The 49,126-nt window shown below is 67.8% G+C and carries 47 protein-coding genes and 1 pseudogene; 17 read left to right on the forward strand and 31 right to left on the reverse strand.

Going from position 1 to position 49,126, the window contains the following annotated elements; genetic code table 11:
* The 8 genes and pseudogenes from U9979_RS00905 to U9979_RS00940 all read right to left on the reverse strand — a co-directional run.
* Positions 1–187: pseudogene (locus U9979_RS00905) on the reverse strand (alcohol dehydrogenase); the annotation flags it as partial.
* Entirely contained in the window at positions 150–935 is a 786-nt protein-coding gene (locus U9979_RS00910; RefSeq protein WP_322777857.1) for an alcohol dehydrogenase catalytic domain-containing protein, read from the reverse strand. The gene U9979_RS00910 and the pseudogene U9979_RS00905, both read right to left, overlap by 38 nt.
* A 49-nt stretch (positions 936–984) precedes the next feature.
* Positions 985–2,097, reverse strand: coding sequence for an NDMA-dependent alcohol dehydrogenase (locus U9979_RS00915; RefSeq protein WP_416219140.1), 1,113 nt, complete (start codon positions 2,095–2,097; stop codon positions 985–987).
* Positions 2,098–2,099: 2 nt separating this feature from the next.
* Positions 2,100–2,597 carry a Zn-ribbon domain-containing OB-fold protein gene (locus U9979_RS00920; protein WP_322777859.1) on the reverse strand — a complete coding sequence of 166 codons (498 nt, stop codon included), beginning with the start codon at positions 2,595–2,597 and terminating at the stop codon, positions 2,100–2,102.
* 1 nt (position 2,598) lies between these two features.
* Positions 2,599–3,789 (reverse strand): thiolase C-terminal domain-containing protein, encoded by a 1,191-nt coding sequence (locus U9979_RS00925; RefSeq protein WP_322777860.1) that lies wholly within the window; start codon positions 3,787–3,789, stop codon positions 2,599–2,601.
* Positions 3,786–4,964, reverse strand: a complete 1,179-nt coding sequence (locus tag U9979_RS00930) for an acyl-CoA dehydrogenase family protein (protein WP_322777898.1) — start codon at positions 4,962–4,964, stop codon at positions 3,786–3,788. The genes U9979_RS00925 and U9979_RS00930 overlap by 4 nt, the downstream gene beginning before the upstream one ends.
* Positions 4,965–5,033: 69 nt before the next feature.
* Entirely contained in the window at positions 5,034–5,810 is a 777-nt protein-coding gene (locus U9979_RS00935) for an SDR family oxidoreductase (RefSeq protein ID WP_322777899.1), read from the reverse strand.
* 23 nt (positions 5,811–5,833) lie between these two features.
* A complete protein-coding gene (locus U9979_RS00940; protein WP_322777861.1) occupies positions 5,834–7,120 on the reverse strand; it encodes an acyl-CoA dehydrogenase family protein in 1,287 nt (428 codons plus the stop codon).
* Between the two features lie 163 nt (positions 7,121–7,283).
* Between U9979_RS00940 and U9979_RS00945 the strand changes: the two genes are divergently transcribed.
* The 5 genes from U9979_RS00945 to U9979_RS00965 all read left to right on the forward strand — a co-directional run bounded on the left by U9979_RS00945 (position 7,284) and on the right by U9979_RS00965 (position 19,311).
* Entirely contained in the window at positions 7,284–7,439 is a 156-nt protein-coding gene (locus U9979_RS00945; protein WP_322777862.1) for a hypothetical protein, read from the forward strand.
* Positions 7,440–7,475: 36 nt separating this feature from the next.
* On the forward strand, positions 7,476–8,330 hold the full coding sequence (locus tag U9979_RS00950) for a FadR/GntR family transcriptional regulator (RefSeq protein WP_322777863.1): 855 nt from the start codon (positions 7,476–7,478) through the stop codon (positions 8,328–8,330).
* Positions 8,331–8,608: 278 nt separating this feature from the next.
* The gene (locus U9979_RS00955) at positions 8,609–12,577 is read left to right on the forward strand and encodes a protein kinase domain-containing protein (protein WP_322777864.1); all 3,969 of its coding nucleotides are present in this window, start codon (positions 8,609–8,611) and stop codon (positions 12,575–12,577) included.
* 3 nt (positions 12,578–12,580) lie between these two features.
* Positions 12,581–14,245 carry a methylation-associated defense system protein MAD7 gene (gene mads7 / locus U9979_RS00960; protein ID WP_322777865.1) on the forward strand — a complete coding sequence of 555 codons (1,665 nt, stop codon included), beginning with the start codon at positions 12,581–12,583 and terminating at the stop codon, positions 14,243–14,245.
* Complete coding sequence (locus tag U9979_RS00965) at positions 14,242–19,311, forward strand: helicase HerA domain-containing protein (protein WP_322777866.1); 5,070 nt, start codon at positions 14,242–14,244, stop codon at positions 19,309–19,311. The genes mads7 and U9979_RS00965 overlap by 4 nt, the downstream gene beginning before the upstream one ends.
* Positions 19,312–19,532: 221 nt before the next feature.
* Here the strand turns inward: U9979_RS00965 and U9979_RS00970 are convergent, their stop codons facing one another.
* From U9979_RS00970 to U9979_RS00990, 5 genes are all read right to left on the reverse strand, one after another.
* Positions 19,533–20,090: a PIN domain-containing protein gene (locus tag U9979_RS00970; RefSeq protein WP_322777867.1), complete on the reverse strand. Its 558-nt coding sequence runs from the start codon at positions 20,088–20,090 to the stop codon at positions 19,533–19,535.
* A gap of 20 nt (positions 20,091–20,110) precedes the next feature.
* Positions 20,111–20,566: a helix-turn-helix domain-containing protein gene (locus tag U9979_RS00975; RefSeq protein ID WP_322751624.1), complete on the reverse strand. Its 456-nt coding sequence runs from the start codon at positions 20,564–20,566 to the stop codon at positions 20,111–20,113.
* Positions 20,567–20,764: 198 nt separating this feature from the next.
* Positions 20,765–21,640 carry a hypothetical protein gene (locus U9979_RS00980; RefSeq protein WP_322777868.1) on the reverse strand — a complete coding sequence of 292 codons (876 nt, stop codon included), beginning with the start codon at positions 21,638–21,640 and terminating at the stop codon, positions 20,765–20,767.
* Positions 21,641–22,632: 992 nt separating this feature from the next.
* Positions 22,633–24,300 (reverse strand): class I adenylate-forming enzyme family protein, encoded by a 1,668-nt coding sequence (locus U9979_RS00985; protein WP_322777869.1) that lies wholly within the window; start codon positions 24,298–24,300, stop codon positions 22,633–22,635.
* 153 nt (positions 24,301–24,453) lie between these two features.
* Positions 24,454–25,248: an SDR family NAD(P)-dependent oxidoreductase gene (locus U9979_RS00990; protein ID WP_416219143.1), complete on the reverse strand. Its 795-nt coding sequence runs from the start codon at positions 25,246–25,248 to the stop codon at positions 24,454–24,456.
* A gap of 294 nt (positions 25,249–25,542) precedes the next feature.
* On the opposite strand from U9979_RS00990, the gene U9979_RS00995 reads away from it, so the two are divergent.
* Entirely contained in the window at positions 25,543–26,220 is a 678-nt protein-coding gene (locus tag U9979_RS00995; RefSeq protein WP_322777871.1) for a TetR/AcrR family transcriptional regulator, read from the forward strand.
* A 31-nt stretch (positions 26,221–26,251) separates the two neighbouring features.
* On the opposite strand, the gene U9979_RS01000 is transcribed toward U9979_RS00995, so the two are convergent.
* The 6 genes from U9979_RS01000 to U9979_RS01025 form a co-directional block, all read right to left on the reverse strand.
* On the reverse strand, positions 26,252–27,370 hold the full coding sequence (locus U9979_RS01000) for an acyl-CoA dehydrogenase family protein (protein ID WP_322777872.1): 1,119 nt from the start codon (positions 27,368–27,370) through the stop codon (positions 26,252–26,254).
* A gap of 58 nt (positions 27,371–27,428) precedes the next feature.
* Positions 27,429–28,646, reverse strand: coding sequence for an acyl-CoA dehydrogenase family protein (locus tag U9979_RS01005; protein WP_322777873.1), 1,218 nt, complete (start codon positions 28,644–28,646; stop codon positions 27,429–27,431).
* Complete coding sequence (locus tag U9979_RS01010; protein WP_322777874.1) at positions 28,643–29,650, reverse strand: acryloyl-CoA reductase; 1,008 nt, start codon at positions 29,648–29,650, stop codon at positions 28,643–28,645. Before U9979_RS01010 ends, U9979_RS01005 begins: the two co-directional genes overlap by 4 nt.
* The gene (locus U9979_RS01015; protein WP_322777875.1) at positions 29,647–30,885 is read right to left on the reverse strand and encodes an amidohydrolase family protein; all 1,239 of its coding nucleotides are present in this window, start codon (positions 30,883–30,885) and stop codon (positions 29,647–29,649) included. The genes U9979_RS01010 and U9979_RS01015 overlap by 4 nt, the downstream gene beginning before the upstream one ends.
* A 98-nt stretch (positions 30,886–30,983) precedes the next feature.
* On the reverse strand, positions 30,984–31,613 hold the full coding sequence (locus U9979_RS01020) for a nitroreductase family protein (RefSeq protein ID WP_416219145.1): 630 nt from the start codon (positions 31,611–31,613) through the stop codon (positions 30,984–30,986).
* A 17-nt stretch (positions 31,614–31,630) separates the two neighbouring features.
* Positions 31,631–32,545: a VOC family protein gene (locus U9979_RS01025; RefSeq protein WP_416219133.1), complete on the reverse strand. Its 915-nt coding sequence runs from the start codon at positions 32,543–32,545 to the stop codon at positions 31,631–31,633.
* Between the two features lie 259 nt (positions 32,546–32,804).
* Here U9979_RS01025 and U9979_RS01030 point away from each other — a divergent pair, with 259 nt between their 5' ends.
* The 6 genes from U9979_RS01030 to U9979_RS24985 all read left to right on the forward strand — a co-directional run bounded on the left by U9979_RS01030 (position 32,805) and on the right by U9979_RS24985 (position 38,199).
* Entirely contained in the window at positions 32,805–34,004 is a 1,200-nt protein-coding gene (locus tag U9979_RS01030) for an amidohydrolase family protein (RefSeq protein ID WP_322777878.1), read from the forward strand.
* A 30-nt stretch (positions 34,005–34,034) separates the two neighbouring features.
* Entirely contained in the window at positions 34,035–34,874 is an 840-nt protein-coding gene (locus U9979_RS01035) for an SDR family oxidoreductase (RefSeq protein WP_322777879.1), read from the forward strand.
* Between the two features lie 47 nt (positions 34,875–34,921).
* A complete protein-coding gene (locus U9979_RS01040) occupies positions 34,922–36,007 on the forward strand; it encodes a serine hydrolase domain-containing protein (RefSeq protein ID WP_322777880.1) in 1,086 nt (361 codons plus the stop codon).
* A gap of 229 nt (positions 36,008–36,236) precedes the next feature.
* On the forward strand, positions 36,237–36,560 hold the full coding sequence (locus tag U9979_RS01045) for a hypothetical protein (RefSeq protein ID WP_322777881.1): 324 nt from the start codon (positions 36,237–36,239) through the stop codon (positions 36,558–36,560).
* 125 nt (positions 36,561–36,685) lie between these two features.
* Positions 36,686–37,834 (forward strand): acyl-CoA dehydrogenase family protein, encoded by a 1,149-nt coding sequence (locus tag U9979_RS01050; protein ID WP_322777882.1) that lies wholly within the window; start codon positions 36,686–36,688, stop codon positions 37,832–37,834.
* Complete coding sequence (locus tag U9979_RS24985; RefSeq protein WP_416219147.1) at positions 37,834–38,199, forward strand: CoA transferase; 366 nt, start codon at positions 37,834–37,836, stop codon at positions 38,197–38,199. Before U9979_RS01050 ends, U9979_RS24985 begins: the two co-directional genes overlap by 1 nt.
* An 852-nt stretch (positions 38,200–39,051) precedes the next feature.
* Here U9979_RS24985 and U9979_RS01055 read toward each other — a convergent pair.
* The 3 genes from U9979_RS01055 to U9979_RS01065 form a co-directional block, all read right to left on the reverse strand.
* Positions 39,052–39,597: a hypothetical protein gene (locus U9979_RS01055; protein WP_322777883.1), complete on the reverse strand. Its 546-nt coding sequence runs from the start codon at positions 39,595–39,597 to the stop codon at positions 39,052–39,054.
* Between the two features lie 78 nt (positions 39,598–39,675).
* Complete coding sequence (locus tag U9979_RS01060) at positions 39,676–40,839, reverse strand: serine/threonine-protein kinase (protein ID WP_322777884.1); 1,164 nt, start codon at positions 40,837–40,839, stop codon at positions 39,676–39,678.
* 256 nt (positions 40,840–41,095) lie between these two features.
* Entirely contained in the window at positions 41,096–41,290 is a 195-nt protein-coding gene (locus U9979_RS01065; protein WP_322777885.1) for a helix-turn-helix domain-containing protein, read from the reverse strand.
* Between the two features lie 151 nt (positions 41,291–41,441).
* On the opposite strand from U9979_RS01065, the gene U9979_RS01070 reads away from it, so the two are divergent.
* From U9979_RS01070 to U9979_RS24995, 5 genes are all read left to right on the forward strand, one after another.
* Positions 41,442–41,681 carry a hypothetical protein gene (locus U9979_RS01070; protein ID WP_322777886.1) on the forward strand — a complete coding sequence of 80 codons (240 nt, stop codon included), beginning with the start codon at positions 41,442–41,444 and terminating at the stop codon, positions 41,679–41,681.
* Positions 41,682–41,891: 210 nt separating this feature from the next.
* Entirely contained in the window at positions 41,892–42,182 is a 291-nt protein-coding gene (locus U9979_RS01075; protein ID WP_322777887.1) for a transposase, read from the forward strand.
* Positions 42,183–42,207: 25 nt separating this feature from the next.
* A complete protein-coding gene (locus U9979_RS01080) occupies positions 42,208–42,642 on the forward strand; it encodes a hypothetical protein (protein ID WP_322777888.1) in 435 nt (144 codons plus the stop codon).
* On the forward strand, positions 42,549–42,746 hold the full coding sequence (locus tag U9979_RS24990) for a DDE-type integrase/transposase/recombinase (protein ID WP_416219149.1): 198 nt from the start codon (positions 42,549–42,551) through the stop codon (positions 42,744–42,746). Before U9979_RS01080 ends, U9979_RS24990 begins: the two co-directional genes overlap by 94 nt.
* A gap of 79 nt (positions 42,747–42,825) precedes the next feature.
* Positions 42,826–42,954 carry an IS3 family transposase gene (locus tag U9979_RS24995; protein WP_416219153.1) on the forward strand — a complete coding sequence of 43 codons (129 nt, stop codon included), beginning with the start codon at positions 42,826–42,828 and terminating at the stop codon, positions 42,952–42,954.
* Here U9979_RS24995 and U9979_RS01085 read toward each other — a convergent pair.
* From U9979_RS01085 to U9979_RS01125, 9 genes are all read right to left on the reverse strand, one after another.
* Positions 42,951–43,322, reverse strand: a complete 372-nt coding sequence (locus U9979_RS01085; protein ID WP_322777889.1) for a hypothetical protein — start codon at positions 43,320–43,322, stop codon at positions 42,951–42,953. The two genes, U9979_RS24995 and U9979_RS01085, sit on opposite strands and share 4 nt — an antisense overlap.
* A 40-nt stretch (positions 43,323–43,362) precedes the next feature.
* A complete protein-coding gene (locus tag U9979_RS01090) occupies positions 43,363–43,887 on the reverse strand; it encodes a hypothetical protein (protein ID WP_322777890.1) in 525 nt (174 codons plus the stop codon).
* 216 nt (positions 43,888–44,103) lie between these two features.
* Complete coding sequence (locus U9979_RS01095; RefSeq protein WP_322777891.1) at positions 44,104–45,054, reverse strand: hypothetical protein; 951 nt, start codon at positions 45,052–45,054, stop codon at positions 44,104–44,106.
* A gap of 31 nt (positions 45,055–45,085) precedes the next feature.
* Positions 45,086–45,697: a hypothetical protein gene (locus U9979_RS01100; RefSeq protein ID WP_322747246.1), complete on the reverse strand. Its 612-nt coding sequence runs from the start codon at positions 45,695–45,697 to the stop codon at positions 45,086–45,088.
* Positions 45,698–45,814: 117 nt separating this feature from the next.
* Positions 45,815–47,203: a hypothetical protein gene (locus U9979_RS01105; protein ID WP_322777892.1), complete on the reverse strand. Its 1,389-nt coding sequence runs from the start codon at positions 47,201–47,203 to the stop codon at positions 45,815–45,817.
* A gap of 9 nt (positions 47,204–47,212) precedes the next feature.
* Complete coding sequence (locus U9979_RS01110) at positions 47,213–47,509, reverse strand: hypothetical protein (RefSeq protein WP_322777893.1); 297 nt, start codon at positions 47,507–47,509, stop codon at positions 47,213–47,215.
* A gap of 193 nt (positions 47,510–47,702) precedes the next feature.
* A complete protein-coding gene (locus tag U9979_RS01115) occupies positions 47,703–47,927 on the reverse strand; it encodes a type II toxin-antitoxin system HicA family toxin (RefSeq protein WP_322777894.1) in 225 nt (74 codons plus the stop codon).
* Positions 47,927–48,133, reverse strand: coding sequence for a hypothetical protein (locus U9979_RS01120; protein WP_322777895.1), 207 nt, complete (start codon positions 48,131–48,133; stop codon positions 47,927–47,929). The genes U9979_RS01115 and U9979_RS01120 overlap by 1 nt, the downstream gene beginning before the upstream one ends.
* A gap of 179 nt (positions 48,134–48,312) precedes the next feature.
* Positions 48,313–48,684, reverse strand: a complete 372-nt coding sequence (locus U9979_RS01125) for a hypothetical protein (protein ID WP_322777896.1) — start codon at positions 48,682–48,684, stop codon at positions 48,313–48,315.
* Between the last annotated feature and the right edge of the window lie 442 nt (positions 48,685–49,126).

Genomic DNA, 49,126 nt, shown 5'->3' on the forward strand with positions numbered 1-49,126 from the left:
CGGCGAGACAGCCGACGATCTGCTTCTCCAGGCTCTGCAGGTTCCGCAAATTGATCGTGGCCGTGTTCTCATCGGCGGGATGGACGTTTACCACGACCACCCGGCCGCGCTTTCCCACGAGGGACAGGGCCGCCTCGATGCAGCGGCCGTCACCGACCGCCATGGCCATGACGACCGTGTTCGCCATCCGGCCGGCCGTCATGTCGGTCACCACCGTCGCCGCCTCCCCGAGGCTTGCCACCGAGCCGTTTCGCGACACCTCGCTTGAAGGGAACGGGATCAACGGCCACGATCGAGCGGGCGCCGGCAAAACGAGCGGCCTGGACGGCGTTCGCACCGATCCCGCCGACCCCGACCACCACGACCGTGTCGCCGGCACGAACCTCGGCGGTGTTCAGGATGGCTCCCCATCCGGTGACACCGGCGCAGGCGATGGTGCAGGCGGCCTCAAGAGGCAGCGCGGGATCGACGACGACGCAGCTCGCCTCATTGACGACCGTGTGCTCGGCAAAGGTACCGAGAAACACGAAGACGCTCAGATCCTCGCCGCGGGCATGATGGCGGGCGGTGCCGTCGGAGATCTGGAAGCCCTGCCCGATCAGGGCACCCCGCTCACAGAGGTACGGGAGGGCGTCGAGGCATGCGGCGCACGCCCCGCACGGCGGCAACGGAACGCTGAGCACGACATGGTCGCCGGGACGAACTGCGTGCACCCCGGCTCCGACGGCCTCGACGACGCCCGCTCCCTCGTGGCCGCCGATAACCGGCCGGCGCGCGCCGGGATACCCACCGTCGAGCAGGTGGTGGTCGCTGTGGCACAGGCCGGTGGCCACCATCCGGACCAGGACCTCACCCGCGGCCGGCGGGTCGAGGGTGATCTCCTCAATGCTCCACTGCGACCGATCGGGCCACAGCACCGCCGCACGTGTCCTCATCGCCGTGAGATCCCGTCAGTCGGAGGTGACCGTCAGCTGAAGGTGACCGTCAGTTGAAGGTGACGACGCCACGGATGTTCAGCCCGGCGTGCATGTCCTCGTAACCCTGGTTGATCTCCTCCAGCGGGTAGGTACGGGTGACCAGCTCGTCGAGTTTGAGATCCCCCCGCTTGTAGAGGTCGATCATCAGCGGGATCTCACGCACCGGGGAACCCATGCCGTAGATCGCCCCCTGGATCCGCTTCTGGTACATCGTCAGCTCAAGCAGGTTGACTGGGATACCCGTCTCGTTCTGGTTGCCGGCGGCGGTGGCGACGACGGTTCCGCCTTTGCGGATGGCCGCGAACGCCTGGGCGAGATGCTGCCCGGTCACGACGCCGACCGTGACCACGGCCGCGTCCGCGCCCTGCCCGTTGGTGATGCTGCGTGCCAGTTCGGCCGCCGGCTCGATGTCGGCGAACGCGTCGGTTGCCCCCATCTTCATGGCAAGTTCCCGTTTGAAAGGGACGGGATCGACGGCGATGACCCGGGTGGCTCCGACGTAGCGGGCGCCCTGGACCGCGTTCATGCCGACCCCGCCGGTACCCACGATGATGATGACGTCGCCGGGGACGATGCCGGCCGCCCGGACCGAGGAACCCCACCCGGTGGGCACCCCGCATCCGACCAGGCAGGCGACCTGGAAGGGCACGTCATCGTCGATCTTCACGCAGGAGGCCTCGGGCATCACGCTCCACTCGGAGAAGGTGGAGACACAGCCCCCCTGGCCGACGTCACGACCGTCCACATGCATCCGGAAGGTGCCGTCGAGCTGGCTGCCGGTGAGCATCAGCGCGCCGTTGTCGCAGAGGTTCTGCTGGCCGGACGCGCACCACCGGCAGCGCCCGCAGCCGGGGACGAAGGAGGTGACGATGCGGTCGCCGGGCTTGAGCGTCCGCACGCCCGGTCCCACCGCCTCGACGACACCGGCTCCCTCATGGCCGCCGACGAACGGCAGGGTGGCGACACTGATGTCGCCCTTGGCGAAGTGGTCGTCGGAGTGGCATAAGCCGCTCGCGGCCAGCTGGACGAGAACCTCGTTCTCCCTCGGCTCGTCCAGCTCGACCTCGCCGACCTCCCACCGGCCGGGCGCTTCCCACAGCACTGCCGCACGCGTCCTCATGGTCATCTCTTACTCTCCACAGACGACCGTTCTACAGACAGTAGTTCTACAGACGGTAGTTGTGGTTTCCACTGGGGGATGACGACACCGTCGGCGACGGTCTCGAACCAGACCCGCATCGGCTGCCCGGCGGTGATCGGGTACGCGCCGGGCAGGTGACCGACAAGACGGGCGGCCGGAACGTCGTCGAGCTGGACGAGGACCACCGTGTAGGGCACCGGGAAGAACGGATGTACCTGGTGGGTGACCACCGTCCAGGAGTAGACGCTCCCGGTGCCGGCCACCGACTGCCAGCGCCCGTCCCAGCTCCCGCAGGTATGGCAGTAGGCCCTGGGCATGTGCAGAAGGCCGTCGCACCCGTTGCACATCCGCACGACCAGTTCACCGCGCCGGGCGGCCTGGAAGAAGCCGCCGGTGTCCCGGTCGTCGTCCCTGGGGACAAGGCGCGGGTCCGCCACTCGGGCAGGCCCCGCCCCGCCGCCCGCCCCGCCGCCTCCCACGTCATGCCGCCCGGAGCAGAAGGGCGCTGCCCGGGGGCAGCGGCGTGGAGGTGATCAGGCAGACCTCGGCCCCGGGCACCTGCGACGTCGACTCGCCGCGTAGCTGGCGGACACCCTCGAGGATGTGGTTCATGCCGTGCAGGTAGCCCTCGGACAGATGCCCGCCGCCGGTGTTGATCGGGATACGGCCGCCGAGGTCGATCCCGCCGCCGGCGACGAACGGCCCGCCCTCGCCCTTCGGGCAGAATCCCCAGTCCTCGAGCTGGAGCAGCACCGTGATCGTGAAGCAGTCGTAGATCTGGGCGACGTCGATGTCGTGCGGACCAAGGCCGGCGCGGCGGTAGAGCGTGCGGGCGACCGACCGGGCCGGCAGCTCGGTGATCGATTCCCGCATCAGGACGGGGAACTGGACGCCGGGCTGAGGGTTGCGGCCGCTGCCCTGCGCCACCGCCCGGATCAGGACCGGCGGCTTGCGGCCGTCGCGCGCCCGGGCCGCGCTCGTCACGACAAGCGCGCACGCCCCGTCCGTCTCCAGACAGAAGTCGAACAGCCGCAACGGATCGGCGATCATCCGGGCGGCCAGGTAGTCGTCCATCGACAGCGCACGCCCGTGCATCTGCGCCGCGGGGTTCGCGTTCGCCCGGGCCCGGCAGACCAGCGCGATGTGCCCGAGCTCCTCCGCCCGCGTCCCATACTCGATCATGTGTCGCCGGGCCATCACCGCGAAGATCTGCCCTGGAGTGAGCAGTCCGTAGGGGGCGAAGAACTCGTCGTAGCTACCCGCACCACCAACCTGCGCGTCCACGGTGGACGACAACCCGTACCGGCGCCCGGAGCGGCCGTTGAGCTCCCGGAACACCAGCACCGTCGTGGCCTGGCCGGACAGGATGGCGCCCACCGCCTGGCCGACCATCGCGCACGGCGCCACCCCGCCCGGACCGACCTCCGACCAGTAGGTCAGATCCTGGATGCCCAGCGCGTCGGCAAGATCGTGCTGGCGCACGGTGTCCATGTCGCAGCGGACGATGCCGTCGACGTCACGCGGGGACAACCCGGCGTCATCGAGAGCGGCCAGGGCCGCCTGCGTCGCCAACGTCAGGTCGCTGCGGCCCGAGGCACGCGAATAGTCGGTCGCGCCGATGCCGACGATCGCACACCGGTCCCGGTGGTGGAACTCCTCGTCCACGGTCACGGTCCGGCCTCGACCGTGAGATGGCGGATGAGCTGCTCCCGGTGGTGGGCGGGGTCACCGAACATCAGCTCGCTGCTGGTGGCTCGGCGGAAGTACAGATGGGCGGGGTGCTCCCAGGTGAACCCGATACCCCCGTGCACCTGGATGTTCTCGGCCGCCGCGAACGCGAAAGCCTCCGAGCAGCGGACCTTCGCGACGGATGCGGCCACCGCCAGCTCCACCTCGTGTTCCTGGGCCGCCCACAGCCCGTATGCCACCGCCGAGCGGGCAGCGTCGAGTTCCAGCGCGATCTCGGCGCAGCGGTGTTTGATCGCCTGGAACTGCCCGATCGGACGTCCGAACTGCACCCGCGTCTTCGCGTATCCGACCGCCATGTCCAGCACGTGCGCCGCGCCGCCGGCCTGTTCGCAGGCCAGGGCGACGGCGGCGAGGTGCACGAGGTACGCCAACGTCGGCTGCGCACCGCCCGGCGCGCCGAGCAGACGGCCCGGCACGTCGTCGAGGTCAAGGCGTGCCTGGCGCCGGGTCGGGTCCAGCGTCCGCATCGCCGTCCGGCGCAGGCCGGGCGCGGTGCCCTCGACCGCGAACAGGCTGACCCCGCCGTCGCCGTCGCCGTCGCCGGTGCGGGCGCCGCCGTCGCCGTCGTCGCCGGTGCCGGTGCGGGCGGCCACGAGGAGGAGATCGGCGTGCAGCCCGTCGAGGACGAACATCTTCGTCCCCCGCAGCCGCCATCCCGACCCATCGTGGGTCGCGGTGGCGGCCACGCCTGCCGCATCCCAGCGAACCGACTCCTCGGCGAGCGCGACGGTCGCGACGGTATGGCCGGCGGCGATACCCGGCAGGTAGTCCGTGCGGGCGGCCTCGTCGTCCAGGTGGAGCAGAACACCGGTGGCGAGCACGGCGGTGGACAGGTACGGCGCGCACAGCAGGGCGCGCCCCATCTCCTCCAGGACGATGCCGACCTCGCCGACACCTGCCCCGGCCCCGCCGTACTCCTCGGGGACGAGCAGGCCGACGACACCCAGCTCGCCCGCCAGCCGCGACCAGACCTCCCGGTCGAAGCCTTCAGGGGTCTCCATCAGCCGCCGGACCTCGGTCTGCGGCGAATGCTCCGCCAGAAACGCCCGGACGGCGTGGCGTAACTGCTCGCGTTCCTCACTCGACGCCAGATCCATATCCCAGACCACGCCGCCTCCTCAGCCTTTCTAACCCGTGTTTATGACGATGAACACGGGTGATATTATTTACGGTAAGTTGTGGGTGATATCCGCGTCGTAGGGTGTGGTCGCCTGGCCACCGTCGACGGTCAGCACCGCCCCGGTGGTAAAGCTTGACGCCCGTGAGGCGAAGTACAGCGCCGCCCCGACAATTTCGTCCGGCTGTCCACCGCGGCGCAGCGGGAACCGGCGCGCGAGCGTCTCGAAGGCTTCTGCATCCCACGCCTCGCTGATATCGGTGAAAAACGGCCCGGCCATGATTGTGTTCACCCGGACCGCCGGTCCGAACGCCAGCGCGAACCCGGTTGTCAACGTGTTCAGCCCGGCTTTGGCAGCAGCATACGGAAGGTCTCTCGGGGTCGGGCGGATCGCCGCCACACTGCTCACGTTGATGATCGAGCCGCCACCGTCACGCACCATCCTGCTGCCCACCAGGGCGGTGAGCCGGAACGGGCCCTTGAGGTTGACGGCCATCACCTTGTCGAACAGCTCCTCGCTGACCTGCTCCAGGCTCGGGTACAGCGGCGCTATCCCCGCGTTGTTGACCAGCACATCGACGTGACCGAACTCGCCGTAGGCGGCGTCCACCATCCCGGTGATCCCGTCCCAGTCCCCCACGTGGGCGGCGTAGGGAAATGCTCGCCGGCCGGTCCTGCGACGTACTTCATCGGCAAGCGCCTCGCAGCCGGCCAGCTTCCGACTAGTGATCATCACGTCGGCACCGGCCTGCGCGAAGGCCAGCACCATCTGTCGGCCCAGCCCCCGGCTGCCTCCCGTCACCAGCGCCACCTTGCCCGCAAGCATCGGCTCGTCCCCGGTCGGCCCCGTCACCGGGGAATTTCCCGCCACGGCCGGTTGCGGTCGACCCGTTCCTCGCTCGGCAACCCGAGGAGCCGCTCGGCGATGATGGTGCGCTGGATCTCGTCCGAACCACCGGCGATCCGATATCCGGGAGCGCCCAGGATGTGCGCGGTCCACGCGAACGTGCCCCACTCACCGGTGTCGGCCACCAGACGCGCCCCCAGCACCGCCTCCGCCGCCACCGAGGCAAGCGCCAGACTCCGCACCCAGTGCAGCTTGCGCAGTGACCCCTCCGGTCCGCCGGGACGCCCGGACGCCCGCCCGGCGGCCTCCCGCAGCGACGCCACCTCGGCCAGCCGCTCGCTGATGTAGACGTCGGCCAGTTTCTGGCGCACCAGGGGATCATCGAATCGGCCGAGCGCGCAGGCGAGCGGAGCCAGCTGCCGCCACCCGCCCCCGACGCCGCTGTGCCCGCCGGTCGCCTCCCGCTCGAAGCCGAGGGTCGTCAGGGCCACCTTCCAGCCCGCCCCCACCGCCCCCAGACGCAGCGAGTCCGGGATCCGGACGTCGTCGAGGAAGACCTCGTTGAAGGACGTGCCACCCGACATCTGACGCAACGGCCGCACCGTCACCCCGGGCGTGTCGAGCGGCAGCAGGAACGCGGTGATGCCCGCGTGTTTGGGAACGTCCGGGTCGGTCCGCACCAGCACCATGCCCCAGGCGGCGAACTGCGCCCCCGAGCTCCACACCTTCTGCCCGTTGACCACCCATCCGTCGCCGTCGCGGACGGCACGGGTCCCCAGCGCCGCCAGGTCGGATCCGGCCCCCGGCTCGGAGAAGAGCTGGCAGCACAGACGCTCGGCACGCAGAAAAGTCCGCAAGAGGCGATCACGCTGTTCGGGCGTGCCGACAAGACCGATGGTCGGCGCGATCAGATGCACCGTCACCGACACCAGCTCATGGGCGGGCGGGACGGCGAAGCGCGTCTCCTCGGCGGCGAACGCCTCGACGAACTCCGGCCCGAGCCCCACGCCACCGTCCTCCCGCGGCCAGCCCAACGCGCCGAACCCCGCGTCGATCTTCTGCCGGTGCCAGCCCGCCACCCGCTCGATCAACGCCTTCTCGTCGTCGAAGGAGAGGTCGTGAAAGACCGACACGTCGTAGGAAGCGCCCTGGGCGCCCTCGGCTCCGGCGCCCGGGCCAAGGCCCTCCCGCGATGGCGCGTGTTCGGCAAGCCAGCTGCGTGCACGCCGCCGGAAGGCCTCCAGATCCTGCGCACCGTCGGGATCGCCGTCTGGCTGCCTGACGCCCATGGTTTCCCTCAACATCCCCTGGTAGCGACGTGGGCGCTAGCTTAAACATCATGATAAATTGACGTCAAGGGCCTACTTCGCCAGGCTCACCGGAGCGAGAACGCCTTCGGCCGGGACGCCCGCTGACAGCTGCCGGGGAAAAGGACGACGAGGGGTTTCGGACGTGACGACCCAGTCTAGGACACTCCGGGATCTGCCCGACATCGCGCCGGTCCGGCCCGGCGAACAGATGCCCTGGGACCGCCTGGCCGCCCACCTGCGGCCGCGGCTGGCCGAGCAGGGGCTGGACGTGACCGGCGAGCTGAGGATCCTCAGCTGATGACATCGACAATGGCCTCGACAGTGGCCTCGGCTCATGCCTAGCAATGACAGGAGCCGCAAGAGCCCGATACCGGCCGGGCCCGACGAGGCTGCGCGACGCAACGGCCATTCCTCGGCGGTCCCGACGCGTGGCTGTATCGCCATCACGGCCGACGGCGCGGTACTGCGCACACTCAAGACGTCGGAAAGCCTCGCCCGCGAGGTCGTGCGGACCATCATCGACCAGGGCCTGCAACCCGGCGACGGGCTTCCCACCGAAGGCGCGATGCTCGAACAATACGGTGTGAGCCGAGAGTCGCTGCGCGAAGGCCTGCGATTGCTGGAGGTCCAGGGCCTGATTTCGATCCGCCGGGGACCCGGAGGAGGGCCGGTGGTCGGCAGCGTCCATCCGGCCAACCTCGGCCGCATCTCGACCCTGTACTTCCACATGGCGGGAGCCACGTACAACGAGCTGTTCGACGCGTGGATGTTCGCCGAGTGCATTCTCGCCGAGCGAGCCGCCCGCGCGAGTGACCGCACCGCCCGCGTGGCCGCCATGGCCCCGTATCTCGAGCTCAACGAGGTCCGCGAGACGCCCGAGGAGCTGGCCCGTTTCGTACAGGAGCATGCGATGTTCCACGGCGCCGTGGCGTCGCTTGTCGGTAACCGGGTGCTCGAGCTGACTCTGCAGACCATGGGCCAGATCGTGAGTCACCACGTTGCCACCGTCGATGATCCCCGCATCATGCACGACCTGATCGCCGATGATCATCTCAGGCTGGCCCGAGCCATCGCGGCCGGCCACAGCGGCCAGGCCAGCACCTTCATGCGGGATCACATCGAGGGCGTGGCGCGATACACCCGCGAACGCCTCGGCGCCCGGATGGACGACCTCATCGAATGGCAGTAGCAATCTACCGATAGATGGCAATCGACCGGTGGGTAGCATCGGAACGGCCAGACCGCTGCGGGCTTGGCGGGCAGTCCACACCCTCTGTCATAGTCTCCAGCGGGATGAGACAGTACGTTCCTCGGACGTGCGACGACCAAGCGCCCCCGGAAGCGTCGCCATGCGGCCCGACAGGTCGTTTCCACGTGCTGGCGCCGCACGGTGTGGGCGGCCAGGGGGTTTGTCGTCGGGAGTCGGGCGCGGGATCGCGGGATTCACGGAAGGCAGGGGGGCGGACGTTGGCGGCGAGGATCATTCGTCACGGTCCATGGGGCGGGCCGGGCGAGGAGGCGACCGCCGTATACCTACGCGACCATCTCGGCGACGAGTGGACCGTCGTCTGCGGCCGTCAGCTTGTCGGCGGGACGAACACGCGCGACTCCGACTTCATCGTCGTCGGCCCGAACAGCGTGACGGTCATTGAGGAGAAATCCTGGCACGGCGAACTGCTCGGCACCGAGGAGCGCTGGTACGACCGACAGACGCACAAGGAGCTGGGCAGCCCAATCAACCAGGCGAATGGCGTCGCGCGTGTCCTGGCGGGCAACATCGACCGGCTGCTGCGCCGGCACCGTCGGGAACCGATGCGCGGGGCCGGCGGCGGGCATCAGGACAAGCAGCCGCACATCGTCGAGTACCTCGTCGTGCTGTCCTCGCCTGACGTCAGGTTCGACGTGGCAGACCCGCGTGCCGCCGACCGGGTGGTCCGTCTGGTCGGATGCGAGCAGACGCTCGTTCAGTTCGACCGGTCCACTGCCACGCGCATAGATCTCCGACCTGTCCGCGACCGTATTCTGGCCATGATCGAAGGGCTGCCGGAACGGCCGCTGCGGCCGACACAGCTGGGCAACTACCGGATTCTCGGCGACATCGAGCCGACACCACGCGGCCCACGGTATGTGGGCGAGCACCGCGACGGGGGCATCCGGATTCTGCTGACCTACCAGCGCCAGGGCCTGTCCGCGGCGGAGCTGGCCGAGAGCGACAGGCTGATCCTGCGCGAATACCACGCGATGCAGCGGCTCGCGCCGCTGGGCCGCGTTTTCGCCGTCGACCCGTATGTCGGCGTCAACGACGACCAGATATGGGTGGTGCCGATGCACCCGCCCGCACCCTCCCAGAAGACGATCCGGCGCCGGATCGTCGCCGGTGAACGTCCGGCGCTCGCCGTGTTCACCGAGGTCGCCGCGGACGCCTACGCAGGCCTTGCCGACATGCACGCCGAAGGTATCGCGCACCGCGCGCTGCATCCGAGCAGGATCTGGCTACCCGACGGGGCGAACAAGGTGACCTTCTCGGAGCTGCTGATCGCCAAGATCGCCAACTCGGGAACCATCTTCGACGCCGACGAGATCGACCACCTCGGCCGCCCGTACCGCGCCCCGGAATGTCGAGTCACGGCGCACGCCGCGGGCTACCCGTCCGACGTCTACTCGCTGGCGCTGTGCCTGCTTGCCTGGTGGGAGCTGCGCCAGTCCGACCCTCCGCTCGTCCCCGACGCTCCCCCATCGCTGCCGGCCAAGGTCCGTGACGTGCTGTCCGCCTGCCTGGCGCAGAATCCCACCGACCGGCCGGAGGCCCGTCAGGCCGCTGACCTTCTCCTCGCACACCTGCGCGAGGAGAAAAAGCGCGCGGTGCTTCCGGCGCCCGGCGCGCGGATCGACAACAACAAGTACGAGCTGGTCCGCAGGCTCGGGGACGGCGCCACCGCCACGACCTGGCTCATGATCGACCGCCGCTTCGAGATCTATCACACACTCAAGATCATGAAATCGGCTCGTCTGTTGGACTACCTCCGCAGCGAGCTGACCCTGCTGCAGAAGCTGAAGCACGACCGGATCGTGGGCGTGTCCGGGTACCTGCTCGACCCTCCTGGCCCGGCACTCATCGCCGAGTATGTCGACGGCCGGACGGTGTCGGAGCTCGGTGCGACCCTGCGCGGCAACCTCGCCGCATGCCAGAAGATCCTCGCCGACATGCTGGACGCCCTCGAGTACGCCCACCACCGGGACGTCCTGCACCGCGACATCTCACCGAACAACATCATCGTTGACACGGACGACCGGGCCACGCTCATCGACTTCGGGGTGGCGACCAGCGACGCTGACCGCAGCGTCGTCGGCACGCTGTCATACCAGGCACCCGAGATCGCGGCCGGCCTGTCCTGGTCGCCGGCGGCGGACCTCTACTCCCTGGCCGTCGTGTGCTTCGAGGCGCTGACGGGCCGACTTCCCTACCTGGTCGACGGGGCGCAGTTCCCGAACAAGTGGCAGCTTGTCCGACCCGCCGACGTGGAGGTCGGTGCCGTGGGCGACACCGGCCTGTTCGACGTCCTCCTGCGCGCCTGCGACCCGGACCCCGAACGGCGCTTCGCGTCGGCCGCCGCGTTCCGCGACGCCGTCGCGCACGCGCTCGCGCCCCCGCCCCCGCTCCCGCTCCCGACACGGCGAGAAGACGAACCGGGGGTCGAGAAGGAGCAGAACCAGCACGGAAGCCGGACGGAGCGCAGGGAGCCGCCGCACGAGCGGAAGGAGCGAAGCTGGGTCGTGAATCCGGCCGTGGACGAGATTCGCCAGCTCTTCCGGAACAGCAGGCTGGGTAACCGCGGCAACCGCGGCCTCGACTCCGACTTCGCCGTGCGGACGTATGTACCGACCCGGTTGGATGGGCGGCTCGTCCCGCGCATCGTCGAGGGCCGCCCGCAGCTGGTGGTCTTCAGCGGGAACCCGGGCGACGGCAAGACCGCTTTCCTCGAACGTCTCGGCGAGTTCCTGCGCGGTCGGGGCGCGCGGGTGCGCGCCAGCGACGCGGCTGGCTGGCGGATGGACCTCGACGGTCACGAGTACGCCTCCGTTTACGACGCCAGCGAATCCCACGAGGGCATGTCAGCGGACGATCTGCTCCACCGCGCGCTCGACCCCGTCAACGACACCCACCGGGCGGGCGGCTACACCGCGCTCATCGCCGCCAACGACGGCCGGCTCCTGGACTTCCTGGAGCGCGAGGCGCCGCGCTATCCGCAGATCGCGAAGGTGCTTGCGGAAGGTGGCGGCACCGACGGGAGCGGCGCCGAGGGCTCGGGGATCGTGCGGGTCGACCTCAAGGGCCGGTCGATGGCATCGTTGGGCGCGGCGGCCGATTCGCTGACGGTACGGCTGCTGGACGCGCTGATGACCGACGACATGTGGTCGGCGTGTGCCGCGTGTGCCGCCGAACAGCGCTGTCCCATCGTCCGCAACGCCCGCGAGCTTGGGGCGCAGCGTGCCCAGGATCGGCTGCACCGCCTGGTGCTCACCTCCCACCTGCGTCGCGGCCGCCGCCCTACCATCCGTGACCTGCGTTCGACCCTCGCCTACCTGGTGACCGCTGACCTCGGCTGCGTCGACATCCACCGGGAGATCGGCGACGGGCCGGGGAACCCAGCGACCCCCGAGCGTCACTTCAGCTCGCTCGCGTTCGACGCCTCAGGTGGGCGGGACCGGCTGCTCGATGAGTGGCGGGAGCTCGACCCGGCCGCGGTCGCCGCTGCTCGCTTGGAGCGAGCGCTGGCTCCGGACGCGCGCACCGCCACGGACATGGCGCGCGCGAAGCGCCGGCTCTACTTCACGGCGCCGGACCCCGACCTGGCCGGCACCGGATGCCTGAGCCCCTACCGCTACCTCGAGGAGTTCCGGGCCGTGCTGGCCACCCAGCACCGCGGCGGCGGGGCCGACGGCCAGAACGCCGACCAGAACGCCGGCAGGACCGGCAGCAGGACCGGCGACGTGCTCGCCCGGACGTTGCTGCGCGGGCTGTCGCGCTGCATCGGGCCCGTCGGCTACGACGGAGACGGCGTCGCCGTCTCCGTCGGTGAGCCTGCCGAGGATGGCGGCGCCGTGGTCAAGGTTCTCTCGCTCGACGAGTTCGAGGTCACGCTCACCCCGGTCGACGACCGGTTCGTCGAGACCGCCGCCGAGGTGTTCGTGCTGCGGCACATCTCCGGGCAGGCCCGCATGACCGTCGACATCGACCTGTTCGAGCTGCTGATGCGGGCCGCCGCCGGCTACCTGCCAACCAATCCCGAAGTGATGCCGCTCCTCGAGGAACTCGGGCTCTTCCGGTCGAGCCTCACGCTGCAGCCGGCGTCCAAGGTGATCGTCATTGAGCCCAACGGCCGGCGCAACGCCATCGCGGTGACCGGCGCGACCATCGAGCTGCTGGGGAGCTGACCGATGACGCTCGTCCTGCCCAAGGACCTCCGGTCGTACTCTTTCGAACGGCTCACCGGGGTCGAGCTGAACGACTTCGACGTCGACCGGTTCCTGCCCGTGCTGTTCGAGATGGTGGTCACCAACGGCCGGCGGCTCAGCCGGTCGGACGCGCGGCCCACCGATCCGGGTTCGTACATCGAGACACTCGCCGGCCATCCCGCCCTGCGCGGGTTTGACGATGAGCACGGGCGGGCGCTGCTCGAACAGTGGGTGAACACGACTGTGGTCCGGCTCGGCCATGGCGGGCGCGGTCGCCGGGACGTGCAACTGGCGGCAGTCCAGCCCATCCACATCGGCGCATACCGGGCCGGACTCCCGGTGGAGGGTGCCCGGCACCGCAAGGTGCACCTGGTCGTCTACCGCCTGCTGACCGACGCGCTCGCGCGCCGCGGCAGGCCGAACCCGGCCGGGGAGCTCAGGTCGCTGTTCCTGGAGGCGTTCGGGCGTGGGGTGTCGATCTCCGACAGTGCCGTCCCGGAGTTCAACGAGGCGACCGCCGATCTGGATGCCAACGTCCTGCTCAGCCTCTACTACCTCGAGGGCTTCACGCCCGGCAGGCCGCTGCCGGCCCGGTCTGCGCTCGACTGGGATCCGGTCATGCCGGGTGTAATGATCACGCTCGGCGATCAGCTGGTGGACTTCGTCACCGTCTACCGGCACCGGCTGCCCACCATCGCGCTGGCGCGCCACCTGGCGGCACTGGTGAACATCGGCCTGTTCACCACGACGCTGCGTCTGTTCACGCTGGTCAACGACCTGTGCCGGGGTGAGGGCACGCCAGCTGATCTCAGTGTCGACCTCGCGCCCGCACAGACCGAGATCTACGTCGACTTCACCCGGCAGACCGGCGGCGACTCCGACCGGCTGGCAGGCGAGTGCGTCGACCGGGACCTGGAGCGGCTGCCCGCCTACCTCGACGACATGCTGCTCCTCAAGACCCTGGACCGGTACGCGAGCAACGAGGCGAAACTCAAGCCCCATGTGCAGGGCAAGCACGGACCCGACTGGCTGCGCGCCCTCGTGGACATGCGCCGTGACCAGTACGTCGAGTGGCGGGCCGGCATCGAACTCGAGCGGATCATCGAGGAGACAAAGAAGATCACCAGATGCTCGAACGAGGATGCGCGTGCCGAGCTCACGCGGGCCGCGACCGGCGACTCGCAGCTCGACCAGGTCGTCGCCGCGATCCGCCAGTCGCAGACGAAGCACGCGATCAGGGCCGCTGGGCAGTGGTTCTGGAACACCGGTGGCATGCGCAAGCAGGCCGGGCTGCTGCGCGGCAACCTGCGGGGACGGCGGGCCTGGCGGTATGCGATGACCGACGAACTGCTCACCACGCTGCTGCTGAGCGCCCTGGTGGACCCCGAACAGGGAGACGTTCTGCCCCGGATGCGCCTGGCCGACCTGCTCACCACGCTGGAGTCCCGCTGGGGGCTGCTCATCGACCGGCCCCCGGCCGCCCGCGACGACGCGTCGTCGCGGGCCGTGGCCAACACCAATCTCGTCGCGTTCACCGGCCGGCTGCGCCAGATGGGCTTCTTCACCGATCTTTCGGACGACTTCAACGCCCAGTACGTGATCAATCCCCTTGCCGGAGCCGGAGCCGGAGCCGGAGCGCGGCGATGACCGACCTGAGCGCCGCGCTGGCCACCCGGGTGGCCGAGCAGCTGGTGACCGACTTCCTGCGTGGCGCCCCGCCCGGTCGCTGCCTGCGTCTGGACCACCTGCGAGATGCCGACTGCCACGTCGTCCGGGAGAAGGCTGCGCTGGCGCAGGCGTCCGCAGCGGGGCGCGGCTCCACGGCCGCCGCGGCAGCGGTCGCCGTCCTGGGCACGGCCAACAGCGACGATGACACAGTCATCTGTCCCGAGCGCGCGATCGAGCTGCGCAACCGCAAGTCGGCCGCGCTCCTGTTGCTCGTACCGTCTGGCGTCGACACCCCGGCGGCCAGCAGCCTGGAGAACTCGTTCGAGGCGATCGACCTCGTGGCGCTGTTCGGCAAGATAGCCCGGGATACCTACCATCGCCTGGACCGTCCGCTGCGTGAGCTCTACGACCAAGTCCAGCAGACCGTACGCCCAAGCGCATTCACCCGGTCGAGGCAGGCGCGGGTCGAGTACCTGCTCGCCGTGAGCGCTGCCGCGAACGACCCTGCCGACGGCGGCGGTGTCGCCAACGCCCAGCACACGGCGGGTGCGCAGCTGCACCTCGTCGGCCTGATCCCCGACCACGGCGGCGCGTCGTTCGCGTCCCGGCTCGAGGCCAACGCCACCTGCGTAACCGCGCTGGTCAAGCCCGCGCGGTCGCAGCAGGACGCCCGCGAGCGGCTACGCAACTGCCCGCTGCGCCAGGACGACGAGCACTACCAGGACATCGAGCGGTTCGTGGTCGCGGTGCCGCGCCTGTCGGAACGCACCTGGCTGCGCGACCTCGCCGCCCCCGAGAACCGTGAGCTCACGTTCGACCGGTGGCCGCTGGATCTGCCCGCGGACAGCGACCTCGTCGCCCTGCATGTCGAGCCGTTCGCGAACCCGGACGGCATCATCCCGGTCGGGACGGGGCTGCGCGCGGGACCGGACGGCGCGCTGCCCGCCTGCTCGGTCAGAGGTGGGTTCGTCAAGATCACCTGGAAGACCGAGCCGGCCAAGCCGAAGGACGTGGCCCGGTGGAGGGTCGAGATCATCCCGTCGGAGGCGTACTACGGCGAGGAGACGGACTTCGACGTCGAGCTTCCCGGCGCGCATGGGAAGGCCAGCGCGCGCAGTCATCGGCTGACGGTCGCGCTCGACACCGAGGATGCGGAGCGGGTCCCGGCGGTGGTCGTTGTCCAGATCCAGGCGCTGGACCGCAACAACCAGGTGCTCCGATTGCGGGACGGCCAGCCCGCACACGCGGTGAGCCAGGAGTTCTCCCTTGACGACGCACAGCCGGCGGAGAGTACGACCGTCCGGCGGGACAGCGCATTGTCGCTCCCGATCGCGCGGCTGCGCGCCCTGCAGGCCGGCGCGGACGCGGAGACCGAGACCTGCGAGGGCTGGCAGGAGGCCGACCTGGCCTACCTGCAGCTTCGCTTCGGCCGCGGCCACGCCACCCGGATCGCCCTCAGCGTCGCGTTGCGGGAGCTGGGCCAGCGGGTCCTGGCCGAACCAGACAGTGTCGGCCGGTATGGCGCAGTGGTTGCGGCTGGCCAGCCGTTCTCCGCGAGCGGGGCAGTCCTGGTCGACGCCGAGCGGCCAGGTGGCGCGGGCAAGGCGTTCCTGACCGCCCGGCGGGAGTTCTTCGACGCGGTGCGGGCGCAACCGGGCCGCGGGCTCATCGAGGTCGCCGACGTCACCGACGAGCTGGCGACGCTGGCGAGCCGCTACACCGCCGCCTATGGGCGGGCGCTGCGCCGTGACTCCAGCCTCTCCGACACCCGGGCGCTCACCACCGTGGACACGCTCCGCCTGCGGATCGACCTCGGCCGGCGCGATCCGGTGAACGCGCTGGTCGTGCTGCCCACGCACCCGCTGCGGGTGGCCTGGTATCTCGCGTACTGCTCCGAGCTGGAAGCGTGGCGTCGCCAGCTACGCGCCGTGTCCGACAAGGAGCGGGCCGGCGAGGTGGACATCGACCTGCTCGCCCGGCTCAGCCCGGCGCGCGTGCCGTTTCTGCTCAGCGACGACGACGGTAACCCGTACGTGTTCGCGCAGAACCTCCGACTGCTCCACGGCCTCTACCTGCCGGTCGGTGAGCCGGACCCGGCCACCGCCATCAGCGAGGTCGTCAACACCCTCGGTCTGCCCAGCGCTGACGTGAGCGTGGGCGAGGTCCCCGCCGCGCGGCTGGCCGACCGCATCCGCCTCTACCGGCAGACACACCATCAACCCGAACGGCTGCGGATTCTGGCGACCAATCCAGGCAGCGGAGCGTTCCTCGCCGAGGTGCTGCGGGTCGTCACGGCCGACACCGGTGGTGATGCGGCGACAACAGCGGTCAACGCCGCCGACGATGGCGCGCTCGCGCCGCACATCCAGGTGGAGGCCTTCGGTGAAGGTGCCTCGGAGACCAATCCCCTGTCAGGGCTGCGCGAGCTGCAGCAGGAGCTCGCCGAGAACCGGGCACGGCGCGGCCGCGGTTTCCTCGATCCGGCGCTGGAGATCCTGGCCGCGCCGCTGGACGCGATCGACACGGCACGCGACGCGCACCTGGCGATCCTCACCGACGTCAGCCGCCCCGAGCTGGTCATCGGCAGCCCGAAGGCAACAGGGGGCAGCGTCTCGTTCCGCGGCCTGATCAACCGGCCTGTCACCGAGCTCGGCGTGGACGGCGGGTGGGTGACCGGCATCGATTTTCCACCGGCGCGCGGCTCGGACTCCACGCCGCTGACGGACATCCACCGACGGTTCGCGGAGGCCGTCACGTCGCTGTTCGTAGCCGCCGCCGACAGGACACCTGCCGCTGGGTCCCCGGTCCGGGATGGATCGGCCGCGCAGGACGGACCGGTGGCACAGGACGAGCCGCGGTCCGCGGCCATCGCCAGGGTGCGGATGGAGGTCAGCGGCCACACCGCACGCGTGCTCGACATCGCCCACGAGCGGTGCGACTGGGTGGTCGTCCTGGACCGGTTCCTTGGGCTGGACACCTTCGACGACCCAGCCATGCGCACCACCGACCTGCGCCGCTACATCCTCGACTACGCCCCCGAATTCCTCGACGGGCTCGGTCACCAGATGGCCATCACGACCGCACACCGGGCGGACGTCGAGAAGATGTTCCTGCGCGCCATGACCGAGCTCGGCTTTCACCGCCCGGGCGAGTCCATATCGTCGATCATCGACGAGCTGCTGCTGGTGTCGGGCCGGCTGATCCTCGCCGCGACCGGTGACGACAACCGCGCGAAGGAGGCCGTCGCACTCGCGGCGGCGGTGGCGTATCTGCGTCGTCTCGGTGACCTCGAGAACACGGTCATCGTCCCCGTCGACGCCCATCCGGAGCTTTTCGGCTCGCGCGCCCGGCGCCAGTCCCAAGCCCAGGCCCAGGCCCAGGCCCAGGCCCAGGCCCAGGCCGGTCAACGGGCCCGACGCTGCGATCTGCTCCTGGTACGGTTCCCCACCACGCGCCGGGTCAGCATCGAGGCCGTCGAGGTGAAGTCGCGCGGCATGCTCGGCAGCGAGGACCTTGCCCGTGACATCGCGGGGCAGGTGGCCGCGACGATCGAGACCGTCGACCGGCTGTTCTTCACCGAACCCGCCCGGATCGACCGCCCGCTCCAGCGGGCTCGGCTCGCCGCCCTGCTGCGCTACTACCTGCGCCGGTCCGCGCGCCGTGGCCTGATCACGGAGGCGACGGAGTTCGGCCGCATCCAGGAGGCCGTCGACCGACTGGAGACGAGCGGTCTGACGGTCGGCTACCAGCGCAGTGGCTACATCGTGGTCCTGCGCGAGGACGGAACCGCCGACATCGAGGTCGGCGGCACCCGAATTCGTACCATCACGGCCAGAGACCTCGGGGTGGACGAGGATGTGGATGCTCGCCGTCCCGCCTACGTCCTACCACCGCGAATGGTCGATCCGATCATCGTGTCAGGTGACGCGGGCGCGCGCTCGGCCGGGCATGGCACGAGCGCCCGAGCCGACACGGTGGCGGAGTCTTCGGCGGGGCCGGCGGTCGTGCGGGTGCCGCTGGGTCGGACACTGCCTCCGGAAGAGGACATCGTCTGGGAGGCGAGCACGACGGGCAGCCCCCACCTGTTCATCCTCGGTATTCCGGGACAGGGCAAGTCCGAGACGACGATCCGGCTGCTCCAGGGAGCGGCGGCGGAGGGTCTGCCCACACTGGTGATCGATTTCCACGGCCAGTTCGGGCAGGACCCGCGCCGGCCGGAGTCCCTGCGTGTGCAGGACGCCGTCGCAGGCCTGCCCTTCTCGCCGTTCGAGCTGGCGGCGGACGCCGGCCGCCACGCATACAAGATGAACGCACTGTCCGTCTCGGAGATCTTCGCCTACGTGTGCGGACTCGGGGACATCCAGCGGGACGTCGTCTACCAGGCGCTGGTGGCCGGCTACACGGCCCACGGCCACGGCCGTCTCACCCCGCCGACGGGCATCCCCACGCTGGAGGAGATCCAGCGCAGGATCGGGGAGCTGGAGAAGGAGCGCGGGGTGGCCAACGTGCTCGCCCGGTGCCGACCGCTGCTGGAGTACGGCCTGTTCACGGATGACACCGGGCTGAACGTCCAGGACATGATCAAGAATGGGCTCGTCGTCGACCTTCGCGGCTTCGCCGAAGCCGAGCAGGCGCAGGTCGCCGCCGGTGCGTTTCTGCTCCGCAAGGTCTACAAGGACATGTTCTCCTGGGGCCAGACCGGAAAGCTGCGTCTTGCCATCGTGCTCGACGAGGCCCACCGGCTGGCGAAGGATGCGACCCTCCCCAAGCTGATGAAGGAAGGCCGGAAGTTCGGCATCGCGATCATCGTTGCCAGCCAGGGCATCGATGACTTTCACCCCGACGTCCTGGCCAACGCCGGCACAAAGATTATCTATCGGATCAACTACCCGCAGTCACGTAAGGCTGCCGGCTTCCTCCGCACCAGGACAGGCCGCGAACTCGCGGAGGACATCGAGCAGCTTCCCGTCGGAAGTGCCTACGTCCAGACGCCCGACATGGCAGACGCCCGCCGGACCCGCATGCTTCGCCCGGACAGCCAGTAAGAGCGCCCGCGTGGATGGCTAGCCGCTGTGACAACAGCGACACCTTGGTGGGTAGCCGGCCCAGCACGAGTGGATGGTTGACATACATTTTCCGCCCGAAAACTGGCGCCTCCTGACGTCTTCCTTCCACTCGTCGCACCGAATGGAAGGCGGATCAAGGAGCGGGTCTGGGGTGCGTGCATCGCGAGGCGCCGCCTGGCGCTGACCACTAAGCGACCTGGCTATATCATGGGACGCACGAGTGCGATGAAACGACCAACGCCAGCCCGTTCCAGGCGATCGAGAAGATCGTTCTTGCTCAACGGCGGATTACGTTTCTCACCGGCGAGCCGAACGACGGTCGATACGATCTCTTCGCTGAACCGCTGGAAGAACGCTGATAGATAGGTATCCGGGTCGGTGACCATGATCCCGTATTCTGCGAGTGGAGCCTCAGGGAAATCAGATACGTTCCGCGTAACGATATGCGTTGCATGCCCGGCGACTGCGGCTGCCATGTGGACGCGGTCGTCCGGATCTTTTCCCGGCATGCCGACGATGAGATCGGCGAAGTCGCAGAACGCAACCTCCGACTCGGGGAAGAATTTCCGTACCGCCGCGGTGACCGCCGCCGCCGAGGATACCGAGCGCCGTCCCGAGCGCACAATGACCCGTTCCCATTCGTCCAGGAGCGCATCGGTCCACAGAATGTTGTGGATGCCGTCCTCGGTGAGCGCGAACATGAGATCCATGACGGAGAACGGGAAGAGCACGTTCGTATCGACGAGTACCCGGGTCATGGGCATGAGCATCGTAGCGGTCAGTACGGGATACCGGCCGCGTCAGCGGCCTCGGCGATGATCCGCCGGCCCGCACGCCTGGACTCGCGTTGTTGCTGGAAAGCGAGAACGTCCGACAGGCGCACCCTGCGGTGCCTGCTCTCGGGGAGTCGCTCGGACGGGATCTCTCCGGCGTCGAGCAACCGGCTGACGAACGGCCGCGACAACCCCAGGAGCTCACCGGCCTCCGCGGGGCTCAACAACGCCTCGGACGGCAGCATGGTAACCGCATGGCCCGCTGCCAGCTCGCGGAGTGAGGCCGCGACCAGCCTTGTGAGCGCAGGCGGGAGGGGGACGTAGGTACCGTCGGGAAGTTTCAGGACCACCTCGGCGCCGACGGCCGCAGCCACGGCCGCCTGAGCCGCGGTGACTGTCTCCCGATCGCCATGGATCGACTCGATCCGTTCGGCACCGACCACCACACCCGAGCTACCCACCACACCTCCTCAGTATCGGAAATAACTGTAACCTGTGGCAGGCGGGATGACAACCGCTCGCCAGCCTCGCCATGCGGCCCGACAAGTCGTTTCCACGTGCTGGCGCCGGACGGTGTGGTCCACCGGGGGTGGTCGTCGGAAGCCGGGCGCCGGGTGGCGGGGCTCACGGCAGGCTCCTCCTCGTCCTTTCCCGAACGGCTACGCCTGCGCTGTGACCAGAGCACTGCGGGCATGGTCTGCGAGGTCGGCGGCAGCACGGTGGCCGGTGGCCTGGACATGCCGGCACAGAGTCTGGATGTTGGCACGGGCGGTACCGGAATCGAGTGGGGCCGCGCATGCGATGGCCTGATGTCCGTGTTCGACGGCCTGGTCGATCTCGCCGGTGTCGACGTGTGCCGTACCCAGACGGGTCAGGTAGAGGATCTGATCCCGGGGGAAGCCCTCGACCTCGCCCACCGCCCGCCGCAGATGGGGAACAGCCTCGGCCGCCCGTCCCGTGGACAGCAGTGCGTCACCCGCGGAGAACGCGATGGCGTGCGGCTGGATCCAATAGGCCCAGGGCGGATCCTCCGCCGGGCGTGACTCCTCGATCAACGTATATGCCTGGTCGTTGGCGCTCTGTACCGCCCGCCGGTCCCCGAGGTCACCGTAGGAACGGGCGAGCATTGCGGCCAGAACCGCCCGCTCGGTCGCACTCATCGCATCGCGGGCACCGGTTAGCGCGGACCGCAGCAGCCGGATCGCACTGTAGGGATCTCCCAGGACGCGCTCCTGACCGGCCATGCACCGCAGCACGTTCGCCGCGATTGCCGGCTGCCCCGCCTCGTGGGCAGCCCGCAGACCCACGAGCCAGTACCGCTGCGCGGTCCCGTGATTGCCGGTGTCGAAATGCGCCCACCCCGCCAGCCGGGCCAGCTCGGCGGCAACCGCGTGCAGACCCGCCGGCGGCGCTTTCCGGGTCACCCCAACATCCTCAACCAGCTCACGTCGCCGCCGCTCCGCATACCCGGCGTCCCCGCGGACCGTGAACGACCGCTGCACACTGCGACCACGAACCGGGTCGAAGCCGACCACGACCCGGACCTCCCACACCCCCGGCGACCGCTCCCCGCACCGACCCGGTGCCTCGTCTCGCCCGGCCTGCCCAATCCCTACAACTCGTCGTCATCCCTACAGTTATAGGGATACCTAAAGGGACGCCGCACCCCGAACGCCACCCAGGATGCCACGTTCGCCCAGATCAGGAGCGGCGCGCTCGGAGGGACTCGAACCCCCAACCTTCTGATCCGTAGCTTTCCCCAGCTCACCCGCGAGCGGCATGCGCCGAATCAGATACTGCGGCCGCCACGCACTCCGAAGATCGTTTCCGAGTTCGCGACCTGCCGATACTACTCACGGTTCCTACGCATCCTGTCGTGTAGGGCGTAAATGGTAATCCGGTGGGGTCGCGAAGAGCCGCCGCCGCCGAGCCGCCATGCCACCAGACGCGCTACCACGACAGCGTCTGACGTCCCGCCCTCCGTTAGCCAGATCTCCGCGCCTGGCAACACTCGTCGCAATCGTCAAGCCGCGTGCATCCATACTGATCGCCGGGCAGGAGAAACGCGACGGGCATTGTTCACGGGTCCCACGTCAGGCAAGGCCAGCCTGTTCCGAAACCAGTCACCTACCGGCGGGAAGGCCCGCGATGGTGAAGGCGGCACGCGCCGTCGCCGCGTGCTCCACGCTGCGCCTCTCGGTTGCCCGCACGAACACGGCTTCGGCGTGGTCTTCGTCTGGTGCGTGCACAAGGAGTACATCGGCGACCCGACCGTCGACCTACGTCACGTATAGCCCTGAGCTACCTTCGAGCGGCTTACTCACCTGCCTTTCCCTAGCTCGCCCGGGAGCGACACCCGTCGAATCAGATGCCAGCAACGGCGCGTCCACCACGCCCGCGATCAAAGAAGTTACACACTCGCAGCATGATCAATCACTCTAGAAAAGCCGCACCCACATTAGCTAGGCATCTCTTCCTGGCATCAGCCTGTCTGTGTGCACGGCGCACGGCAAGGAATCATCGATATCTAATAGGGATCTTCGCTGGAGCAAGCCTTGGTCATGGCCCGGCGGAACCCCGTCGACGCCGCCAGTAGCTCGTGCTTCTTAATCTTTCCGGACGCCGTGAGGGGAAATGAGGAGACGAAAACCCAGCCGCGGGGAATCTTGAAGGGAGCGAGGAGCGTGCGCGCAAATACGGTGAGATCATCGACACTGGGAGCAGTTCCCGGCACTGGGAGCACGAATGCCGCGACCTCTTCTCCCCAGTGGTCGTCGGCGATGCCCACGACGGCGATCTGCGCAATGTCGGGATGTTGCATGAGGGCCTCTTCGACTTCGCGAGGGTAGATGTTCTCGCCGCCGCGGATGATGACCTCACGCAGCCGTCCGTGGAATCGCAGCAAACCTCGACCGTCCATCGAACACATGTCGCCAGTATGGAGCCAGCCGTCCGCGTCGACGACGTCGAAGCTGACCAGGGTGTCACCAACGTAGCCATCCATGGTCATGGCCGATCTGGTGCAGAGCTCGCCGATTTCCTGCAGCATCGCGGTCTCGCTTGTGCCGGGCCGGACGATGCGGACGTCCCGGTACGGCAGCGGCTGGCCGATGGTTTCCGACTTGTCGAGATCGCAGTCGTCCAGCCAGGTCTGGGCGATGCACGGTGACTCACTCTGGCCGTATCCGATGACCATCCGAGCGCCGAACGCCTTCTCTATGCGTCGGACGAGGGCGGGAGGCACCGTCGACCCGCCGCACAGCAGTCCCTGAAGGCTACGAAGGTCGCGCGCGGCGAAGTCGGGCGCGTCGAGCATCGCCACGTACATGGTCGGCACGCCCCCAATGAAGGTGGCGTGGGAGCGTTCAGCCAGGTCCAAGACGAGGACCGGGTCGAATTCTGGAACGATCACGTAGTTTGCGCCGATGGCCAGGGCGGCGAGCAGCATTGTGATCGAGCCACCGACGTGGTGGAGGGGCAACGGGCTGCACCAAACCTCGTCCGGACCGGGGTCGAGGCGTAGCGCGAAAAATCGCGCACAATTCAGGGCGGCACGATGGCTGAGCAGGGCCCCTTTGGGACGGCCGGTCGTGCCAGATGTGTATTGAACGAGGAAGGGCGCGCCCGGTGCCACGTCAGGCAGAGCACGCAGTCCGGCGAGTGGTGGTGGTGCGGATCGCCAGCCGCCGAGCGCACGGACAGCGGCGAGGTCGGCACACCGCTCGGCAAGCTGCTCGCCGCGGCTTCGCAGGCTGCTGCCATGATAATCATCGGCCGCCAGGAGAACGACCGGCCCGGACTCCCGCAGAATATGTTCGACTTCGGGGTCGGTGAGACGGGTGTTGAGTGGAGTGAGGGCGATCCCGGCGAGTGCCGCGGCGTGCTCCACGACAAACCACTCGATGCTGTTCGGGCCCCAGACCGCTATGCGCTCCCCGGGGCGGGCTAGCTCGAGCAGCCATTGGGCGACGCGGGTCGCCGCGGCTAAAAGTTCGGAGTAGGTGAGGCACGTCAGGGTGTCGCCGTCCTGCCAGCTGACCGCCGCGCGTTCCGGTCGTTCGCGGGCATGCGCGCGCAGCACGTCACCGATGTTCGTCTCCAGCCACTGGGCGCTGGTGTCGGCTGGCCATTGCGCACTGGGACCGATCCGCTGCGGGTAGTGCCGGGACGCCGCCGGCGTCTGCTCGTCGGTCATGAGCTGCCCCTCCGGTGGTGTCGGTTCGAGCTGAGAGCCGTGGCGCCCAGGGTCACGCGGCACGACGCACTGAACCGCGTCCCCCGTCCGTCGGGCAGCTCGCCCAGCTCACCCACGGCGGGGGGCCCATGCGGCCGGTGAACTTCTGCTCGATCACGCCCGCGCCCTTGTCGCTACCCGGCCGAGCTCGGCGAGCAATGTCTGTGACAGCGCGATGCGCCCGGTGAGGTCGCCCTCGACCAGGGCCAGTGCGGCCTCGGCCATCACCGACTCGTCCTCGAGAACGAAGCCGTCGACCAGGTCGTGGGCACCCGCGCCGGGCGTGGCTACGTTGTCGAGCGGCGCCAGCGTGTTAGCGCGAACGCCGTGAGCATGGCCCTCGACGGCGAGCGCCGTCGTGAATCGCTCGAGCGCCGCCTTTACCATCCCGTAAACCGAGAATCCTCGCTCCTGCACGGGATCATAAGGCGGGCCCAGCGGGTGTTCTGCAATGCGCGAGGAGATGTTCAGGACCCATCCGCACCCGCGCGCATACATGTCCGGTAGCAGGAGCTGGGTCAGGTGATATGGTGCCCATACTTGCACCTCCACCATGAGCCGGAACCGCTTCTCGGCGAAGTCCTGCACCGGCGCGACGAACGTCACCGCAGCGTTGTTGACGAGAATGTCGACGGGTCCGAAGGTCTTCTGGGTCTCGAACACAGCCCGCTCGCGGTCATCGGGCTTGGAGAGGTCGGCGCTCACGGCGATGGCGGTCCCACCGGCATGGGCAATCGCCTCGATCGTGTCGCGCAGGCTGCCCTCGTATCGCTGATCGGGATCGGCGGTGCGAGCCACAGCGGCCACCGATGCCCCCTCGGCAGCAAGACGCCGCGCGACGGCCGCCCCAATGCCACGACTCGCGCCGGTCACCAGCGCCACTCGTCCGTCCAGACTGCCCACGCCGATCTCCCTCTGCCGTTGGTTTTGCCCGCCTAGCGACACCACGGTGGAAACAGCAGGACGCCTGCATTTTTCCAAATCCGGGAGGCGGGGACGGTGTGTCCGGTCCTTCCCCTGACCTGACCGGTCGAGCTGGCTTGTCCTTTATAACATGTCCGCCGTCTTATGAACACGGGTGCGCGAGCGCCGCGCCAACGTCGCACAACGGATAGGTTATATGCTGACCACGAGGCTGCCTTGGCTGTGCACGGCCCGAGAGTCCGCAACCTGTTCGAACGCTGCCACAGGAGGAGTGTCGTCGTGCCCAAGGTGGTCGATCACGACGAGCGGCGTCGCGAGGTCGCCCAAGTGGTGCTGCGCTGTATCGCGCGTGACGGCGTGGACGGAGCCACCCTGCGCAGCGTGGCCCGGGAGTCGGGCTGGTCAACCGGCGTCCTCCACCACTACTTCCGCGACAAGGACGAGCTGGTGGCGGCTGCGCTGCAGCTGCTGCACGAGCGGTCAGCCCAGCGCTACCAGCAGAGTCTCGAAGCGCCGACCGGGCGGGAGGCGCTGCGTCGATTGCTGCTGGACCAGATGCCCATGAGCGAAGAACAGGTGGAGGAGTGGGCGGCATGGGTCCAGTTCTGGGGCTACGCAGCCTCCCACCCCGCGCTCGCCGCGGAGATCAGTCGAGCCTGGGGCGAGTGGAGGAAGTCGCTCGAGCATCTGATCCAGAAGGGCCAGGCGGACGGCTCCATCGATGCTGACCTTGACGCCGCCGAGGAAGCGGCCGGCATCGCGGCGATGATAGACGGGGTCGGCGTGCGCGCCCTCTACGCGGGCTTCTCCACCGGCCACAAGAAGGCCTCACCGCAGTGGCTCGGCGACCACATGACTCATCTGATCATGGGCCGTCTGACGCCGCAGCCCGGCGGAACCCCCGAGCCGAGCGTGGCCGGCCGGAAGCGGCGCTGGGCGCGCCCCATCGCGGACTAGGACGACGAACGCGCATCCGTACGCCGCAGCGTCAGATCCCCAGGGTGCGTCCGAGACGATCGCGATGGTGGGCCGGACTTCCTAAGAGCTGCCCTGATGCCTTCGCTCGCTTAAGGTACAGATGGGCAGGGTGCTCCCAGGTGAAACCGATTCCGCCATGGATTTGGATGTTCTCGGCGGCGGCCCGAGTGAACGCATCAGAGCAGTAGGCCTTCGCGACGTGCGCCGCGTCCACGAAGTTCTCCGAAGCGGAGGCGAAGCAGGCCAGCGCGAAGTAGGCGGCCGAGCGGGCCGATTCGACCTCCACGAGAAGATCCGCGCATCGGTGCTTGATCGCCTGGAAGGACCCGATCGTTCGCCCGAACTGGACACGGGCCTTGGCGTGGTCGACCGCCATCTCGAGCACGCGTTGGGCACCTCCCACCTGTTCGGCTGCCAGCGCGGCTGCGGCAAAGCGGAACACGCGGTCCAGCACCTCGGGCGCAGCGCCCTCGGAACCGAGCAGGCGGCCGCTGACATCATGGAAAGTGATCCGTGCTTGTTTGCGCGTCTGGTCCATGGTCGGAAGGACCTCGCGGGCGACCCCCTGTGCGTCGGCGTCGACGAGCAGCAGGCTGACTTGGTCGCCGGTACGAGCCGAGACGATGAGCAGTTGGGCAGTGTGCCCGTCGAGCACATAGCTCTTCGTGCCAGACACGACCCACTCGTCGCCGGACCTCATGGCAGTCACCGACACCGCCGCCGGGTCCCATGAGCCGGGCTCCTCGGTCACCGCGAGGGCGCCGCGACACCTACCGGTCGCCAGCCTCGGCAGGAACTCCCTCTGCGCTGCCGCGTCGTTCGATTCCAGCAGCGTCTGCGCGGCGAGTACCGCGCTCGACAGCAGCGGGGCGCACAGGAGCGCGCGGCCGGCCTCCTCCAGCACGATGCCGAGTTCCGTTGCGCTGGCCCCCGAACCGCCGTGCTCCTCAGGGATGATCAGCCCGGCCAGTCCGAGCTCACCCGAAAGCATCTCCCAAACGTCGGGGTCGAAGCCGGCGTCGGTGTCCATGAGCCGACGCACTTCAGACTCAGGCGAACGAGACTCGAAGAACCTCCGCGCCATCGAACGGAGCTCTTTCTGCTCGTCGGTCAGAATAAAGGTGATCATCGTGTCTCCAGGCGGGTTGATGCCTGCTGTCGGGAGCTCGAGCTGGTCGTCGTGGCGCTCACGACCGCCTTAGCTGGTTCCAGGGCAGGGTCTTGTCGACGCGGATGTCGGCGGGAAGGCCCAGCACGCGCTCACCGAGTGTGTTCCGCAGGACTTCTGACGTGCCGCCTTCGATGGTGTTCGCTCGGGCCCGTAGGTAGGCCCGCATCGGGGTGTCGGCTTCTACACCCACGACGTCGCTGAGTTCCGGCTGTCGCAACTCGTTGTAGGAGCCGTAGAGCATGCCGGCCGGTCCCAGCAGGTCCACGCAGAGCTCGGTCACCTGCTGGTTGAGCTGAGTCGTCGCCAGCTTCGCGACGGCCCCCTCGGGCCCGACCGTCCCGCTATCCCGCTGCTCCTCGGCCCGTAGAGTTGTGAGCCTCGTTGCCTCGACGCGTACGTACAGCTCGAGCAGGCGGCCCCGCAAGTTCATGGCTTCACTGGACATCTTGTCCGGCCGCGCGCGCCACAACCTGATCGCCTCGCGCATCGCGCTGTCCGCTGCCAGCCCCTCACTGAGCATGTACCGCTCGTTGTTGAGGGTTGTGAGCGCGACGGCCCAGCCCTCGCCCGGCTGCCCCAGCATCAGTGAGGACGGCAACCTGACGTCAGTGAGGTACACCTCGTTGAACTCCGCGTGCCCGGTCAGCTGGCGGAGGGGCCTGACATCGACGCCGGGGGCCGTCATGTCGCAGATGAAGTAGGACAGGCCACGATGCTTGGCGACGCTGGGATCGGTCCGCGCTACGAGCATGCCCCACCGGGCGAGATGAGCCCACGAGGTCCATACTTTCTGCCCGTTCACGATCCACGCGTCGCCATCCGGCACAGCGCACGTCGCTAGCCCCGCGAGGTCTGAGCCCGCGCCAGGCTCGCTGAACAGCTGGCACCAGACCTCTTCGCCGGTGAACAGTGGTCGCAGGAGGCGTTGCTTCTGCTCCATCGTGCCGTGAGCCACGACCGTCGGAGCGCCCATGCCGTAGCCGAGCGGGTTGTGGGCGATGCCCTTCGGGGCGCCCGCGGCTTGGAGGCGCCGGGCAACGTGCTTCTGTAAACTCGGAGGGACGCCCAACCCGCCGTGACCCGGCGGGAACGAGACCCAGGCGAGGCCCGCGTCGTACTGGCTCCCCAGGAACCGCACGGGGTCCGTGACGGTGGGGTCGTGTTCAGCGAGGAGGACATCGATAGCCTGATCGACGCGTGAGGCTTCAGCATCGCTGTGCGCCAAGTCGGTCATGAGGCTGCTCTCGCTGGGGTGACGATCACCCTGCCTGTCGTCTCGCCCGCGAGGATGCGGCTCAGCTCGATGTCGAGCTGCTCCAGCGAGATCTCGTGGACCATGTCCTCCATCGCGACCGGTCTGAGGTCGTTGGCCAGCCGGTCCCAGACGCTGCGCCGTTGGTCGATGGGCAGGTTGACCGAGTCGATCCCGACGAGGGTGACGCCACGCGTGATGAACGGCAGCACAGACGTGGGGAGTCCTGACCCGCCGGTGAGACCGGTCGCGGCGGCGACACCAGAGGGATGAAGCTGGGCAAGGACGTTGGCGAGCGTGTGTCCACCAACAGCATCGACGCACGCGGCCCAGCGCGGCCGCCGCAGTGGACGGCCGTCGGGGTCGGACAGCTGGGCCCGGGGAAGCACCTCCGCGGCGCCGAGCTTCCGCAGGTAGGGATCAGCCGCGGGGGTGCCCGTGCTGGCGACGACCGTGAAGCCGCGCCGGGCCAGCAGGTCGACGGCCATGCTGCCGACGCCACCGCTCGCGCCCGTGACGAGAATTGGCCCCGATCTCGGCTCGATGCCATGGTTCTCGAGAGCGATGACGGACAACGCGGCCGTGAACCCGGCCGTGCCAATGATCATTGCTTCCCGTGCTGTGAGTCCTACGGGAAGCGACACGATCCACTCCGCTGGCACCCGGGCGCGTTCTGCGTAGCCGCCGTGCTGGGAGGTGCCGATGGCATAGCCGTGCGCCAGCACCGCATCGCCCGGGGCGAGCCAGGAAACGTCACTTTCCAGAACGACTCCGGCGAGGTCGATGCCCGGCACGAGCGGTGAGATGCCGGCCACCTGGCCGCCCCGGATCGTCGCCAGTGCGTCCTTGTAGTTCACACTCGAGGCCTGCACGTCGATGAGCACGCCCGCGGCTGCAAGGTCGCTGATGTCGAGTTCAGTCACACCGCGGTTGACTTTGGTGTCCTGCTCGGTGGCGACGAACGCCCGGAACCTAGAGGTGCTCACCAATGCCCTTTCATCAGGTCGAGCGTGTTGTCGCGCAGGATCCGGCGCTTGGCGGCCGCGTCGAGGCCGCTGACCAGGGTAACGAAGTCGGCTGGCTCTGCGATGCCTTCCGCGTGGGGGTAGTCCGAGCCGAACAGGACGGCTTCAGCGCCGATCTCGCCGATGAGGGTCTCGAGGTCGTCTTCGTGGAACGGCGTGACGCGCACGTGCTCTTTGAAGATCTCGCTCGGCCGGCCCACAACATGCCCGCCGATCCAGGGGCCGTTGCGGCCCATGCCCTTCTTCTTGTCCATCGAGTGAAGCAGGTAGGGGACCCATGCGGATCCGTTCTCGATGGTGAGGACCCGAAGATCAGGGAACCGGCCGAAGAGGTTGTGAAAGACCAGAGCGGCGATCGTGTCCATGATGGGGCGTTCGACCATGAAGTTGCACCACTGGAACGCGCTCGCGCGGTAGGCGCTCGGGTTCGGGTTCTCGCCCCAGGAGGCTGAGTAGAGTTCGTTGAAGCCCGCCTCGCCGACATGGAAGATGACTGGGACTCGCGCTTCTGCGAGTCGGGCCCACGCGGCGTCGAAGTCGGGGTGCGCCGGCGACTTGCCCCCTACCGGTCCGGGCTTCATGACGACGAATCGGGCACCGGCCGCGAGAACCTGCTCGATCTGCACGACCGCACTCTGGACGTCGAGCAACGAGATGAGCGCGGGTGGGAAGATCCGGTCAAGGTAGGCAAAGCCCCAGTTCTCTTCAAGCCACCGGTTGAACGCGTTCAGGTTGGCGTAGGTGGCGACCGGATCGCCCTTCATGAAGTGCTCCACCGTGACACCCAGAGTCGGCAGCATGATCACCGATTGCACGCCCTGCCGGTCCATCAGAGCGATCCGAGCGTCGCGGTTTTGCCAGGCCGGATCCATCGGCACGAACGCCGCGGTCGCTGAGAAGTCCGGACGCCCTGCGCTGCCCACCGGTTCCGGCGTCTCGCGGTAGCGGTCCCGAAGCATGGATGCTAACGCGCCGGGACGTACCTGGGTCTCGGCGAAGGGCTCTTCGAGATAGGTGTAGCGGCGTCCCGCCACGAGGTACTGGTTTTCGCCATCGACGGTCTCTGCGTGAAAGGCAAGGTCGCGCTTGGTCGGATCGATGTACGCGCTGAAGCAGTCAGCTGGCTCGTAGAAGTGGTTGTCGGCGTCCACGAGCAGGTAGCCAAGGCCGCCCGGATCGTGGGTCACTGCAGGCATCGGTGCTCCTTCGTCGTCGCGTCAAGCGGGAGAGGCGGAAGTAGTGTCGGCACGCCGCTCCCGCCCGGGCTGGGGGGAGTACCCGGGAGCGGCGTTGGTCAGCCACCCCAGCTGTTCCAGAACGTCACCGCCTCGGCGGGGCCGCGGGCTGCGGGCTTGAAGTCGCTGCCGATGGTATAGGCGACGGGGATCAAGGCGATCTGCGTGACGTTCCCGGGGATGCCGAGCAGCTCAGCGGTCTCCTTCTCCTTGACCAGATGCAATGACGTCCAGGCCGAGCCCAGACCCCTGGCCCGCAGGGCGAGCATGAAGCTCCACGTTGCTGGGATGATGGATGCGTAGTGCGCGGCAGCGACGGCATTGTCCGCGCCGTCAACGCGACCCTCGATGCATGGGATGACGTGCGCTGGGACCCGCTCGAGGTTCTCGCTGAGGTAAAGCGCGCTGTCGTACACCCGCCGCGTCTGGAGATCGCTTCCGGGTACCTGGGCGGCCTTCTTGTGGAGGTAGGCCTCGCTTTGACGGTAGAGCTCGGCGAGACGGCGGCGCATATCGGAGTCGGTGATGACAAGCCACCGCCAGCCTTGCCCATTGCTGGCCGTCGGCGCTTGGAGGGCGAGCTGGATGCACTCCCGGATGACCGCGGGCGGCACGGGACGATTAAGGTCGAGGCGCTTGCGGACGGCACGCGTCGTCGACAGGAGGAGGTCGGCGCTCGTCACGTCGATTCCGGTCACCGGGTCCATCACCGGACCTCGAGCTGAGCGACAGGTAACCCGACGAATTCGACCATCACACCGTCGGGGTCGCAGCCGAATGACGCCCAGATGCCACCCAGAGGGGTGCCCGGCAGCGGCACCCACACCGGGTCGGAGGTGGCGATGCTCGCGGCGTGCGCCGACCCGACCGCCTCGTGGATGTCTTCAACCGCCAGGGCCATGCGGAACAGCCCTCGATGGTTGGCGGCAGCGTGTGCTTTGGCCTCGCCCGGCACCGGCCGAGCAGTCGTGAGCTGCAACTCGAAGCTGCTGTCACCCGGGAGCCCGATCCGCTGGACCTGAACCTCGGCGCTCTGAGCGGCCTGCTCCCACACGGCTTGAAGGAGAGGCCCCCGGCGCTCGAAGCCGATCTGCTCGTACCAGTCGGTGGCTGCGTGCAGGTCAGCGCAGTTCATTCGCACGTAGGCGAACGTCGCAGCGGTGGCGACGTCTGATTCGACCAACTCGATGCCGACTCCGTCGATGTCGAGCATGACCGTTGCGACCGGGCGATCACCGCCCACCGTGGTCAGCGTCGATGGACGTGCGACCCCGCCCGCGGCCCGCAAGGACGCTACTGCCTCGGCGATCGACCGCACCTCGAACCCGACCGCCTGCATTCCCACGGCACCCGGATCGGAGTACGTCTCGCCTGCCGTGGCGGGCTTCTTCCACTCGACCAGCTCGAGCGCCGGGCTTCGCCTGCCGCCGCGGTGGTCGTAGGTGAACCACGCTTCGATCTCCGCTGTGGCCGTGTCAAGGCCCATCGGCCGCGCGTCGATCTCATCGGTCCTGGTGGTCATCCCCGTCCGAAGGCCCAATGCGTCTGTGTACAGCGCGGCGGCTGCAGCGACATCAGCGCAGTTGAGATTGCAGTGCAAGAAACGCGTCGGCCTAACCATCGGCGGCACCCCTTCAACCTGTTCCCTCTCCCGCCCGCTCCGCAGGACCTGGCGCGAACGTCCCTGGTCCCCGCTGACCGAACGCCAGCACCAGCCCGCGCGTGGCAGTGAGATAAAATATCAGTCGTTCTAAAACAAGTCAACCCGTGCGCGACATCCCGGCCCGCGACCCGCGCCAACCCGGTTAATGATACATCTGTTATGTTATAACAGACCGACCCGTGCCCGACCAGTAAGGTCGATCATGGAAGGAAGGACGATGGCCCGCATGGACGAGATCTTCGATGGCGACAGCCACTTCTACGAGCCGAGAGACTCGTTCACCCGACACATCGACGCGGCCTACGCCGAGGGAACCTTCCGAACCGAGATCGACGCCGAGGGTCACGAGATCCTGCTGGCCGCCGGCCAGCCGGTCCGACTTCTGGATGCGAGCCTCTTCGACGAGGTCGGTCGGCCCGGTTCCCTACGGGAAATGCTCCTCACCATGAAGACGGGTGGCTCCGTCGGCGACAGTTACAGCATGGAACCGATGCGACCGGAGTACCAAGACCGCGACGCCCGGCTTGCCGTCATGGACACCCAGCGCGTGCAGGCCTGTCTGATGTTCCCGAGCACGGCTTTGCTCGCCGAGCACTACCTGCGGGAGACGGATCTGCTCTACGCAAGCCTCCGCGCCTGGAACCGCTGGTGTGCGGAGGAATGGGGCTTTGCCTACCAGGAGCGCATCTTCGGCCTTCCCCAGCTGTCCCTGCGGGACCTCGACATGGCGGTCGATCTTCTCGACTGGGTGCTCGACAAGGGCGCCAGGGCGATCCTGCTACCTACCGGCCCGGTCTACGGGCGGTCGCCAGGCGACCCGTACTTCGACCCGTTCTGGGCCCGGGTCAACGAAGCCGGCGTCACGGTCGCATATCACATCTCCGAGCCCGCAATGAGCTACACCGAGCGGCGGTCGCCAGACTGGGGCCAGCAACCCGAGCCGACCTTCTACACGCAGTCGGCCTGGCAGTGGACGTTCACCTACGGCGACCAACCTGTCATGGAGACGCTCGCCGCGCTTGTCTTCGACAACCTCTTCGCCCGCTTCCCGAACATCAAGGTGCTCAGCGTCGAGCACGGGTGCGAATGGGTACCGCCTCTGTTGCGACGCATGGACAAGATGCGGGGGCTGGGCCGCAACGGTCCGTGGGTCGGCGGACCACTTCCCGCGCGGCCGAGCGAGATCTTCCTCGAGCACGTCCGCGTCACGCCTTACCCCGAGGACGACGTCGCCGCGGTGGTCCAGCGGCTGGGTCCGGACCTCATCGTCGCCGGCTCCGACTACCCCCATCCGGAGGGGCTCGCGGAGCCTGCGTCGTTCGAGCAGCTGCTGCAGAATCTGCCCGCCGACCAAAGGCGCAAGTTGCTGCGGGACAATGGGCTGCAGCTCGTTGGGCTCGCGACCGCCGCGGCCTAGATTCCGCACGCTCACGAGACGGAGGGGCACGTGGACCAACACGAGCCGGGCACGGTGGTGACGGCCCCACCGGGAGCGACCGTCGAGTTCGACCATCACGACAACGAGCTGCGCGGTCGCGTCGCCATCGTCACCGGCGCCAGTCGCGGGATCGGAGCGGCAACCGCGCGACGCCTCGCGATGTCCGGAGCCTGCGTGGTCCTCGCGTCGCGTTCGCGCGATTCGCTCAGCCAGGTCGCCGAGACCATCCATTCAGCAGGCGGCACGGCCGTCGTCGTGCCCACCGATGTGCGCGACACCTCCGCGCTGGACTCGTTGGTCTCCAAGGCCGAAGAGCACTTCGGGCGTCTCGACATCCTCGTCAACAACGCCGGGGTCTTTCCGCCCGTCCTGCTTGCGGACCAGCTCACGGCGGAGGACTGGGCGGAGACCTTCGCCGTCAACGTCACCGCTGCGTGGCGCCTGTCCTGCCAGGCCCGAACGTTGATGGCCGCAAGTGGGGGCGGGGTCGTCGTCAACGTCTCGAGCACCGCCTCGCTCTATCCGTCGATCGGCCTCTCGGCGTACTGCGTGTCCAAGGCCGCCCTGAACATGCTGAGCCGCGTCACCGCCCTGGAGTGGGCTCGCGACGGCATCCGCGTCGTCGCGATCGCCCCAGGAAAGGTCGACACGGAGCTCGGGCAACCGGTCCTGGCCTACCACCAGAGGAAGCAGCTCCCCGTGAACCCGATGCGTCGCGTGGCGGATCCCGGCGAGGTGGCCGAACTCATCGCCTTCGTCGCCAGCGACCGGGCTGCCTACATGACCGGCAACCTCGTCACGTTCGACGGCGGTGAGACGGCCGGGGCGGGTGCCGCCGGTGCGAACTAGACACGCCCACGCGAGGACGTCGTGACTCGCCAACGAAGGATGGCTACATGGCGCTCAACCCGGCTCGGCTAGATGTGTTCCTTCGGCGTGTCCGACTCGAGGTCGAGCACGGCCCGCTGCCGTCGGCGCAGGTCGCCGTCGCGCACAAGGGCGAGCTCGTCGCCTTCGTAACCTACGGCGACGCCACCCCCGAGTCGCGCTACATCCTTCAGTCGGTCGGGCGCTCGGTCGTCGCCGGCACGGTGTGGAAGCTGCTCGACGACGGGCTGCTCGACCTCGACGAGCACGTGGCCGACATCATCCCGGAGTTCGGCGCCAACGGGAAGGACGCGGTGAAGGTGCGCCACGTCCTCACCCACACCGCCGGCCTGCCCTTCGCCCCCCTCGGCTACCCGAAGATGCTCACGCGGGAGTCCCGGCTGGCGGCGTTCGCCCGCTGGCGCCTCGACTACGAGCCGGGCACGCAGTTCCAGTTCCACCTCACCTCGGCGGCGTGGATCCTCGCCGAGCTCACCGAGCGCCGCACCGGACTCCCCTTCGCCGACTACCTGCGCACGACGATCGTCGAGCCGCTCGGCCTCGGCTTCGTGTTGCCGATTCCAGTCGAGCGCTACGAGGAGCTCGTCGCCGTTCCGATCGCCATTGACCGCACGAGCGACGACCAGGAGATCGATCCGTGGGGGCCGTGGTACCTCGCCAACGCCAAGGTGCTGGCCGGCGGGGAGCCGAGCCACTCGCTCATCGGCACCGCCGCCGACATGGCGATGTTCTTCCAGCACGTGCACCACTCGGGCGTGTGGTCGAAAGAGATCGTCGAGGAGGCGACTCGGCCGCACGTGTCAATGGCCCCGGCTGGCGACAAGCTCTATGGCGGCAGCGACCGCATCACCCACCTCGGCCTGTTCGTGACCGTGTGCGGTGATGACCCAGGGCCGTGGGCACCACACACCGGGTCGCCGCGCACGTGGGGCAACGGCGGGGCGCCGTGCCAGCTCGCGTTCCACGACCCGGAGGTGGACACGTCGTTCGCGTTCCTTACGAACGGCTACCCACTGGCCGGCTACGACTACAGCCGCGCCGGCACTAATCGCGTCATCAACATCGCCAATCTCGGCAACGACCTCGCAGGCTGACCGCCCCCATGCGAGTTGTGGGCACTCGGTGGGGAGGCGGTCGGCCGACGGCCAGTCGTCGCTCCATCACGCGTCTCCAACTGTTCGCGAACGGCACCAGGCGGCCGGCGCCCAGGCACTTTATAACACGCTCGCTACACTATAATGTGCAAGGCAGGGACGGGTGTTCGGGGGCGACACGGTCGGTGCCACGGGCGCCGCACACGACGGATCGTGAAGGGGCTCGGGCATGACGACGGATACTGTCGGGCTGAAGATCGGCTCACGCTGGCAGAGCGCCGTGTGCGACACCGAAGTGATCGTGGTGGCGGCACCTGCCGTGCCGATCGTGTTGACGTACGGCGGCCAGCCGATGGTGTCGCGTGGCTCGCACCTGCCGTCCGGCGCGACGCTCGACACCAGGTACGCCAGCGGCACGGTGATCGGCAAGCGCTACGAGGACGCCGAGTCCAGCCTCGAGCTGCTCTGTACGAAGGCCGGCTCCGGGTCGCTGTTCGCTGACGACCGTCCACTGTCGATCAAGCAGCCAAAGCAGCTGCCGTCCGCCGACTGATCCGTGGACCGCATCTTCACGGTCAAGCGTCACGGCGCCAAGTACTGGGGCCATGCAGCCACGCGCATCGTCACCGGAGGGAACTCGTTGCTCACCTCGGACAACAGAACGTTGGGAGTGCAGTGATGGAAGCCGGCGCGCTCCAAGCGCTGACCGAGAAGGTACTCGCCGAGCACACCGACTCGGACGAGGTGACCTTCCTCGGCGCCCTGTTCGATGCCGGCCTGGCGTGGGTGCACTGGCCCGAGGGCGAAGGCGGCCTCGCTCTCGAACCTGGGGTGCAGGACGTCATCGACTCGACGCTCGACGCCGCGGGCCGCCGCCCCAACTGGATGCGTAACCCGATGGGCGTCGGCATGGTGGGCCCCGCCATCGCCCAGTGCGGCCGCCCCGACCAGCGAGCGCGCCACCTGCGCCGCATCTGGACCGCCGAGGACATCTGGTGCCAGCTCTTCTCCGAGCCGGGCGCCGGCTCCGACGTGGCGACGCTCGCCACGCGCGCCGTCCGCGACGGCGAGGAGTGGATCGTGAACGGACAGAAGGTCTGGACCTCGTCGGCCCATCTGGCCAGCTTCGGTTTGCTGCTCGCGCGCACCAACCCTGATGCGCCGAAGCACAGGGGCATCACCGCGTTCATCGTAGACATGCAGGCGCCCGGCGTAGAGGTGCGCCCGCTGCGCACAATGAGCGGCACGGCCCACTTCAACGAGGTTTACTTCACCGACGCGCGCGTGCCCGACTCGCAGCGCGTCGGCGACGTCGACGACGGCTGGCGCCTCGCCCTGACGACGCTCGCCAACGAGCGCGTGAGCATCGGGGGTGTGGTCGACGCGAGGGGTGGCGGCGAGATCGGCGCGCTCATGGACGTCTACCGTGAAGGGCCGCGCAGTCACGTGCAACGTGATGCGTTCGTGCGGCTCTGGATCGAGGCCGAGGTGCTGCGACTCAGCAAGGTCCGCGCCCAGTCGCTACGCGAGGCCGGCACGCCGGGGCCGGAGGGGTCGATCCTCAAGTTGGCCGATTCCCCGCTGACGCAGCGGATCCGAGCGTTTGCTCTCCACCTGCGCGGCGCGGCCGGGACCCTCGTGCCCGGCTACGACTCCGGTGACGACAGCCACCCGGTGCTCGCGTTCCTCATCGCCCAGGGCTTCTCCATTGCCGGCGGCACGCCGGACATCCAGCGAAACATCATCGGCGAACGCATCCTCGGCTTGCCATCGGAGCCGCGGAGCGACCGCGATGTTCCATGGCGCGACATTCCTTGCGGCGCCTGATGGGCGCGGGCGTTCTCGAGGGAATCCGCATCGTCGAATGCACGTTCGGCATTGCGGGCCCGGTGGCCACCCATCTGCTTGCCGAGGTCGGTGCGGATGTCGTGAAGGTCGAACCGCCGCGCGGTGACGTAACGCGCGGTACGGCGACAGCCCGCAGCGTGGGGATGAAACCCTGCGTCTCCGAGAGGGCTGTCAACTCCGCGGCGGCGTCCTCCTGGGTCAGTCCGGCGGCTTCGCGTGCCTGTCGCAGCCTGGTCGGGTCCCAGCCGGGATGCACCGTGTCGGACATGGCCTCGCTCCTTCACCTCGCGAGCACCTCGCGAGCTTCACCCGCCTCAGACCTACATCTGCCAGTAGATGGGTGATGTTGGCTGTCTGTTGACCGTGGAACGTGATCGGGTGCCTGCCGCGCAGGGAGAATCGGGGTTACCACAACCAAATCGATATCCCAGGCGAAAGGCACCCGTCAGGCGACGAGGATACGCAGCAAGGAGCCGTCGCCTCACCCGCCAGCTGCTCGGTCGCCATCCCGACGAGCAGCTCCCCGGCCCGCAGCCCCCGCGCCCGCTCCTTGACCGGCCCGCCCACCTGGAGCGAGATCCGGGCCTTCGGCGCACCCACAACGGCGTAGGGAAGCCCTCCCGCCCAATATCGATCAAGAAACCAGGCGGGCAACCACCGCCCACCGCACTGCTGGCGGATGTAGGTCTGATCCGTCCGTGAGAGCGTTCTTCGACCACGCTTCCGGGGTCTTCCTTGATGAGTGGAAGACATCGGGAGAAGACCTGGGAGAGAAGTGTCGGCTGGTGCTGGCGCGCTCGACACGGCGGTGCCGGTCTGGCATGATCACACGTGATGGCCTTCTGTTTCGGGTTCTGTTTGGTCGCGCTTTCAGCATCCTGAACAAGAGGCCACTTTTTCCACAACGGCAGGCCCGGGTCCTGCCAATTCAATTTCGATAATATTTCGATGGCGCACTGCGGGGTTTCTTGATCGCCGCTCGAATCGCCAGAGAAAGCCCCGCGTGATGTTTGCCGTGCATGGCGATGTGTTGGCAAGCCGACAACGCGGACGTGGGTCATCCCGGCACGAATGCCAAGCCAGACCGGACGCCAGTACAACTACCCAGTGCAACCGATCATAATCCTATGCGATCTTGCCGAAGCCCTAGAGTGCCACCGCGCCAGCCGCCTACCCTACATAGTCCACCCGATCGGTCAATGCGGAGATTCGCTCCTGGCCCGCGCTGTCTCGCAGGGGCCAAGCATCCACTGCTGTGTCATCTCGTGGCCGGTCAGCCGCTCGATGAAGGCGAAGGTGGCCTTCGTACCAGCCGTCGAGCCGAAGGGCAGTCCGGCTTCCTCGGGTAGAGCACCGGCGGGATCATATGTGCTCCAAGCGTTGAATGAGCGCACGATTTCGCCATCTACCACTACTTGGATGAATAGGTTTATTTGGGGCAAAGCGACCAGCAAGACGCTACGGCCGCGAGACAGCTCCTCGAGCAGCAGGAACCCACGGAAGTGGGTGCCGTGCTCGCCGATGACCAGCCACTCATGCCGTTTCTGGGGCATAAGTGAAACGAAGGTATCGCCGCCGTCCCCCCACGGCACATCGGTGATGGGGAGCAGCTGGAGATCTTCTTCCCAGCAGCGAAAGAGGGGAAGAATCTCGGAGCGGACTCCGCCCTTAACAAAGGTATACACACCAGCGTCGTAGCTGGCGACAGATTCAGCCCAGGTGTATTTTTCCAGGTCGGTCACAAGCTGTCCTGACATCCACGATTCAGAGGAGGAGCCGATAGTGGTGCTCTTCGGACCAGATGCTGCGGCATCCCCCCGCTAGTGGGCCGTGTCACAGATTTCTGTCAGTCCAGCTCGTACCTGCCAGGCCGGCGCCCGGGTGGCCGAATCTTTCATGAGCATCAGGCTCAGCGTCTCCGCCAGCAACGGCGGCGCGTGGCGCGGCTGTGGGGGCTGTTCGTCGAGTATCGCGTAGATGGTTGCGGGTATGTCCTTTCGGCGGAAGGGGGATATCCCCTCGACCGCCTCGTAGAGCGTCACTCCCAACGAGAAGATATCGCTGGCCGCAGTGGCTGTTTCGTTCCGAATTCGCTCGGGTGCGGTGTAGAGGATCGTCATCGGCGCCGACCCGTCAGCGGTGATCATTGTTGCGTTGCGGATGGTGGCAATGCCGAAGTCGGTCAGCTTGACGTCTCCGGAGTCGGTCAACAGGATGTTCGCGGGTTTGACGTCCCGATGGACGATGCTCTTGCTGTCCGCGAATGACAGCGCGTCGAGTACCGCGATACCGATCTTCGCCACCCGCGCGGGGTCCAGCGGCCCGTCTTCCCGGATGACCGCTGCGAGGGAACGGCCACGGATCAACTCCATCACGAGCCAGGGCAGGTTCTGGTCCTCGACGACGTCGTACACGGTGACGACGTGGGGGTGCCCGCGTAGCTTTGCGGCGCTGAGGGCTTCCCGACGAGCCCGGGCAACGAGTTCGCGTCGGTCGACGTCGGAGTGCCCTTGGATGTTGATCTCTTTGAGTGCGACGGGTACATGCAGCGCCTCGTCGACTGCTTCCCACACTGTTCCCATACCACCGCCGCCGAGACGGGAGCCGAGACGGTAACGGGAAGCTATTATTCGTCTACCATCGGTTTTCGGGTGCCATCCCTCTACCTGCTTCGTTTCCGGCGCCGTCGGAGTCTGAGGTTCCCGAGGTAGGGGTGCGGGATCAGGCAGCCGTTCGACGGTATCGCGGACCTTGTTCCTGTGGCGTCTCGACAAGATCGATATACACACTATGGCACCGATAAGCAGAACCATGATTAAGTATGTCGGGACGACAGTCACAGCCATAATCCCCGATTCTGCCACCATCCAGCCCCGAAGCCCTGAACCAGCCACCGGCAACGTCAAGCGTCGTTCGACGCCGCTGGAGGCCTCTCCGGTCCGTTGGACATGACGGCGCGGTACACGCGCGTAGGCCGTTGACATGGCCTGACCTGACTACGCGATCGGAGACGACGGTGCTGAAAGCAACCTTCCGCATGTTCGAGCGGTAGCCATGGGGTCTCAGCCCTGTCGGACTTCGCTGGCGTGCTATCGAATCTGCTCTGGGTTTCCACGGCGGCGGGATGCGACGCGCCCGGCGAGCACGGCAGCCAGGCCGCGGGCAGCCGGTCGCGCGGCGCGCGTCGCGCTCTTGATCTCCAAGCAGGGTAATTCGGCAACGCGCCATTCTCCACATAGGTCAACGGGTGCCCGCGTTGGGACGATGACGGCGGATCCACTCCTCGATGTCGGAGCGGCGCCAGGCGCGGAAGTTCGACCGCTCGATGACTGGAACAGGGAAGTCCGACGCCCGAGAGATCATTTTGTTGACGGCGGTCTGGGAGATCCCGAGACGGGCCGCAATGTCGCTGCTGGTCACGGTCTCCTCGGGCACGGAACAAACCTAGCCGGTTGCAGCGCTGCAACTTCTCCGCCAGACTCGACATAGGTTGTAGCGCTGCAACCTGCTCTGGGGGCGGTCCCGCCGAGTGCTGACACACCCGACGGAACCTTGGCTACGGACCTACAAGGAGGCCCGCAACCCGATGTCTACCTTCCCATTCCCGCCCGGCGGCCATGAACCGTCCGGCTTGCCTGAACTCGCAACCGTGTCACGCGTCGAACGACCACCGCTTGTTGATCACGAACTGTGCGTGTCGCCCGGCGCGGTCGCCTCGGATGTGTCGAGCGCGCTGGTGACCATGCCCGCGGACGCCGTGTTCGTCGACCATTACGGCGATGTGGAGGTCACCCTCGTCTTCCGCGAGGTACCCACCAATCAGTAACTATCCGTAAGATCGATGCCCGCCCCATCCCCACCCGGGGTGGGCATCGACCCCTTCCGCTTTTGACCCGCTACTCCAGGATATTCAGCGGTGGGAGCCCGTCCACGATCTTCATCGTCTCCAGGCTGACCGTCACGATCCGTCTGACTGGACCGTACCCGCTTTAGTGGACACTCGGTAAAGCTGCCCGATTGATCGGGAGCGCGAGATATGGGCTCGACACGCCGTGCATGTACCGAGGCGTACAAGGCGCAGGCGGTAGCTTTCGTCGTTGATGGGGGCCGCTCGGCCGCTGAGGTCGCCCGGAACATCGGCGTCCACGAGATGACGTTGGGAAAGTGGTTGAAGAAAGCACGGGACGAGGCCGAGGCGGCCCAGCCATCGGACACGGAGCTCACCGAGTCCGAACGAGCCGAACTGGTCCGGCCACGCGGCGAAGCCAAAAATGCGACGGCCACAATCGCTGAACTACGGATGCAGGTGGAGTTCGCAAAAAAGTAGCGACCTGGTTCGCGAGCGGAAAGCAGTGACGTTCGCTGCTATCGCGGACTGGGCTGCCTCCGAGGAGTTCCTCGTCGCGTTCATGTGTACCGAGCTGGCCGTGTCCCGGTCCGGCTACTACGCCTGGCGCCGCGGCGAGCCCAGCCAGCGCTCCCGCGACGACACCACCTACACCGCCCCGATCAGGAAGATCTACCGTGAGGGACGTGGCAACCCCGGCGGCAGCGACCGGCCTGTGCCGGCACCCGACCTGCTCGGCCGCGACTGCACCGCCGGAGCACCCGACACGCGCTGGTGTGGGGACATCACCTACGTCACGGCTGGGCCTACGTCGCGACCGTCATCAACCTGTACTCCCGCGCCGTCGTGGGTTGGGCCACCGCCGACCACATGCGCACCAGCCTCGTCACCGAGGCCCTCGACATGGCCATCGCTCGCCGCCGACCACCCTCGGGAGTGATATTCCACTTCGACCGCGGCGCCCAATACACATCCATCACCTTCGATACCTACGCCAAGAAAAAACATCCGCCGTTCCCTCGGCCGCACCGGAATCTGCGATGACAACGCCGTGTCGGAATCTTTCTTCGCGACCTACAAGAAAGAACTCATCCACACCCGCCGCTGACTCACCCTCCGCGACCTGACAACCGAGACCGCCGACTGGATCGAGAACTACTTCAACACGAAACGCCGCCATTCCACACTCGAATACTTGACACCCAGAGAATACGAGCAAGGCTACAGACATATCAGCCAACTGGCAGTCTAAAAAGGTGTCCAGAAAAGCGGAAACACTCCACTCGGCGCGTTCGTCTCGACGTGGACCAGCAGGTCCGGTGTCGCCCAGGCCCGGACCAGCTCGGCCGCGGCCGGCACCACCAGCCCGTCGTCGACGATTCCGGCCGCAGCAAGAGCCGCGAGATCCGGCTGGAGTTCGTTCTCGACCGCGCCCGGATGGATCAGCTGCCCGAGAACCGCCAGGTGCCGGGGCGTCAACCGGAAGCGATGGCGGCCCGGATCCCAGCAGGCGGGGGCGCAGGCAGGACCAAGTGCGGTATCCGCTGTTTGGGCAATGGACTGCGTGCCGTGGCCGTCGTGGCTGCGCTGGCCCGCTCGGCTGGTTTCCTCGGCGGACATCGCAGTCCCCTCTCGCACTGTTACGTCCCTGCCCAGCGCATCAAAACCCGAAGACAGGGTGGTAGGCAGAGCTGGGGATCGCCGTGAAGGCCAGTAGAGCCACGCTGACGTCCAGGTCATCGGCGTGGGCGGTGACGACGCCATGCAGCCGACGGGTGAAGAAGATGCGCTCGCCGGTGGCGCGTTCGATACGGGCGCCGACCGGGCCGACGCCGCGCAGCCACCACAGCCGGCCGTCAGCCTCGATCCGCACAGCTGACGCCTTCGTGCCCAGGTCGGTGGTGAGGGCGCGCAGCAGTCCGCCGCGGACCCCCGGCTGGCTGACCCGCCCGGAGACAGGGCCGGCCGGACTGTGCACGACAAACCGCACCGGCGGCTCCATGACGATGGAGCGGATGAAGTCGTGTTTCAGTTTGATCATGTCGCGCACCAGGATCATCTCCGCCGGCCAGATGCCTTCCCCCCACACGACACGCTTGCCGGAGGGCCCGCCCATGGGATGGCCCTGGGGTATCAGGCCGCCGGCCACCCGGCCGTAGCCTTCCAGCATCCGGGCGCTATCCACCAGAGCGCCCTCCGGAGCGCCAGGGATCTCCTCCGGGGGAACGTCGCCTCGTCGCCAAAGTCGAAGGGCGCGGTTTCCCGCGCTCATGGCACCTTGCTGGCGACGAGGCTGCGGGTGGTGGTCATCGTCCTGGGATCTCCCTGCGGTGGGCAGCTGGGGCATGCACTCTGATGCGCCGTGTAGCCGATTCTGGGCATATGCAAAAAACATTCCGATCTACACCACTCCGGCCGATTCCGGCAGCAACTCGACCAACCCGGCCCACACCTCCTTGGCGCTGACCGGCACCAACCGGACCGCCATCTGGGAGTCGATGTCCTCGGCGCGCAGCGGCTCGGCCGGCGTCTCCCGCCGCCAGAACCCGGCCGGACCGGCATCAATGACGACCAACGACCGCAACTGCACATCGCCGGGGGCCGCCGGCGGCGCAACCGGCCCACCATCCCAACTGACCGTCACCCGCCAGGAGAGCTTGTAGCCGGACAACACCACGGCCAGCTGGGTGATGTCGGCCTCCCGGATCGGCGGCTGGTACCGACGGCCGACTTCGCGGATGATCGTGATGGCCTCGGACCGGTCGGCGACCCCCACCGCGTCTACCGCCGTGAACGCCCGATCGACGAAGGCCATCGGGACAGAAACCACGCACCGGACGGCCTCGCCGCCGGACACGGCAACCGGCGGCAGCCGAAGGTCGACCATCCGGGCCATGGCTGGGACCAGCAAGGCCGGCTCCAGCGGAGCGTGCTCGACGATGTCACTACCCGGCCAGGCCTCCACCGTCCAGGCGATGCGGCCCCGAATCGCGACACCGTGGCTGAGGATGCCGGTCGGTGCGTTGGTCTCGACGTGGACCAGCAGGTCCGGTGCCGCCCAGGCCCGGACCAGCTCGGCCGCGGCCGGCACCACCAGCCCGTCGTCGACGATTCCGGCCGCAGCAAGAGCCGCGAGATCCGGCTGGAGTTCATTCTCGACCATGCCCGGATGAATCAGCTGCCCGAGGACCGCCAGGTGCCGGGGCGTCAACCGGAACCGATGGCGGCCCGGATCCCAGCTGGCGGGGGCACCGGCACGACCCAGTGCGTCGTCCGGAAGCGGAGAGTCGGCCGGCTCGCCGGGAGCACCGTGCACGCCGGTCAACGGCCCAGCCTGCGGGCCGGAAGCCACGAGGCTGCTTCTTTGTCGTCTACTGCCACGTTTACTGGCTCCGGAGCGGCGCGTAGGTCGATTGTTCGACCGCGCTGTAAACCAGGAGCGCCACGCTGAGATCCAGATCGTCCGCGTCGGGGGCAACCTCGAAGCGAAGGCGCCGAGTGGTGAGGACCGGCTCCCCGCTCGCGCGGGTCACCCGTACGCCAAAAATCTTCACGGCCCGCAGCCACCACGCCCGGCCGCCGGCCTCGATGAGGACCTTGCTCGGTTCCCTGCGAAGCCCGGAGGTCAACGCCTTGAAAAGGCTGCCCTGGAGCCCGGGCTGACCGATGTGCCCGGTGATGGCACCGGCGGGACTATGCACCACCAGACTGACCGGCTCACTGTAGCCACGTGGGGCGATTCGAGACGACGCCACGGGCAGATCCCCGATCAACGGGGAGATCTCCGCCGGCCAGACACCCTCCCCCCAGAGGATCCGCTTACCGAGCGGCCCGCCATCGGGATGCCCTTTCGGTAGAACGCCGGTCCCCAGCTTACCGGCCCCCTCCAGCTCCCACAGAGTGTTGATGAGCGCACCCTCCGGCGTGCCCGGTATCGCCCCGGGATCGATATTCCGCCGTTGTCGCACCCGCAGCGCACGCGGACCGGTACTCATCGGACTGGGCCACTGATAAGGCAACGGGCGGTCATGGTCATGGGATCTCCCTACGGCCGACTGTTAGAGAACACACTCAGATGCGGTGCGTAGCCGATTCTGGGTATATGCAGCAGATCAGTCAAAAGGGTTGAGCCAGGACCCGACCTTGCGCGCGCTGTGGGCTACCGCCGTCGCACCCGCGTCCAGCGCCTTACCAGCAAGATCCGGAGCATGCGATACCGCTCCGGTGATGTCGTCCCAGTGGTCGTAAGCCTGCAGCCCCGCCCAGGCCACCCCGGTCACCACCGTCGCGCCCACGGTCACCGGGTTCGGGCACACCATCATCGCCGTGAAGCTCGCATTGAAACCGGTCTCAGCCAGATCAGCCACATAGCCGGCGCCGTTGGCCCGGTAGGCGTCGATCGGGTTACCCTGCGAGGCCACGTTGAGGATCGACAGGCCAGTCGCGGCCACGCCCCCGGCCGCCCCGCCGTAACGCCAGATCCCACCACCGGTCAGGGACCGCACCGCCCCGGCCCGCGCCCCCGCCTCCCAACCATCCGTCGCCGCAGTGGAACGGTAAACGTCGAAGGCGTCCTGCTGGATCGCCCACAGACTCCGCGTGCGGTCGACCTCGTTGCCAATCAGCCACGATCCAAGTTGGCTACTCTCACCAAAGGCCGTGTTGAGCGCCGAGTGCCGGCCAAGGTAGCCGCGAGCGAGCAGCGGGTAACGCACCGCCCATAGATCATAATCCTCGGACAACAGATGGCTGAGCAACGCCGGCCCCTTACTGGCCACCGTCTTACCGATCAACGCCGCCTGGCCGGCGGTCATGATGCCCCAGACCACCGACGCCACCGTGTCCGGCTCCGCCGACAACACCGGAATCTTCGTCGCCCAGAAGGTGATAACCGACTGGGTGTAATCATCAAGCGACTCGTGCGCGTGATATGGCGGCAGGAGACCGGACCGGAAACCGTCTTCCAACGCCCGCCGGCACCGGGCCGCCTCCGCATCCAGATCACAGGCAGCAGCCGCCACCCGACGAGTGGAGGCAAGCTCGGCTTCCAGATCCGCCTGCGCACTCGAGGGCGCCGTACCGCCGGACGTCGACGCCAGGCTCACGGCCATCACCCCGCCCGACGATGTCGACGATGTCGACGCGGTCGACCCCGAAGCCACCGCACGCAGATACCGCTCATAGGCGTCATCCGCCAGACCCTGCTGGACCCGGACGGTGCTCTGCGCCGCCCGCAGGGCACCGGCCCAGGTCGTCAAGGCATTCGCCCCACCCATCAGGGCGTCGGCGACCTCACCCGTGATGGTCGCGATGCTCGCCAGCGACGACGCCGCCGCACCGGCCGACAATCCCTGCCAGACCGCGGCGTAGCGCTCCGGTTCGCGGCGCAGCTCGTCGGCTGCCGCACCCAGCGCCGTGGCGGCCTGCCGCCAACCACCGGCCGTCAGCTCAAGCTCATCCGGGTCACCGGCCGGCCGAGCCAGCACCGGCGCTTCGGCCACCACCCGCGCCTACCCGAGCCCCGACACGGCCTGCCCCAGACCCGCGTCCACCGACCCCAGCGTCGCCACCACCGACTCGATCTGCCCACCGAGCAGTTCCGAAGCGGCCCCAAGCGCCACCAGCGCCCCCGTCCAGCCAGCCACAAACGCGTCGACACCGGCACTTACCTCGGGATGACCCGCGCTGACGCTCGCAGCCTCCCCAACCACACCGATCTTGCTACGGACACCGGTGAAGACCTCCCGCTGGCTGAGGACGCTTCGAGAGGCCACGGAAACGCCGGCGTAGCCGGCCAACAGATCCACCGGTCCCCCTACCATCACCCGTTGTCAATAAGCAGCCGGCCGTCACGATCGATGGTCACCTGCCGCTCCCGGAGCAGGACACAGTGACACACCGGTGCCCGAGTTTGGCATGGTTCATCCTCGATGCACAAGTGATATCCGCTTACCGACATCACCGATTCGAGGCTGACCGAACCGGACGATGGATCGGCCGCTAGAGGAGGGCGATGAACTCGGCGACCGACATGCCTGCATCGCGGATGATCCGGCGAAGCGTTCCCGGCGGGATGTCCTTACCTTGGTGAACGGGTACGACGGTGAACCGTCCCTCGGGGTTCTTCATCATGTGGTGGCTACCCCTGATGCGGACGAGCTCGAAGCCTTCCTTCTCCAGGGCCTTGACCACTTCCGCGCCGGACACCACGGGAAGTGGCGGCATCAGGCAACGTCCTGGACGATCGTCAGCACTGGCGGGATTCCGAACTCCTCGATGACCAGACTGACGGCCTCATAGAGGTCGGCGACGGCATCCTCGGGAGTGTTCCCGAGCCCGTGCGCTCCGCCGCTGGGGAAGGACGCATGGGCACCCCAGGTGCCGTCCTCCTCCTGCTCCAGCTCGTAGGGGATCTGGACCATCCGCTTCATGGTGCTGACCCTACGCTCCCGCCCACCTGGCACACCGTGGCTCGCGACGCCGCCAGCTCACCCGACCCGTGGACGTGAGTTACCACAATACGAACCGCCACCCGGTTGTACCCGGCCCGACGATTGCCCTCGGCGACGCCGGCAGCAAGCCATCTACCTGCGAAGACGCCGGCCCGCATCTATGACACCGCGTCGGCTGCCGGCTGGAGCCACGCGTCGTCAGCGGCAAGGTCTTCCGCCAGGTCGTCGTCACGCAGCCCTGACTCGCCCTGTCTCGCGGCCGGACGCCGCGGGGTTGGCTGTCCGGTGAGCAAAGCGACCTGGTTGAGGTGATCACGCTGGCGACTGGCGTGCCCTCCAGCTCGTTCTTCGTACCCCCACGCGGCGGCCGATGACGCTGACCGCGCGCCGCGACTCGCTGGAACCGACTGCAGACCCGACTCCGGCTCCCACAGAGTGTTGATGAGCGCACCGTCCGGCGTGCCCGGTATCGCCCCGGGAGCGATATTCCGCCGTTGTCGCACCCGCAGCGCACGCGGACCGGTACTCATCGAGCCCGATCACTGATGGGGCAACGGGCGGTCACTGTCTAGGATCTCCCTGCGGTCGGCGGTTGGGGCACACACGCTGATGCACTGCCTGATGCACTGCGTAGCCAATTATGGGCATAAGTAGCAAATCAGTCAAAAGGGTTGAGCCAGGACCCGACCTTGCGCGCGCTGTGGGCTACCGCCGTCGCACCCGCGTCGCACGGCAACATCCCGCTCGGCCGCCATGGCCCTCGATCCCACCGGCACCACCCGCAAACGCTGGTCGAACAAATGGAAAAGCGCATTGAATGCATTCGACATGACTTTTGATGGACGCCTGACCATCGGCCGAAAATAACCCCAGAAAGATTACTTACACCGAAGCTATCCAGAAACCCTGTCTGGGTAATGTTGGTCGACGTTTCGGTCTTCTGGCGCGGATGAAATCTTGATTTTTCGATTG

The organism is Protofrankia sp. Cas4 (assembly GCF_963555915.1).
In the GTDB taxonomy this organism is placed as follows: domain Bacteria; phylum Actinomycetota; class Actinomycetes; order Frankiales; family Frankiaceae; genus Protofrankia.

Excerpts from the sequence above, each read along its gene's own strand:
- U9979_RS01115 (WP_322777894.1), bottom strand. The coding sequence starts at position 47,927 with ATGCCGCCACTTCCCGTGGTGTCCGGCGCGGAAGTGGTCAAGGCCCTG.
- U9979_RS01125 (WP_322777896.1), bottom strand. The coding sequence starts at position 48,684 with ATGAGTACCGGTCCGCGTGCGCTGCGGGTGCGACAACGGCGGAATATC.
- U9979_RS01000 (WP_322777872.1), bottom strand. The coding sequence starts at position 27,370 with ATGATCACCTTTATTCTGACCGACGAGCAGAAAGAGCTCCGTTCGATG.
- mads7 (WP_322777865.1), top strand. The coding sequence starts at position 12,581 with ATGACGCTCGTCCTGCCCAAGGACCTCCGGTCGTACTCTTTCGAACGG.
- U9979_RS01015 (WP_322777875.1), bottom strand. The coding sequence starts at position 30,885 with ATGCCTGCAGTGACCCACGATCCGGGCGGCCTTGGCTACCTGCTCGTG.
- U9979_RS01075 (WP_322777887.1), top strand. The coding sequence starts at position 41,892 with ATGGGCTCGACACGCCGTGCATGTACCGAGGCGTACAAGGCGCAGGCG.
- U9979_RS01005 (WP_322777873.1), bottom strand. The coding sequence starts at position 28,646 with ATGACCGACTTGGCGCACAGCGATGCTGAAGCCTCACGCGTCGATCAG.
- U9979_RS00965 (WP_322777866.1), top strand. The coding sequence starts at position 14,242 with ATGACCGACCTGAGCGCCGCGCTGGCCACCCGGGTGGCCGAGCAGCTG.
- U9979_RS01085 (WP_322777889.1), bottom strand. The coding sequence starts at position 43,322 with ATGTCCGCCGAGGAAACCAGCCGAGCGGGCCAGCGCAGCCACGACGGC.
- U9979_RS01060 (WP_322777884.1), bottom strand. The coding sequence starts at position 40,839 with ATGTCAACGGCCTACGCGCGTGTACCGCGCCGTCATGTCCAACGGACC.
- U9979_RS00950 (WP_322777863.1), top strand. The coding sequence starts at position 7,476 with ATGCCTAGCAATGACAGGAGCCGCAAGAGCCCGATACCGGCCGGGCCC.
- U9979_RS00985 (WP_322777869.1), bottom strand. The coding sequence starts at position 24,300 with ATGACCGACGAGCAGACGCCGGCGGCGTCCCGGCACTACCCGCAGCGG.
- U9979_RS01070 (WP_322777886.1), top strand. The coding sequence starts at position 41,442 with ATGTCTACCTTCCCATTCCCGCCCGGCGGCCATGAACCGTCCGGCTTG.
- U9979_RS00915 (WP_416219140.1), bottom strand. The coding sequence starts at position 2,097 with ATGAGGACGCGTGCGGCAGTGCTGTGGGAAGCGCCCGGCCGGTGGGAG.
- U9979_RS01025 (WP_416219133.1), bottom strand. The coding sequence starts at position 32,545 with ATGGTTAGGCCGACGCGTTTCTTGCACTGCAATCTCAACTGCGCTGAT.
- U9979_RS00940 (WP_322777861.1), bottom strand. The coding sequence starts at position 7,120 with ATGGGCGTCAGGCAGCCAGACGGCGATCCCGACGGTGCGCAGGATCTG.
- U9979_RS00910 (WP_322777857.1), bottom strand. The coding sequence starts at position 935 with ATGAGGACACGTGCGGCGGTGCTGTGGCCCGATCGGTCGCAGTGGAGC.
- U9979_RS00935 (WP_322777899.1), bottom strand. The coding sequence starts at position 5,810 with ATGCTTGCGGGCAAGGTGGCGCTGGTGACGGGAGGCAGCCGGGGGCTG.
- U9979_RS01045 (WP_322777881.1), top strand. The coding sequence starts at position 36,237 with ATGACGACGGATACTGTCGGGCTGAAGATCGGCTCACGCTGGCAGAGC.
- U9979_RS01040 (WP_322777880.1), top strand. The coding sequence starts at position 34,922 with ATGGCGCTCAACCCGGCTCGGCTAGATGTGTTCCTTCGGCGTGTCCGA.
- U9979_RS24985 (WP_416219147.1), top strand. The coding sequence starts at position 37,834 with ATGGGCGCGGGCGTTCTCGAGGGAATCCGCATCGTCGAATGCACGTTC.
- U9979_RS00970 (WP_322777867.1), bottom strand. The coding sequence starts at position 20,090 with ATGACCCGGGTACTCGTCGATACGAACGTGCTCTTCCCGTTCTCCGTC.
- U9979_RS00930 (WP_322777898.1), bottom strand. The coding sequence starts at position 4,964 with ATGGATCTGGCGTCGAGTGAGGAACGCGAGCAGTTACGCCACGCCGTC.
- U9979_RS01100 (WP_322747246.1), bottom strand. The coding sequence starts at position 45,697 with ATGAGTACCGGTCCGCGTGCGCTGCGGGTGCGACAACGGCGGAATATC.
- U9979_RS01050 (WP_322777882.1), top strand. The coding sequence starts at position 36,686 with ATGGAAGCCGGCGCGCTCCAAGCGCTGACCGAGAAGGTACTCGCCGAG.
- U9979_RS01030 (WP_322777878.1), top strand. The coding sequence starts at position 32,805 with ATGGCCCGCATGGACGAGATCTTCGATGGCGACAGCCACTTCTACGAG.
- U9979_RS01120 (WP_322777895.1), bottom strand. The coding sequence starts at position 48,133 with ATGAAGCGGATGGTCCAGATCCCCTACGAGCTGGAGCAGGAGGAGGAC.